Origin of the sequence: Paenarthrobacter sp. CCNWLY172 (assembly GCF_037402035.1) — a bacterium.
In the GTDB taxonomy this organism is placed as follows: Bacteria; Actinomycetota; Actinomycetes; order Actinomycetales; family Micrococcaceae; genus Arthrobacter.
The window spans coordinates 230,687-287,219 of sequence record NZ_JBBEGB010000002.1 but is presented as its reverse complement, the minus strand read 5'-3'; the positions used below and the strand labels follow the sequence as shown (position 1 = coordinate 287,219).

The 56,533-nt window shown below is 63.6% G+C and carries 53 protein-coding genes and 1 tRNA gene (2 of these 54 cut by a window edge); 29 read left to right on the top strand and 25 right to left on the bottom strand.

Annotated features, from left to right (window positions below; translation table 11 throughout):
• The 7 genes from WBN73_RS04095 to WBN73_RS04065 form a co-directional block, all read left to right on the top strand.
• Positions 1–67, top strand: the end of a protein-coding gene (locus tag WBN73_RS04095; RefSeq protein WP_207597505.1) for a DUF501 domain-containing protein. Its footprint begins 617 nt before the window's first position; only the last 67 of its 684 coding nucleotides appear in the window; the start codon falls outside the window, past its left edge; it ends in the stop codon at positions 65–67.
• Complete coding sequence (locus WBN73_RS04090) at positions 64–1,020, top strand: Ppx/GppA phosphatase family protein (protein ID WP_207596778.1); 957 nt, start codon at positions 64–66, stop codon at positions 1,018–1,020. Before WBN73_RS04095 ends, WBN73_RS04090 begins: the two co-directional genes overlap by 4 nt.
• The gene (locus WBN73_RS04085) at positions 1,017–2,408 is read left to right on the top strand and encodes a S8 family serine peptidase (RefSeq protein ID WP_207596779.1); all 1,392 of its coding nucleotides are present in this window, start codon (positions 1,017–1,019) and stop codon (positions 2,406–2,408) included. Before WBN73_RS04090 ends, WBN73_RS04085 begins: the two co-directional genes overlap by 4 nt.
• A 38-nt stretch (positions 2,409–2,446) precedes the next feature.
• Complete coding sequence (locus WBN73_RS04080; RefSeq protein ID WP_207596780.1) at positions 2,447–3,901, top strand: NAD(P)/FAD-dependent oxidoreductase; 1,455 nt, start codon at positions 2,447–2,449, stop codon at positions 3,899–3,901.
• Between the two features lie 121 nt (positions 3,902–4,022).
• A complete protein-coding gene (locus WBN73_RS04075; RefSeq protein ID WP_337339523.1) occupies positions 4,023–4,943 on the top strand; it encodes an N-acetyltransferase in 921 nt (306 codons plus the stop codon).
• Positions 4,944–4,964: 21 nt separating this feature from the next.
• Positions 4,965–5,038 (top strand) — tRNA-Leu (locus WBN73_RS04070).
• 322 nt (positions 5,039–5,360) lie between these two features.
• Positions 5,361–6,716: an ABC transporter substrate-binding protein gene (locus WBN73_RS04065; RefSeq protein WP_207596782.1), complete on the top strand. Its 1,356-nt coding sequence runs from the start codon at positions 5,361–5,363 to the stop codon at positions 6,714–6,716.
• Between the two features lie 92 nt (positions 6,717–6,808).
• On the opposite strand, the gene WBN73_RS04060 is transcribed toward WBN73_RS04065, so the two are convergent.
• From WBN73_RS04060 to WBN73_RS04040, 5 genes are all read right to left on the bottom strand, one after another.
• The gene (locus WBN73_RS04060) at positions 6,809–7,666 is read right to left on the bottom strand and encodes a phosphotransferase (protein ID WP_207596783.1); all 858 of its coding nucleotides are present in this window, start codon (positions 7,664–7,666) and stop codon (positions 6,809–6,811) included.
• Positions 7,667–7,808: 142 nt separating this feature from the next.
• Positions 7,809–8,579, bottom strand: coding sequence for an ABC transporter ATP-binding protein (locus tag WBN73_RS04055; protein ID WP_207596784.1), 771 nt, complete (start codon positions 8,577–8,579; stop codon positions 7,809–7,811).
• A complete protein-coding gene (locus tag WBN73_RS04050; RefSeq protein WP_207596785.1) occupies positions 8,576–9,568 on the bottom strand; it encodes an ABC transporter ATP-binding protein in 993 nt (330 codons plus the stop codon). The genes WBN73_RS04055 and WBN73_RS04050 overlap by 4 nt, the downstream gene beginning before the upstream one ends.
• Positions 9,565–10,533 (bottom strand): branched-chain amino acid ABC transporter permease, encoded by a 969-nt coding sequence (locus WBN73_RS04045; RefSeq protein ID WP_337339524.1) that lies wholly within the window; start codon positions 10,531–10,533, stop codon positions 9,565–9,567. Before WBN73_RS04045 ends, WBN73_RS04050 begins: the two co-directional genes overlap by 4 nt.
• Positions 10,534–10,542: 9 nt before the next feature.
• Positions 10,543–11,820, bottom strand: coding sequence for an ABC transporter permease subunit (locus WBN73_RS04040; protein WP_207597506.1), 1,278 nt, complete (start codon positions 11,818–11,820; stop codon positions 10,543–10,545).
• Between the two features lie 474 nt (positions 11,821–12,294).
• Here WBN73_RS04040 and WBN73_RS04035 point away from each other — a divergent pair, with 474 nt between their 5' ends.
• Complete coding sequence (locus WBN73_RS04035) at positions 12,295–13,206, top strand: Bax inhibitor-1/YccA family protein (protein ID WP_337339525.1); 912 nt, start codon at positions 12,295–12,297, stop codon at positions 13,204–13,206.
• A gap of 136 nt (positions 13,207–13,342) precedes the next feature.
• Here the strand turns inward: WBN73_RS04035 and WBN73_RS04030 are convergent, their stop codons facing one another.
• The 3 genes from WBN73_RS04030 to galT all read right to left on the bottom strand — a co-directional run bounded on the left by WBN73_RS04030 (position 13,343) and on the right by galT (position 16,952).
• Positions 13,343–14,581, bottom strand: coding sequence for an acetyl-CoA C-acetyltransferase (locus WBN73_RS04030; RefSeq protein ID WP_280627502.1), 1,239 nt, complete (start codon positions 14,579–14,581; stop codon positions 13,343–13,345).
• A 62-nt stretch (positions 14,582–14,643) separates the two neighbouring features.
• Positions 14,644–15,804 (bottom strand): galactokinase, encoded by a 1,161-nt coding sequence (gene galK / locus WBN73_RS04025; protein ID WP_337339526.1) that lies wholly within the window; start codon positions 15,802–15,804, stop codon positions 14,644–14,646.
• Positions 15,801–16,952: a galactose-1-phosphate uridylyltransferase gene (galT, locus tag WBN73_RS04020; RefSeq protein ID WP_207596790.1), complete on the bottom strand. Its 1,152-nt coding sequence runs from the start codon at positions 16,950–16,952 to the stop codon at positions 15,801–15,803. Before galT ends, galK begins: the two co-directional genes overlap by 4 nt.
• A 99-nt stretch (positions 16,953–17,051) precedes the next feature.
• Between galT and WBN73_RS04015 the strand changes: the two genes are divergently transcribed.
• From WBN73_RS04015 to WBN73_RS04000, 4 genes are all read left to right on the top strand, one after another.
• On the top strand, positions 17,052–18,002 hold the full coding sequence (locus tag WBN73_RS04015; protein WP_337339527.1) for an aldose 1-epimerase family protein: 951 nt from the start codon (positions 17,052–17,054) through the stop codon (positions 18,000–18,002).
• Between the two features lie 85 nt (positions 18,003–18,087).
• A complete protein-coding gene (locus tag WBN73_RS04010) occupies positions 18,088–19,368 on the top strand; it encodes an AI-2E family transporter (protein ID WP_207596792.1) in 1,281 nt (426 codons plus the stop codon).
• 3 nt (positions 19,369–19,371) lie between these two features.
• Positions 19,372–20,610, top strand: a complete 1,239-nt coding sequence (gene ilvA / locus WBN73_RS04005) for a threonine ammonia-lyase (RefSeq protein WP_089594164.1) — start codon at positions 19,372–19,374, stop codon at positions 20,608–20,610.
• A gap of 13 nt (positions 20,611–20,623) precedes the next feature.
• Positions 20,624–21,238 (top strand): rhomboid family intramembrane serine protease, encoded by a 615-nt coding sequence (locus tag WBN73_RS04000; protein ID WP_207596793.1) that lies wholly within the window; start codon positions 20,624–20,626, stop codon positions 21,236–21,238.
• Between the two features lie 86 nt (positions 21,239–21,324).
• On the opposite strand, the gene greA is transcribed toward WBN73_RS04000, so the two are convergent.
• Together greA and WBN73_RS03990 are read right to left on the bottom strand one after the other, a co-directional pair.
• Positions 21,325–21,819: a transcription elongation factor GreA gene (gene greA / locus WBN73_RS03995; protein ID WP_011774015.1), complete on the bottom strand. Its 495-nt coding sequence runs from the start codon at positions 21,817–21,819 to the stop codon at positions 21,325–21,327.
• Positions 21,820–21,971: 152 nt separating this feature from the next.
• Positions 21,972–22,430 (bottom strand): DUF4307 domain-containing protein, encoded by a 459-nt coding sequence (locus WBN73_RS03990; RefSeq protein WP_207596794.1) that lies wholly within the window; start codon positions 22,428–22,430, stop codon positions 21,972–21,974.
• 74 nt (positions 22,431–22,504) lie between these two features.
• On the opposite strand from WBN73_RS03990, the gene mca reads away from it, so the two are divergent.
• The 3 genes from mca (at position 22,505) to WBN73_RS03975 (ending at position 25,992) form a co-directional block, all read left to right on the top strand.
• The gene (gene mca / locus WBN73_RS03985; RefSeq protein ID WP_337339529.1) at positions 22,505–23,410 is read left to right on the top strand and encodes a mycothiol conjugate amidase Mca; all 906 of its coding nucleotides are present in this window, start codon (positions 22,505–22,507) and stop codon (positions 23,408–23,410) included.
• Positions 23,411–23,513: 103 nt separating this feature from the next.
• Complete coding sequence (locus tag WBN73_RS03980) at positions 23,514–23,858, top strand: hypothetical protein (RefSeq protein ID WP_207596796.1); 345 nt, start codon at positions 23,514–23,516, stop codon at positions 23,856–23,858.
• On the top strand, positions 23,836–25,992 hold the full coding sequence (locus tag WBN73_RS03975) for a thioredoxin domain-containing protein (RefSeq protein ID WP_337339530.1): 2,157 nt from the start codon (positions 23,836–23,838) through the stop codon (positions 25,990–25,992). Before WBN73_RS03980 ends, WBN73_RS03975 begins: the two co-directional genes overlap by 23 nt.
• A 16-nt stretch (positions 25,993–26,008) precedes the next feature.
• On the opposite strand, the gene trhA is transcribed toward WBN73_RS03975, so the two are convergent.
• On the bottom strand, positions 26,009–26,650 hold the full coding sequence (trhA, locus tag WBN73_RS03970) for a PAQR family membrane homeostasis protein TrhA (protein ID WP_280627508.1): 642 nt from the start codon (positions 26,648–26,650) through the stop codon (positions 26,009–26,011).
• Between the two features lie 108 nt (positions 26,651–26,758).
• On the opposite strand from trhA, the gene WBN73_RS03965 reads away from it, so the two are divergent.
• Positions 26,759–27,565 (top strand): isoprenyl transferase, encoded by an 807-nt coding sequence (locus tag WBN73_RS03965; RefSeq protein ID WP_207596799.1) that lies wholly within the window; start codon positions 26,759–26,761, stop codon positions 27,563–27,565.
• A gap of 357 nt (positions 27,566–27,922) precedes the next feature.
• Complete coding sequence (locus tag WBN73_RS03960) at positions 27,923–29,197, top strand: PhoH family protein (RefSeq protein ID WP_369746643.1); 1,275 nt, start codon at positions 27,923–27,925, stop codon at positions 29,195–29,197.
• A 104-nt stretch (positions 29,198–29,301) separates the two neighbouring features.
• On the opposite strand, the gene WBN73_RS03955 is transcribed toward WBN73_RS03960, so the two are convergent.
• Positions 29,302–29,967 (bottom strand): GNAT family N-acetyltransferase, encoded by a 666-nt coding sequence (locus WBN73_RS03955; protein WP_337339531.1) that lies wholly within the window; start codon positions 29,965–29,967, stop codon positions 29,302–29,304.
• Between the two features lie 170 nt (positions 29,968–30,137).
• On the bottom strand, positions 30,138–30,899 hold the full coding sequence (locus tag WBN73_RS03950) for a hypothetical protein (RefSeq protein WP_337339532.1): 762 nt from the start codon (positions 30,897–30,899) through the stop codon (positions 30,138–30,140).
• A gap of 59 nt (positions 30,900–30,958) precedes the next feature.
• Between WBN73_RS03950 and WBN73_RS03945 the strand changes: the two genes are divergently transcribed.
• The 3 genes from WBN73_RS03945 (at position 30,959) to WBN73_RS03935 (ending at position 32,620) form a co-directional block, all read left to right on the top strand.
• Complete coding sequence (locus WBN73_RS03945; RefSeq protein ID WP_280627510.1) at positions 30,959–31,510, top strand: A24 family peptidase; 552 nt, start codon at positions 30,959–30,961, stop codon at positions 31,508–31,510.
• A gap of 128 nt (positions 31,511–31,638) precedes the next feature.
• Positions 31,639–32,139, top strand: a complete 501-nt coding sequence (locus tag WBN73_RS03940) for an META domain-containing protein (RefSeq protein ID WP_207596804.1) — start codon at positions 31,639–31,641, stop codon at positions 32,137–32,139.
• A 4-nt stretch (positions 32,140–32,143) separates the two neighbouring features.
• A complete protein-coding gene (locus WBN73_RS03935) occupies positions 32,144–32,620 on the top strand; it encodes an NUDIX hydrolase (RefSeq protein ID WP_337339533.1) in 477 nt (158 codons plus the stop codon).
• 2 nt (positions 32,621–32,622) lie between these two features.
• On the opposite strand, the gene WBN73_RS03930 is transcribed toward WBN73_RS03935, so the two are convergent.
• The 5 genes from WBN73_RS03930 to WBN73_RS03910 all read right to left on the bottom strand — a co-directional run bounded on the left by WBN73_RS03930 (position 32,623) and on the right by WBN73_RS03910 (position 38,118).
• The gene (locus WBN73_RS03930; protein WP_337339534.1) at positions 32,623–34,296 is read right to left on the bottom strand and encodes an MDR family MFS transporter; all 1,674 of its coding nucleotides are present in this window, start codon (positions 34,294–34,296) and stop codon (positions 32,623–32,625) included.
• Positions 34,293–34,979, bottom strand: a complete 687-nt coding sequence (locus WBN73_RS03925) for a TetR/AcrR family transcriptional regulator (RefSeq protein WP_337339535.1) — start codon at positions 34,977–34,979, stop codon at positions 34,293–34,295. Before WBN73_RS03925 ends, WBN73_RS03930 begins: the two co-directional genes overlap by 4 nt.
• 181 nt (positions 34,980–35,160) lie before the next feature.
• Positions 35,161–36,588 carry a class II fumarate hydratase gene (locus WBN73_RS03920; RefSeq protein WP_337339536.1) on the bottom strand — a complete coding sequence of 476 codons (1,428 nt, stop codon included), beginning with the start codon at positions 36,586–36,588 and terminating at the stop codon, positions 35,161–35,163.
• 87 nt (positions 36,589–36,675) lie between these two features.
• The gene (locus tag WBN73_RS03915) at positions 36,676–37,290 is read right to left on the bottom strand and encodes a carbonic anhydrase (RefSeq protein WP_011774029.1); all 615 of its coding nucleotides are present in this window, start codon (positions 37,288–37,290) and stop codon (positions 36,676–36,678) included.
• A gap of 51 nt (positions 37,291–37,341) precedes the next feature.
• Positions 37,342–38,118: a DUF4245 domain-containing protein gene (locus WBN73_RS03910; protein ID WP_337339537.1), complete on the bottom strand. Its 777-nt coding sequence runs from the start codon at positions 38,116–38,118 to the stop codon at positions 37,342–37,344.
• A 125-nt stretch (positions 38,119–38,243) separates the two neighbouring features.
• On the opposite strand from WBN73_RS03910, the gene glpX reads away from it, so the two are divergent.
• The gene (gene glpX / locus WBN73_RS03905; RefSeq protein ID WP_017198677.1) at positions 38,244–39,266 is read left to right on the top strand and encodes a class II fructose-bisphosphatase; all 1,023 of its coding nucleotides are present in this window, start codon (positions 38,244–38,246) and stop codon (positions 39,264–39,266) included.
• A gap of 138 nt (positions 39,267–39,404) precedes the next feature.
• On the opposite strand, the gene WBN73_RS03900 is transcribed toward glpX, so the two are convergent.
• The 5 genes from WBN73_RS03900 to WBN73_RS03880 are packed head-to-tail and all read right to left on the bottom strand — an operon-like array spanning position 39,405 to position 45,032.
• Entirely contained in the window at positions 39,405–40,340 is a 936-nt protein-coding gene (locus WBN73_RS03900; protein WP_337339538.1) for a lipid II:glycine glycyltransferase FemX, read from the bottom strand.
• A gap of 3 nt (positions 40,341–40,343) precedes the next feature.
• Entirely contained in the window at positions 40,344–41,594 is a 1,251-nt protein-coding gene (gene manA, locus WBN73_RS03895; protein ID WP_337339539.1) for a mannose-6-phosphate isomerase, class I, read from the bottom strand.
• 53 nt (positions 41,595–41,647) lie between these two features.
• On the bottom strand, positions 41,648–43,264 hold the full coding sequence (locus WBN73_RS03890; protein ID WP_280627985.1) for an LCP family protein: 1,617 nt from the start codon (positions 43,262–43,264) through the stop codon (positions 41,648–41,650).
• Between the two features lie 20 nt (positions 43,265–43,284).
• Positions 43,285–43,848, bottom strand: coding sequence for a 5-(carboxyamino)imidazole ribonucleotide mutase (gene purE, locus WBN73_RS03885; RefSeq protein WP_089594181.1), 564 nt, complete (start codon positions 43,846–43,848; stop codon positions 43,285–43,287).
• Entirely contained in the window at positions 43,845–45,032 is a 1,188-nt protein-coding gene (locus WBN73_RS03880) for a 5-(carboxyamino)imidazole ribonucleotide synthase (protein ID WP_337339540.1), read from the bottom strand. The genes purE and WBN73_RS03880 overlap by 4 nt, the downstream gene beginning before the upstream one ends.
• 191 nt (positions 45,033–45,223) lie before the next feature.
• Here WBN73_RS03880 and WBN73_RS03875 point away from each other — a divergent pair, with 191 nt between their 5' ends.
• On the top strand, positions 45,224–45,787 hold the full coding sequence (locus WBN73_RS03875) for a GtrA family protein (RefSeq protein WP_207596812.1): 564 nt from the start codon (positions 45,224–45,226) through the stop codon (positions 45,785–45,787).
• On the opposite strand, the gene WBN73_RS03870 is transcribed toward WBN73_RS03875, so the two are convergent.
• Positions 45,774–46,469, bottom strand: coding sequence for a TIGR03089 family protein (locus WBN73_RS03870; protein ID WP_337339541.1), 696 nt, complete (start codon positions 46,467–46,469; stop codon positions 45,774–45,776). The genes WBN73_RS03875 and WBN73_RS03870 overlap by 14 nt on opposite strands.
• Before the next feature lie 378 nt (positions 46,470–46,847).
• Here WBN73_RS03870 and WBN73_RS03865 point away from each other — a divergent pair, with 378 nt between their 5' ends.
• Genes WBN73_RS03865 through WBN73_RS03855 form a run of 3 tightly spaced genes read left to right on the top strand, consistent with a single transcriptional unit; the run spans position 46,848 to position 52,406 of the window.
• Positions 46,848–47,393: a WhiB family transcriptional regulator gene (locus WBN73_RS03865; RefSeq protein ID WP_081733423.1), complete on the top strand. Its 546-nt coding sequence runs from the start codon at positions 46,848–46,850 to the stop codon at positions 47,391–47,393.
• Positions 47,394–47,422: 29 nt separating this feature from the next.
• Positions 47,423–50,776, top strand: coding sequence for a glycosyltransferase (locus WBN73_RS03860; RefSeq protein WP_443193242.1), 3,354 nt, complete (start codon positions 47,423–47,425; stop codon positions 50,774–50,776).
• The gene (locus WBN73_RS03855) at positions 50,769–52,406 is read left to right on the top strand and encodes a DUF5719 family protein (protein ID WP_337339542.1); all 1,638 of its coding nucleotides are present in this window, start codon (positions 50,769–50,771) and stop codon (positions 52,404–52,406) included. Before WBN73_RS03860 ends, WBN73_RS03855 begins: the two co-directional genes overlap by 8 nt.
• Positions 52,407–52,413: 7 nt before the next feature.
• Here WBN73_RS03855 and WBN73_RS03850 read toward each other — a convergent pair whose 3' ends face one another.
• On the bottom strand, positions 52,414–52,932 hold the full coding sequence (locus tag WBN73_RS03850) for a metallopeptidase family protein (RefSeq protein WP_207596816.1): 519 nt from the start codon (positions 52,930–52,932) through the stop codon (positions 52,414–52,416).
• A 142-nt stretch (positions 52,933–53,074) separates the two neighbouring features.
• Between WBN73_RS03850 and WBN73_RS03845 the strand changes: the two genes are divergently transcribed.
• From WBN73_RS03845 to WBN73_RS03830, 4 genes are all read left to right on the top strand, one after another.
• Positions 53,075–53,452: a DUF3499 domain-containing protein gene (locus WBN73_RS03845; RefSeq protein ID WP_280627517.1), complete on the top strand. Its 378-nt coding sequence runs from the start codon at positions 53,075–53,077 to the stop codon at positions 53,450–53,452.
• 144 nt (positions 53,453–53,596) lie between these two features.
• Positions 53,597–53,815: a Trm112 family protein gene (locus WBN73_RS03840; protein ID WP_207596818.1), complete on the top strand. Its 219-nt coding sequence runs from the start codon at positions 53,597–53,599 to the stop codon at positions 53,813–53,815.
• Between the two features lie 45 nt (positions 53,816–53,860).
• Positions 53,861–55,339, top strand: coding sequence for an adenosylhomocysteinase (gene ahcY, locus WBN73_RS03835; protein WP_207596819.1), 1,479 nt, complete (start codon positions 53,861–53,863; stop codon positions 55,337–55,339).
• 119 nt (positions 55,340–55,458) lie between these two features.
• A protein-coding gene (locus tag WBN73_RS03830; RefSeq protein ID WP_207596820.1) for a L,D-transpeptidase crosses the window boundary here: on the top strand, positions 55,459–56,533 show its 5' portion. 146 nt of this gene lie beyond the right edge of the window; the window shows 1,075 of its 1,221 coding nt (coding positions 1–1,075); its start codon is at positions 55,459–55,461; the stop codon falls past the right edge of the window.

The following is a 56,533-nucleotide window of genomic DNA, read 5'->3' as shown; positions in this document are numbered from 1 at the left end:
GGGGCGTCCAGCGCCGGTTCGTACACCGAAGACGGACACTCCGGGCCACCAGGAAGGCACTGCATGAGCCGCGTTGCAGCGATCGACTGTGGAACCAACTCCATCCGCCTCCTCATCGCGGATGCTTCAGCAGACGGCGCGCCGGGCCCGCTGGCCGACGTCGTGCGTGAGATGCGCGTGGTTCGGCTCGGCCAGGGTGTCGATGCCACCGGCGAGCTTGCACCCGAGGCGCTGGAACGCACGTTTGCAGCAACACGTGACTACGCCGAACTGATCAAGGCGCACGGCGCCGGGCACGTCCGTTTCGCCGCTACGTCCGCCACCCGTGACGCCCGCAACCGGCAGGTTTTCGTGGACGGCATCCGGGATCTCCTGGGTGTGGAGCCCGAGGTCATTTCCGGGGACGAGGAAGCGGCGCTTTCCTTCGCCGGCGCCAGCAGTGTCCTGCCGGCCACGGGGGAGGACCCCATCCTGGTGGTGGACCTCGGTGGCGGCAGCACTGAGTTCGTCCTGGGCGACTCCACTGGCGTCATCGCGGCACGCTCCGTGGACATCGGGTGCGTGCGGCTCACCGAACGTCACCTTCGCAGCGATCCGCCCACCGCGGCGCAAATCGCGGCAGCAGAGGCCGACGTCGATGCCGCACTTGATCTTGCTGCGCAGACGGTACCGCTTGACCGCGCCACGGCCGTAGTGGGCGTTGCCGGTTCAATCACCACCATCACCGCCCACGCGTTGGGCCTGGACGAATACCAGCCGGACCGGATCCATGGTGCGTCACTGGATCTCGAAACCATCACCGACGCGTGCACCAACCTGCTGGAAATGACGCGGGACGAGCGCGCAGCGCTTCCGTACATGCATCCGGGCCGCGTGGACGTCATCGGCGCCGGCGCCTTGGTGTGGCGCCGGATCCTTGCCCGCCTGGCCAGTGTCAGCAGTGGCAGGATTGCTGCGGCCGTCTCCAGCGAGCACGACATCCTGGACGGCATCGCCCTCAGCATCCGGGACGCCGCATGACGTTGCGTTTTCACCGGACCCTCTCCGCTGCCCTTGCCACGGTCTTGGCAGGCGGGGCGTTGGCGGGTGCGCTGTTGACGGCCCCTGCCGCCACCGCAGACGCGTGGCGCGACAAAGAGTTCTGGCTCAAGGATTCGGGTGTCACCAACGCCTGGCAGGTTTCCAAGGGTGCCGGAGTGAAGGTTGCGATCATCGACAGCGGCATTGATGGCAACCACCCGGACCTCAAAGGCGTAGTGGTGGGCGGGACGGACGTATCGGGCGCGGGAGCACCCAACGGGCAAAAGAGTATTGGTGCCAAGACCGAGCACGGAACCTTGGTTGCCACGATGCTCGCCGGGCGCGGCCACACCACACCCACGGCCTCGCCTTCACCAACGGGGTCCGCGCCGCCTCCAGTGCCACCCACGGTCCCTCCTGCCGGGGGACCGGATGGGATCATCGGTGTCGCTCCTGAAGCGCAAATCCTGGCCGTCTCCACCTGGCTCGGATCACCGAACCCGGGTGGCAAAACGGACCAGGAGCAGATTCCGGACGCCGTGCGCTGGGCCGTGGACAACGGCGCCAAGGTCATCAACATCTCCTTGGGCAGTACCTCGCCGGACTGGCCGCAGAGTTGGGACGCGGCCTTCCTTTATGCAGAGCAGAAGGATGTGGTGATCGTCGCGGCCGCCGGGAACCGCGTGGGCGGCAACGTCCAGGTCGGAGCCCCGGCAACCATTCCCGGTGTCCTGACTGTCGCCGGACTCGACGGTGAGGGGCGCGCCAGCGTCGACTCCTCATCCCAGGGCATCAGCATCGGCGTCGCCGCACCGGCCGAGAAGCTGGTAGGCGGCATCCCCGGCGGCGGATACGCCGAATGGGCGGGAACGTCCGGTGCTGCCCCGATCGTTTCCGGTGTGGCCGCCCTGATCCGTTCCAAATGGCCGGAGATGAGTGCCAATCAGGTCATCAACAGAATTGTGAGCACGGCCAAGGACGCGGGAGCTCCGGGCAAGGATCCCCTCTACGGTTACGGCATCCTTAACGCCGAGGCGGCACTGAAGGATGAGGTGGCTGCCACCAGCAGCAACCCATTGGGTTCCATCGCTGACTGGATCCGGGTCCACCGCCGGGGAGATTTCAGCGAGCCGTCGCAGGCTCCCGTGGCGAGCCCCACCAGCGCAGCACCCACGCTCGCCGATCCGACCGTTCCGGCCGCGAAGACGCCGGCGACCGTCGACGACGCCCTGCCGGCCGCCGTCGTGCTTGGATTTGGAGCCTTGTTCCTTGCCCTGGTGACGGGGGCCGCGATCCAATTGAGGAGGGTCGCCAAAAACGCTCCAGCGGTGGCCGAGGAGGCCGAAACGGGCGCGCTTCTGAAAGTGGATCCACCCGCCCGGACGTAGTTAGTGAAGATTTTCACAAAGTACTGTACTCTGGACTCATGGCAACCACCCCAGAGCTCATTGACCGTCCCCGGGTTCTCGTCGTCGGCGGCGGCTACGTCGGCCTGTACGTAGCCCTCAAACTGCAGAAGAAGATCGCGAACGCGGGCGGCATCGTCACCGTCGTTGATCCACTGCCGTACATGACCTACCAGCCCTTCCTCCCGGAAGTAGCAGGTGGCAACATCGAGGCACGCCACGCCGTCGTCTCCCACCGTCAGCACCTGAAGCAGACTGAGCTCATCCAGGGCCGCGTCACCAGCATCGACCACGCCAACCGGACCGCGGTCATCGCCCCGTCCGATGGCGGCGACAACTTCGAAATCCCGTACTTCGATGTCGTCATCGCAGCAGGCGCCATTACCCGGACCTTCCCCATCAAGGGCCTCGCGGACAAGGGCATTGGCCTGAAGACCATCGAGGAAGCCGTTGCACTGCGCAACAAGGTCCTGGAGCGCATTGAAGCCGCTTCCACCATGACCGACCCCGCAGAGCGCGCCAAGGCACTGACCTTCGTCGTGGTGGGTGGCGGCTTCGCCGGCATCGAGTGCCTCACCGAAATGGAAGACCTCGCCCGCGCCGCAGTGCGCAACAACCCGCGCATCCGCCAGGAAGAAATCCGTTTCATCCTGGTCGAAGCCATGGGCCGCATCATGCCCGAGGTCACTGCCTCGCAGGCCGAGTGGGTTGTGGAGCACCTCCGCAGCCGTGGCATCGAAGTACTCCTCAACACTTCCCTTGACAGCGCCGAGGGCAACCTCAAGCTGATCAACCTCCCGGACAAGACCCCGGCCCAGGAAGTTGAAGCAGACACCTTGGTATGGGCTGCCGGCGTGCAGGCCAACCCGATGATCCGCTCCACCGACTTCCCGCTGGAACCCCGTGGCCGTGTCCGCGTCCTCCCGGACCTGCGCATCGCAGGCGACGAGGGCATCGTGGAGAACGCCTGGGCCGCCGGCGACATCGCCGCTGTTCCGGACCTCACGGGCAAGGGCCTGCCGGACGGCACTTGCGTCCCCAACGCCCAGCACGCTCTTCGCCAGGCCAAGAAGCTCGCCAAGAACCTGTGGGCTTCCCGCTGGGACAAGCCGCTGCACGACTACAAGCACAAGAACCTTGGTGCTGTGGCCGGCTTCGGCGAGTGGAAGGGTGTTGCCAACATCAACCTGCTCGGCCGCATCGGTCTCAAGGGCGGCCTCGCCTGGCTGGCACACCGTGGTTACCACGGCATGGCCATGCCCACGGTTGAGCGCAAGTTCCGTGTGATCTTCGGCTGGATCCTGGCCTTCTTCGCCGGCCGCGACACCACGCAGCTGATGGACCTCGACAACCCGCGCGGTGCCTTCGTGGCCGCTGCAACGCCCGCTCCCAAGCCCGCTGCCGCTCCGGCACCTGTAGAGGCCAAGCCTGCGGCTGAGGAAGCCAAGACTCCGGTCACTGCCGCCGCCAAGTAGTCAACGCACGGCGCAGTCAACGCACGACGGCGGCCGCTCCCTTTCGGGGAGTGGCCGCCGTCGGCGTTTAAGCAGGTGTGCCCACGGCGGTGGCGGGTTGCTGCGCCCCTAGACTGTTGCCATGTCCGGTGAAACCGATCTGAAGACACTCCTGCAATCCCTCCACCCCGTAGCCCGCGATGGCGACTACGTCTACGCCCTGTGGCCACATGGCAGGCCGCTGGAGGGCGGGATCGAGGCGGCTGTGCGCGAGGCCGAGGGCCTTACGGTTGTCCTCCGCCGGGACGAGGCTGATGCGCTGGGTCTGAGCTACGACTTCGTGGCCTCGTGGATCACGCTCCAGGTCCACTCGGCACTCGAAGCGGTGGGCCTCACGGCCGCCGTGAGCGCCGCCCTGACCCACGCGGGAATCAGCTGCAACGTCCTGGCGGGTTTCCACCACGACCACCTCCTGGTGCCTTCGGCCGACGCGGGCCGGGCCATGGATGTGCTCCGGCTTTTGGGAAAAGGTCTCGTGCTCCGAAGTGAGCGTCCCGAGGACCGCGCCGAGATTCTGGAACTGACTGCCCAGGCCTTCTCCGTCTCGCCGGTAACCGGTGAACCCGTGGACGGCGTGCCGATGGAAGCAGGGCTGCTGCGCGAGCTCTTTGAATGCCCTGAGTACCTTCCGGAGTTCAGTATCGTCGCCGAGATGGGTGGGGAGATTGTGGGGCATGCCATCAGCACGAGGGGCTGGATCGGAGACTTGGAACTGCTGGGGCTGGGTCCGATCGGCGTGCTTCCCGCCTTTCAGAAGCGCGGGGTAGGTTCAGCCTTGATGCGGGAGACGACGGCCCGTGCCACAGCCGCAGGGGAGCCCGGCATTGCCTTGCTCGGCAGCCCCCTGTACTACATGCGCTTCGGTTACGTGCCGGCAGCCTCTGTGGGTGTGCAACCGCCGGAGGCGATGTGGGGCGATCACTTCCAGTTGTTGACGCTTCCCGCATGGCCCGACGACGTCCGTGGCACCTTCCGCTACGCCGGGCCATTCAGCGGGCTGTAGCTGGGATACCATGGTGCGGGCGCCCCAGTAGCCCAATTGGCAGAGGCAGCGGACTTAAAATCCGCGTGTTGTGGGTTCGAGTCCCACCTGGGGCACAAGCAGAAAGACCCCCGAAACCCTTGCGAACAAAGGGATTCGGGGGTCTTTTTCCTTGGCCCGGGTTAGGCCGTCCACGAGGGGCTTGCTGGTCTGTCTGAACCTCGCTTATCCGCCCACATCGCTTCCGCCGGGCTCCCAAGGGTCCTCCGCGGAAATTCCCAGCCCGCTCGTAGATTCCCCACAGGCAACGAGTGTTATAGGGATGTGACCTGAATCACTTATGTTCGCCGCCCAATTGCATTAGTTTGAGTCTTAATCAGGAACACCTGAGTAATCGCATCAAAGGCAGTTCGCACCTTTCGATCGAGGAGACAACGCATGTTTGATCTTTCCCCAGCGGCGCCCCGAGCCGCCAAGCTAACAGCGCTTGGCATTGGGGTCGCTCTCTTGGCCACGGCCTGTGGTGGGTCTTCGACTCCTACCCAGACCGGGTCTTCTTCCGCCGCGGCGGCAGGCATTTCCTGCCCGGCTCCCAGCGGCGGGGCGGGAGCCGGCAACAGCCAGGCTGCCACCAACACGGGACCAGTACCTCCCTCGACCACCACCACAGACGCACCACTGAAACTTGGATCGCTCCTGCCGACGACGGGGTCGCTGGCGTTCCTCGGCCCGCCCGAAATTGCCGGTGTCAACCTCGGCATCAAGGAAGTCAACGACGCCGGTGGCGTACTCGGCGCACCTGTCTCCGTGGTCCACCGCGACTCCGGTGATACCAAGACGGACATCGCCACCCAGTCCACCACCGCCCTCCTGGGCCAGGGCGTGAGCGCCGTCATCGGTGCTGCATCCTCGGGCGTTTCCAAGACGGTCATCAACCAGATCACGGGCGCCGGTGTCATCCACTTCTCGCCCGCCAACACCTCGCCTGACTTCACCACATGGGACGACAAGGGCCTCTACTGGCGAACTGCACCGTCCGACGTCCTGCAGGGCAAGGTCCTGGGCAACTACATGGCTACCTGTGGAGCGCAAACCGTTGGCATGATCGTTCTGAACGACGCTTACGGAACCGGTCTCCAGAAGAACGTCAAGGAAGCCTTCGAGGCCGCCGGTGGCAAGGTTGTTGCTGAGGAACTCTTCAACGAGGGTGACTCCCAGTTCAGCAGCCAGGTGGACAAGGTCCTCGCCGCCAAGCCGGATGCGATCGCCCTGATCACCTTCGACCAAGCCAAGAGCATCGTCCCCCTGATCACGGGCAAGGGCATCAAGCCCACGCAGCTGTTCATGGTTGATGGCAACACCTCCGATTACAGCAAGGACTTCCAGGCCGGCACCATGAAGGGCGCACAGGGAACCATTCCCGGTACGTTCGCCAAGGACGACTTCAAGAAGAAGCTCCTCGCCATCGATCCCGCCCTGAAGGATTACAGCTACGCAGGCGAGTCCTACGACGCCGTGAACCTGATCTCTTTGGCCTCTGAGGCCGCCAAGAGCACCAAAGGTACGGACATCGCAGCCAAGCTGAAGGAAGTCTCTGAGGGCGGCGAGAAGTGCACCACCTTCGCAGCATGTGTCACGTTGCTCCGCGACGGCAAGGACATCGACTACGACGGCCAGTCCGGTCCGGTCACGTTCTCCGACGCTGGTGACCCCACCGAGGCGTACATCGGTATCTACGAATACCAGGATGACAACACCTACAAGCCGGTCCGCGAAGAGTTCGGCAAGCTCTAAGCCGCAGCCGGTCCAAACCGCAGTCAGTCACAGGCCCCCTTCCTCATCTGGAAGGGGGCCTGTTCTGTGCTGGGCTGCGTTCTGTGACGTCGCTACCCGCTTCGGGGGAGAAACCCATCAAGGACCCGGGTCACCATTTCCACGCCCTGACGCTCAAAGACAGCGTCTCCCACGTGGTGTGCCCAGACCACCGTGCCCACCGACTGGTTGAGGTTTTCCAGCGTCCACAGGTGGTGGTCCTCCTCGCTGGTGACAACCCTGCCCAAGCCCTCGTGGAAGGCCGCGGCGAGCGTTGGCTGAGCGAGCAGCTGCTGGTGGCTGAGCCGGACCAGGTCATGAACCCACGGGCGAAGCTCGGCACGGCCAAAATCGATCACCTTGATCACTCCGTCGTCGTCCAGCCAATTCCTGGGCTGGTAATCGCCATGGGTTGTCACAAGCGTGGCAGGACCCGGCTCCAACGACTCAAGGACCTCTTGTAGTCTTCTTTGCGTCTCCTCGGGCAGGAGAGAGTGCGCGCGTTCAATGAGGGAGCCCGTCCTGGCCGCCAGCGCCTTTGCGTAACCGCGGGAGGTTCCCGCCGGCAGGTGCATCCTTGAGAGCAGCATGCCGGCCTCACGGTACGTTCTGGGATCGGATTCGGAAGAGGTTCCAGCTACCAGGGTCCCGGGCAAGTACCCGGTGACCAGGATGCCTGCCTCAGGCGACGCGTGCTTCAGGGTGGGTACCCTGCCGTGCAGCCCCGGCAGGCCCCGCGAGTAAGCCGCAATTTCGCGCCGGATGTGGTGGCTCGTGGTGCTGGCTTTGACGATGTACTCCTGGCCATCCGGGGCAGCGACCTGAAGGACGGTGGTGTCCTGGAGGGGCCATGAGTGGTCCTGAACCACGGTGAAGCCACCAAGCCATGTCAACAGGAGGCTTTGCTGCAGTTCCGTGATGGTTCCCGTCATCAGTCCAGCATGCCATTGGGTGGCATTTCGCGTTGACCGAAGGGGTCCAGGCGGCTTCCGCTCCCTTGGCAGGAGTGTGTCTTAAACAGCGGAAGGCCCCGGGTGGTGTCCCGGGGCCTTCCGTCGTGTGGGGCTGAGGTGGTCAGACCTCGTCCGCCAGAGTGCCCAGATAGAGCTGGATGACCTTGGGGTCCTTCATGAGCTCACGGCCGGTACCCGTGTATGCGTCCTTGCCCTGGTCCAGTACGTAGCCGCGGTCGCAGATCTGCAGGCATCGGCGGGCGTTCTGTTCCACCATGATGACCGAGACGCCGGCACGGTTGATCTCGTGGACCCTGAGGAAGGTTTCGTCCTGTTTGACGGGGGAGAGGCCAGCAGACGGCTCGTCCAGGAGCAGTACAGCCGGATCCATCATGAGCGCCCTGCCCATGGCTACCATCTGGCGCTCACCACCGGAGAGCGACCCCGCACGCTGGGCGCGACGCTTAGCCAGTTCGGGGAACAGGCTGGTCACAAAGTCGAAGCGCTCAGCGAAAGCCTTGGGACGCTGGAACATGCCCATCTGGAGGTTCTCTTCGATGGTCAGTGCTGCGAACACGTTGTTGGTCTGCGGCACGAAGCCCACACCCTGGGTCACCAGCTTGTTGGCTTTCAAACCCGTGAGGTCCTGGCCCCGGACCACCACGGTGCCGGAGTGGACTTTCACCAGCCCGAACATGGCCTTCAGCAGGGTGGACTTGCCGGCACCGTTGGGGCCGATGATGCCGATCAACTCACCCTTGCGTGCCTCGATGCTGCATCCGTTGAGGATGTTGACGCCGGGAATGTACCCGGCTACGAGGTTGGTGACTTTGACGACGGAATCGCCTGCCGGAGCAGCTGCTGAGGCGGGCATTGCGGCGGGGCTGCTCATTTCCCGTCCTCCTTCTTGGTTTCAACGATGTCGGACAGGATGCCGGCGTCTTCAGTACCCACCACCGACTCTTCATCGGCCTCAAGCTCGGCTTCGAGCACCTTGATGCCTTCAGCATCGCCGAGGTCCACGTCGTGGTGGGCGCCAAGGTAGGCGTCGATGACGGCAGGGTTCTTCATGACTTCGCCCGGAGGGCCTTCAGCCACCACTTTGCCTTCTGCCATGACCACTACCCAGTCCGCGATATGCCGGACCATGTTCATGTCGTGCTCCACGAACAGCACGGTCATGCCTTCAGCCTTCAGGTTCTTGATGTGGTCCAGCAGCGACTGGGTCAGTGCTGGGTTCACACCGGCCATGGGCTCATCGAGCATCACCAGCTTGGGCCGCACCATCAGGGAACGTGCCATTTCCAGCAGCTTCCGCTGTCCACCCGAGAGGGACGCAGCGTAGTCGTCCTTCTTGGCATCCAGCTTGAACTTCTCCAACAGCACGTTGGCCTGGGCTGTGATTTCCTTCTCGCGGCCTCCCCACATGCCCTTGAAAAGGGCCTTGGAGAGCCGTTCGCCGGGCTGGTCCGCTGCGCCGAGCCGCATGTTCTCCATGACGGTTAGTTTGCCCATCACCTTGGTCAGCTGGAACGTGCGCACCATGCCCATGCGTGCCACCTTGTAGGAGGAAACGCCTGCCAGGCTGTTGCCCTCAAACTGCCACTTGCCTGTATTGGGAGTGTCAAAGCCGGTGAGCAGGTTGAACAGGGTGGTTTTGCCGGCGCCGTTGGGGCCGATCAAAGCAGTGATTTTGTGGCGCGGGATCTCAAGGTATTCGACGTCCACTGCGTTGATGCCGCCAAAGGACCGGGTGACATCCTCTGCCACCACGATGGGATCGCGCTTCTTGCAGCCGGGGGTGTTCTCCCCGACCGCGATGGGCCGCGAATCCGTCATGTAGTCGATATTCTCGGTATTGCGTTCGTTGGTCTCACTCATGCGAAAGCAAGCTCCTTCTTATTGCCGAAGACGCCTTGCGGGCGGAAGATCATCAGGAGCATCAGCGCGACACCCACCAGGATGTAGCGCAACTGGCCGGCCTGGACGGTGGTCAGCCACGTGACTGCCCCTGATTCGATAAGGCCGTAGAGCAGGCTCTGGGTCAGCGACAGGACAACCCAGAAGATCATGGCTCCGATGACCGGCCCCAGGACAGTGGCCATGCCGCCGAGGAGGAGGCAGGTCCACAGGAAGAACGTCAGTTCCGTGCCGTAGTTGGATGGCTGGACGGCGCCGCGGGGGAGTGTGAAGATCATGCCCGCCAAGGCTCCCAGGACACCACCGATGATCAGTGCCTGCATCTTGTAGGCGTAGACGTTCTTACCGAGCGAGCGGACAGCGTTCTCGTCCTCGCGGATGCCCTTCAGGACACGGCCCCACGGGCTGCGCATGAGGAGCCAGACCAGCACACAGCACACGATGACAAGTCCCCAACCGACCACCCGGATGAAGAAGTCACGGTTGTTCATGCCCATGTAGGACCCCTCGGGGAAGGGGTTCATGGCGTAGAACGTGTTCTCAAACGCGGCCAGGCCGTTGGCGGAGCCAGTAACGCTGGTGAGCTGGTTGGTGGTGACTACGTAACGGACAATTTCTGCCGCTGCGATGGTGACGATTGCCAGATAGTCGGCGCGTAGCCGGAGGGTGGGAATACCGAGGATGAAGGCGAAGATCACCGAGCAGAGAATGGAGACGATCAGTGCAAGGAAGAACGGAGCGTCGAAGCTCAGGGTTGAGATGGCGAAACCGTAGGCACCAACTGCCATAAAGCCTGCCTGGCCGAAGTTCAGCAGGCCTGAGTAGCCGAAGTGAACCGCAAGACCCAAAGCGGCCAGTGCGTACGCCGCCGTCGTCGGGCTGAATAATTCGCCAAGGGCGCTGGAGAAAATGAATCCGAAGTCCATGGCCCGCTCCTAACCCACACGCTCACGCCGGCCGAGGATACCCTGCGGTCGGAACAGAAGAACAACGATCATGATGAACAGTGCACCGACGTACTTGAGGTCGGCGGGAAGGCCGAACACTGTAGTCAGTTCCACGAAGATGCCGACGACGATCGAGCCGATCAAAGCGCCGAAGACGGTTCCCAGACCACCCAGCGTCACGCCGGCGAAGATAAGAAGCAGGATCTGCGAGCCCATGTCGAAGGTGACACCGGGACGGTAGTACGCCCACAGGATGCCACCGAGGGAGGCGAGGACGCCGCCGACGATCCAGACGATGCGGATGACGGAGTCGACGTCGATGCCGGATGCGGCTGCCAAAGCGGGATTGTCCGCTACGGCGCGGGTTGCCTTGCCGAGACGGGTCTTCAGCAGGACGATGCCAATCAACGCGATGACCACAGCGCTGATAATCAGTGACCAGAGGTTGTTCGGGGAGATGGACACAGGCCCTATCTGGATTTCGGCGCTTTGTGCACCGGGCAGCTGTTGGGTTGCTCCACCGAAGAAGAACTGGATGACGTAGCGGATGGCCAATGCCAGGCCGATGCTGACGATCATCATGGGAACGAGGCCGGAGCCGCGTTTCCGCAATGGACGCCAGAGTCCGGCGTCCTGGACGTAGCCAAAGAGCCCGCCCCCTATCAGTGCCAGCAGGATCGCCAGCCAGAAGGGGAGTCCGAATCCGTTGAACATGAACACGAGGACGGCGCCCAGGGTCACCATCTCGCCGTGGGCGAAGTTGGTCAGGCCCGTGGTTCCGAAGATCAGGGAGAGGCCCACCGAGGCGAGGGCGAGGAGGAGGCCAAAGCTCAGGCCCGCCACCAGGCGGTTGAGGAGGTTCTGGCCAAAGTCCTGCTGTTGGACCACGATGCCCTCACCGAAGGCGAAGATCACTGACAGGTTGGATGTTTGGCTGAACGTGACATCGCGGGGATTGTCCTGGCCCTCGGCCAGTGCGATGCCCTCCGGCAAGGTGGAGGTGTCCAGCTCGATGGTGTAGGTACCTTGGACGGGAACACCGATGGTCCACGCACCATTGGCTCCGGAGGTTGCTTCACCTTCGAACCCGTTGCCTGAGGCCTTGATTTTGACGCCGGGTATGGGGGCCCGGGCATCATCGCGGAGGAACCCGCTGATGTTGTTTTGGAATGTCGTCGGTGACGGCGAAGGCGATGGGGTGGTTGCCTGTGCCGAGGGGGCGGCGATCAACAGAGCGGCGATGAGGGCTGCGAACAGCGCCCCCACAACTCTCTGCAGTCCCTTGGACCGTCTGATGGACGGGTCTCGCAGTGTGCTTCTCAAAATGGAAACCTCCACAGTGGGGGTGGTCCCGGCTGCGCCATTGCAGCCGGTGCGAACGGTAAATGGGGCTTGTGAACAGTTCTTGCCTAGCTGCCTCGATTGTGATCTAAGTCACCCATGTGTGGCCTATGTTACCGCCCGGTGGGCCGAATAAATGCCCAGTTCGGGGGTGCAAACATCGCGATCGGATAACAACTGTGAAGCTATAGGCAACTAATGATGTAGCTGTAGTTAAGTAAACCTTTGTTGAGTACGGGTGTTTCTAAACGTTCGGGCGGGTCCCTGCCGCTGCCACTCTGCCGGTTTCGTGTCACGGTTGCGTTTCGTCTGGGTGAACAAGGGAACTTTCCCTGCCGCGCGCGCGTGGTAATTGGTACCGTGAATTATCACTAGCCCTTTTTCAGGAGGACACCCGCAATGGCACTTGGCGGAAACCCAGTCTTCAACGGAAAGAATTTCCGTGGAGCAAAGCAGGCCCCGCCTGTACCGCAGAACCCGTACGGCCAGCAGTTCAACCAGGCCCCCGGTCGGGCGCCTGGCCAGGTGTTGGATGGCCAGGCCGCGTGGTCTGCCCAGCAGCAGAACATGACCAATGAGCAGCTGCAGCAGATGTACAACCAGCCGGCTGCCGGCCCCGCCGATACCGGCCGTATGACCTATGACGACGTCATCATGAAGACTGTCGCCTGCCTGGTGGTTTTGGTGATCGGCGCCGGCGTGACGCTCTTCGTAGCTCCCGCCCTCTCGACCATGCTCATGATCGTTGGCGCACTGGGCGGCTTCGTCCTAGCCCTGGTCAACACCTTCAAGAAGCAGCCCTCACCGGCACTGATCCTTGCCTACGCCGGCCTGGAAGGCCTGTTCCTGGGCGGCCTTACCCGCATCCTCGACGGCATGTACCCCGGCGTCGGCCTCCAGGCTGTCATCGGCACGCTGGCAGTCTTCGGCGTCACGCTGGTGCTGTTCAAGAGCGGCAAGGTCCGCGCCACCCCCAAGATGGTGCGCTTCTTCATGATCGCCACCATTGGCTACGCAGTCTTCGCGCTCATCAACATGGTGATGATGTGGACCGGTGCCGTGCAGGAGCCCTTCGGCCTGCGCACCAGTATGACGATTGCAGGCATCCCCTTGGGCGTCTTCATCGGCATCCTGGCCATCGGCCTGGCGGCGTTCTCGCTGATCATGGACTTCACCAGCATTGAAGAAGGCGTCCGCGCCGGTGCCCCGGAGCGTTACTCCTGGGTTGCGGCCTTCGGCCTGACGGTCACGCTGGTTTGGCTCTACGTCGAAATCATCCGCCTTCTGGCTATTTTGCGAGGCGACGACTAACTGCCGCAGGCCCAACCTGCAAAGTAAGCCGACCCGAAATGCCCCCGAAGACTCTTCGGGGGCATTTTTGTGTGTCGAGGGGTGAGCTCTCGCCTCCAAGCGGGGGATCATAGGGGCGAGATCCAACCCCTCGCGGTTAGCTCAAGCGTTCGAAAACCACGGCCATTCCCTGCCCGCCGCCAACACACAGAGTGGCAAGCCCCAGGGTTCCGTCCCGTTCCTTGAGCCCGTTCAGGAGCGTGCTGGTCATCCGTGCACCGGTCATGCCAAAGGGGTGTCCCAAGGCGATGGCACCACCGTGGACGTTGAGCTTGGCAGGGTCGATGCCCAGTTCCCGTGCACTTGCTACCACCTGCACGGCGAAGGCTTCGTTAAGTTCCACGAGATCAATGTCGTCCATGGTCAGGCCGGCCAGTGCCAAGGCCCGCCGGGTGGACTCAACGGGACCCATGCCCATGAGCTCGGGGGAGAGTGCGCTCACTCCTGTGGACACCACCCTGGCCAGCGGTTCGAGGCCCAACTCGCGGGCCCGGGTATCGCTCATGACAACTACGGCTGCGGCGCCGTCGTTGAGGGGGCACGCGTTGCCGGCGGTGACTGTCCCGTCGGAACGGAACACGGGTTGGAGGGCGGACACGGCTTCAAGTGTCACTCCCGCCCGCGGAGAGTCGTCGCGCTCCACCACGGTGCCGTCCCGGCGGGTGTAGGGGGTAATGTCGCGGGCGTAGAATCCTGAAGCGATGGCTGCCTCGGCCCGGTTCTGGCTCAGGACGCCCCACTCATCCTGCTCGGCCCTGCTGACGCCATAGGTGGTGGCAACGTTCTCTGCCGTTTGGCCCATGGAGATGTAGATGTCCGGCAGACGGCCACCCAAGCGGGGATCGGTCCACGGAATGTTGGACGCTGCCCTGGCTGCCGTGCGTTGGGCCGCTGGGCCGAACAGGGGGTTGTGGTTGGCGGTGTCCGTTTCTCCTGCGCCTGCCCAGTTCTGGTAGCGGGACACGCTCTCTACCCCGGCGGAGACGATCGTGTTGGCTTCCCCGGCTTTGATGGCGTGGAAGGCCATCCGCAGCGTTTGCAGGCTCGATGCACAGAAACGGTTGATGGTGGCCGCCGGTACCTGGTCCATTCCTGCCAGGACAGCTACCACGCGTGCCATGTTGGAGCCGGCTTCGCCGCTGGGTTCTGCGCAACCAAGAAGGAGATCGTCCAGACCGCGCCCATCCTCGGCGGCCGGATCAAATGCCGGAATCCTGGCGAGGGCGGCCTGCACCATTGCGGTGGCGAGGTCATCGGGGCGCTCGTCCCTCAGGGACCCTTTGAAGGCGCGGCCAATGGGGCTTCTGGCAGTGGAAACAATGACAGCCTCAGTCATGGCCACAGCTTACGCCCGGCGCCTGCACCAGCGCCGGGCGGTTACTGGAAATCACGGAAGTGTCAGGCCAATCGGCGGGCGCCTGCCGCCGGAGTCACCGTGAAGATGTCCGGCGCGGCGTAACCGGCGTCGGCGAAGGAACGTACGACGGCGTCACGCACCTGCTGCTCCTGGCCCACCGGGGTCAGGGCAATGGCCGAACCGCCGAACCCGCCGCCGGTCATGCGGGCACCGATGGCGCCGTTGGCGCGGGAAGTGTCCACGGCGAGGTCCAACTCGGGGCAGGAGATCTCAAAGTCGTCGCGCATGGAAACGTGGCTCGCATCCAACAGGGGACCAATGCTGGCGGGTCCTTGGCTGCCCAGTACGTCCACGGTTTGCAGCACGCGGTCGTTCTCGGTGACCACGTGGCGCACGCGCTTCAACGTTGTTTCATCCAGCAGTCCGGACGCTTCCTCCAAGCGTTCCACGCCGACATCGCGCAGTGCTTTGACGCCCAGGATCCCGGCACCCAGCTCGCAGGACGCACGGCGGGAGGCGTAACCGCCGTCGGCATGTGAGTGCGAGACCTTGGTGTCGATGACCAGCAGGACCAAACCGGAGGCTTCGGCGTCGAACGGTACCAGGTCCACGTGCTGGTCGCGGCAGTCCAGGAAGACAGCCTGTCCCTTGGCGCCACGCAGGGATGCCGATTGGTCCATGATTCCGGTGGGTGCGCCAACGTAGACGTTTTCGGCCCGCTGGGTGGCCAGCACAAGGTCCTCGGCGGCGAGTCCGGCTCCGGTCAGCTCATTCAGGGCGCTGATGACGGCGCACTCAATGGCGTGGGAGGAGGAGAGACCGGCGCCCGACGGGACGTCCGAGTCGAGCAGGAGGTCGAAGCCGGGCACCGTGATGCCACGCTCCTTCAGCGCCCAGGCGACCCCCAGCGGGTAGCGGGACCAACCTTCGCCCGAGCCCGGTTCCAGCTCTGAGAGATCGGCCTCCACCAGTCCGTGCCCACCGAACGTGGACAGCATGCGGACCCTTGAGTCATCGCGGACGCGCAACGCCACCTTTGCTGTCCTATCGATGGCGAAGGGCAGCACGAAACCTTCGTTGTAGTCGGTGTGCTCGCCGATCAGGTTGACGCGTCCCGGTGCCTGCCACACGCCGTCGGGGGCTTCACCGAACGTTTCCTGGAAGCGGGCGGCGAGGACGCTGGTATCGGTAGTGGTGCTCATGCTCGGGTGCCTTCCAGGGTCTTGGGGGATGCCGGTGCCGCGGCGACGCTGCGGAGCCTCTCCGCCACGGCTTCGGGGGTGGTGTCGTTGATGAACGCTCCCATGGCGGCCTCTGAGCCGGCCAAGTACTTGAGCTTATCGGCTGCGCGACGGGGTGAAGTCAACTGCAGGTGGAGCTGGCCTGCAGGGCGCAGGGACGGATCCAGCGGAGCCTGGTGCCATGCGGAGATATACGGCATGGGAGTGGGGTAGAGGGAGTCGAGGCGCTTGAGCAGGTCAAGGTAGACGTGCGAAAGTTCATCGCGTTCTGCGCCCGTGAGCGCTGCGAGGTCGGGGACGCTGCGGTGGGGGACCACGTGGATTTCCAAGGGCCAACGCGCGGCGAAGGGGACGTAGGCGCTGAAGTGTTCGGCCTCCAGCACCATGCGGCTGCCGTCTTCGCGTTCAGCCTTGAGGAGCGACGCCGCCAGCGTCTCCTTCCCGTCGACGTCGTCGTAGTATTTCCGTGCGACAGCACCGAGCTGGGCGGCGCGCGGCGTGACGTACGGGTACGCGTAGATCTGTCCATGCGGGTGGTGCAGGGTAACGCCGATGTCCGCGCCGCGGTTTTCGAACGGGAAGACCTGTTTGATGCCCGGCAAGGCGCTGAGCGCTTCGGTCCGCTGTGCCCATGCCTCAATGACGGTGCGAGCGCGGGTCTCCCCGAGTTCGGCGAAGGAGCCGGTGTGCTGCGGGGTGAAGGCGACTACTTCGCATCGGCCGAATGCGGGTCCAACGGTCCCATGGCCGCTGGCGCCCGGTGCGGGCAGAGGGGGAATATCACCCAGGGCAGGGCCCAGGGAGGGGAAGCGGTTTTCGAACACCACAACGTCATAGTCCGCTGCCGGGATTTCCGAGGGGTTCGCCGCGGTAGTGGGGCAAATAGGGCACTGGTCGGCAGGCGGCAGATGCGTGCGGGCCTGGCGGTGCGCAGCGACGGCAACCCAGTCGCCTGACAGGGCGTCATACCGGACTTCGCCGGGCTCGCCGCGGGCTGGGAGCTCGCGGTGGTCCACCAGGGATTCCGGTGTTCGCTCCGGAGTGCCGGGGTCGTCGAAGTAGATCAGCTCGCGGCTGTCCGCAAGGCGGGTGCTGGTGATGCGACTCATGGGTCCATTGTTCCACAACTGATCAAAAGCGCATAGTTTCTAACAAAAGCTAACATTGAAGGTGGAGTTCCGGGTTTCGAAATGAAGTACGGTATTGCCATGCCTGCCTTGCCTTCACCCGCCGATAACGCGCTCCCCTCCGAATCCCGCCGCTTCGCCACGGGCCGGCAATTCGAGCTTCGCAGGGGCGATGCGCTCGCCGTCATCACCGAACTCGCCGCCGGGCTGCGCCTCTACTCCCGCCGCGGTGTGCAACTGACGGAAAGCTACGATGACGACCAGATTCCTCCGGGCGCCACGGGCATCACCCTGGCGCCATGGGCAAACCGCGTGGAGGACGGGGTCTGGTACCTCGACGGTAAGAAGCAGCAACTTGATATCACCGAAGTCTCCCGCAACAACGCCAGCCACGGGTTGCTGAGGAATGCCGCCTACGCCTTGGTGGACGAATCCGAGTTCAGCGTGACGCTCGAAGCCACCGTGTTCCCGCAGCACGGCTACCCGTTCCTGGTCCGGCACGTCGTCCGCTATGAGCTGGACGAGGCCATGGATCTCCGCGTCCGGCAGACCTTGGTCAACGATTCCCAGGGCAGGGCGCCCTTTGTGCTCGGGGCCCACCCCTACCTGCGCCTCGGTGACGTCGCTACCGAGGACCTGGTCCTGACCGTAAAAGCCCGTACCCGGCTGGTGGCCGACGAGCGGCTGATTCCCCGCAGCACGGCTGAAGCAGATGGACAGTTCGATCTTTCCGCCGGCACAGCGGTGAATGACCTGCTGGTTGATGTCGCTTTGACGGACCTGGCGTACGACGGCGGCGTGGCCCGCCACACGCTGACAGCGCCTGATGGCCGCAGCGTGAGCCTTGAGCAGGACGAGGTGTCCCCGTACGTCCATGTTTTTGTCACTGATACCTTCCCGGGCCGCTCCAAAGCTGTGGCCCTCGAGCCGATGACAGGCCCCGCCAACGCCTTCAACAGCGGCGACGGCCTGCGATGGCTGGCCCCCGGTGAGGCGTTCACCATGAGCTGGGGCATCACCGCATCCCTCTGAGCTTTTTGTACGTGCTGCCTCAGCGTTTGGTAACAGCTGCGCGGGCCGGTTTCCCATACGGCGTGGCCTACGGAATTATGGGTTCATGACGCCAACACCGGACGCCAAATCCCGCTCTGACCGCCAAATTGCCGAAGACATCCCCTACGGGGTGCGAATTGCTGCTGCCTGGTCGTGGCGGGCGGGACTGATCCTGCTCATGATTGGTGCCCTGGTCTGGCTGCTGGGCAAGGTCAGCTTCCTCATCATCCCGGTCATGGTGGCCGCCCTTTTGGCCGGATTGCTGTATCCGGTGGTGGCGTGGCTCCGCAACCGCAATGTGCCCAACGGGGCCGCCGTGGCCATCACGGTGGTGGCCTTCATCGGCGTTATCGCCGGCGCCCTGGCCCTGGTGGGAAGGCAGCTTGTCTCCGGCTTCGGCGAACTCTGGCAGGAGGCCCTGGCCGGAATCCAACAGATCCAGACGTGGCTGGCCGATGGTCCCCTCCACCTCACCGCAGACCAGATAGACCAGTACATTGCCGATGGCGCCAACGCGCTGCAAAACAATAGCAGCAGTATCCTGAGTGGCGCCTTGTCCTTTGGCAGCACTGCCGGACACTTTGCCGCGGGACTCGTCCTGGCACTGTTCATCCTCATCTTCTTCCTGCTGGAGGGCAGCCGGATTTGGGCCTTCCTGGTGCGTCTGCTGCCCAAGACAGCGCGAAAGGCCACTGACGGCGCAGGGCGTCGCGGGTGGACGTCCATGGTCAGCTATGTGCGTATCCAGATGTTCGTGGCATTCGTGGATGCTGTGGGCATCGGCGTGGGCGCTGCCATCATCCAGGTTCCCCTCGCACTTCCCTTGGCGGTCCTGGTCTTCATCGGCTCCTTCATCCCGGTAGTGGGTGCCCTTGTTACCGGAGCCATCGCGGTGCTTCTTGCGCTCGTAGCCAACGGGCCTATCAACGCGCTCATCATGCTGGCAATCGTCCTGCTGGTCCAGCAGCTCGAAAGCCACATCCTGCAGCCGCTGGTGATGGGCAAGGCTGTCTCGCTGCACCCCGTGGCCGTGATCCTCTCGGTGGCAGCAGGCTCCTACCTCGCAGGCATCCCGGGAGCACTGTTCGCGGTCCCGTTGCTCGCCGTAGTAAACACGGCGGTTCGGTACATTGCCGGGCGGACGTGGGAACATGATGAAGGATTGGGCGGTATGGAGCCTCAGCCGGCAACCGCTTCTGCGGGGCCGAGCGGAGACGCCAACTTCAAGGAGGTTCACCTCCCCAAGCCCGAATCCCGCCTCGGTAAAGGCATCGCAGGCAAGAACAAGGCTGCAGGACGCCCCTCTGCTGAGGGCCCTGCCGCCGACACCACTAAAGGAGAATAGTCAGTGAATACCCTCGAAACCCTGCCCGTCACGCTGGACGATGTCCTCAAGGCGCAGGAGTTGCTCGAGGGCATTATTACCAAGACTCCAGTGGAGTCGTCCCGTGCTCTTGGCAGCCTCGTGGGCGGCAACGTCTTTTTCAAGTGTGAGAATCTCCAGCGCGCGGGCTCCTTCAAGGTCCGCGGCGCCTATGTCCGCATGGCCCGGCTGACCGAGGACGAAAAGAAGCGCGGCGTGGTGGCGGCCTCCGCAGGCAACCATGCCCAAGGTGTTGCGGTGGCCGCAAAGAGCCTGGGCATCAACGCCCGCATCTACATGCCCCTTGGTGTGGCTTTGCCCAAGCTGGCGGCCACCCGCAGCCACGGCGCAGAAGTCATCCTGCATGGCCACAACGTGGACGAAGCCCTGGCCGAAGCGCAGCGATACGCCAACGAGACCGGTGCTGTGTTTGTCCACCCCTTTGACAATGTGGACGTTGTTGCAGGCCAGGGAACCATCGGACTGGAGATCCTGGACCAGATCCCCAACGTGGACACCATCCTGATGGGCGTCGGCGGCGGTGGACTCCTGGCCGGAGTGGCTGTGGCCATCAAAGCCAGGGCCAAGGAGCTCGGCCGTGAGATCCGGGTGATCGGCGTCCAAGCGGAAAACGCTGCCGCCTACCCGCCGTCGCTGGCCGCTGACGCACTGGTGCCGCTCAAGAAGGTCACCACCATGGCTGACGGCATTGCCGTGGGCCGTCCGGGGCAGCTGCCCTTCAGCATCATCCGCGAACTGGTGGACGATGTTGTCACCGTCAGTGAAGACTCCCTGGCGCGGGCGCTGATCTTCCTCCTGGAGCGGGCCAAGATGGTGGTTGAGCCTGCAGGTGCCGTCGGAGTGGCCGCGCTGATGGATGGCAAGATCGAAAACCCGGGAAACACCGCCGTCGTGCTTTCCGGAGGCAACATCGATCCCATGCTCATGCTCAAAGTCATCCAGCGCGGTCTGTCGGCCGCAGGCCGGTTCATGACTGTCCGCATGATGCTCGATGACCGCCCGGGTTCCTTGGCCACCATCGCGCGGATCATTGCCGAAAACGATGCCAACGTCACCGGGCTGGATCACACCCGCTTGGGTGGCTCCATCAGCATGGGGGACGTCTCCATCACCATCAACCTGGAAACCAAAGGCCACGAACACGGGGAGCAGGTTCTCGGCGCACTGCGGGCCGAGGGCTTCCAGCCGATCGTGGTGCACTGACGGGAGGAGCACCATGGTGCTGGGAACGCCTGAAGGATCCAGAGAAGCGGACCGGGAGTCGCTGGCCGGGCGGGCGAAGGGCGGCCTGCTCTTCATGGGCGGCTTCGTCATCCTGCTTTATGTCATCGAGATCCTCAACACGCTGATGCGCCACGGCTTGAACTTCACCTTTGGCCTGCGCCCCCGTTCCATGGACGGGGTGCTGGACATCCTGACGTTCCCGCTGTTGCACGCGAACTTCAACCACCTGCTTTCCAACACGTTGCCCCTGATCATTTTCGGTTTCCTGGTGTTCCTGTCAGGCCTCCGCGTCTTTATCACGGCACTGGCCTTCAGCTGGCTGGGCTCGGGGCTCGCTGTGTGGCTCATCGGCGGGGGAGGGGTCACGGTGGGAGCGTCCGGGCTGGTCTTCGGATTCTTCGCGTTCCTGCTGGTCCGTGGATTCTTCAACCGGAACTGGTGGCAGATCCTGCTCTCGGTGGTGCTGTTCATGGCCTACGGCAGCATTCTCTTCGGCGTGCTGCCCACGGTGATGGGCTACGTTTCCTGGCAGGCGCACCTCGGCGGAGCCGTTGGCGGCGTCATTGCAGCCGTCCTGTTACGTCCCAAGTCCACGCCGGCGGCCTGACTCCCACCAGCCGCGCACCAAAAACGCCGGCCCGCCCCGCGAAGGGGTGGGCCGGCGTCGTGTATTTCGGGCCGGTGAGCCGCTGGTTATGCGACGTAAGGCTTGGCGGAGACAATCTCCACCTGAATTTCCTTGCCGTTGGGGGCGACGTAGCTCAGGCTGTCGCCTTCCTTGTGGCCGATGATGGCAGCACCCAGGGGTGACTTCTCGCTGAAGACGTCCAAATCGGAGTCACCGGCGATTTCGCGGGAGCCCAGCAGGAACGTCTCTTCGTCACCGGCGATGCGGGCAACAACCAGCATTCCAGGCTCAACGATTCCGTCATCGGCAGGGGCCTCGCCAACCTGGGCATCGCGAAGCAGTGCGGTGAGCTGGCGGATGCGGGCCTCGATCTTGCCCTGCTCTTCCTTGGCTGCGTGGTAGCCGCCGTTTTCCTTCAGGTCGCCTTCCTGGCGGGCAGCTTCGATCTTCTGGACGATTTCCGCCCGGCCAGCGCCGGAAAGGTGGTCCAGCTCAGCCTGCAAGCGGTCGAAAGCTTCCTGGGTGAGCCAAGCCGCAGTGGCGCTATTGGTGGTAGACACGGATTTCTCCTCTAGATCTGACAATGCAAAAGACCCCGCCGAGGTGGCCACTCGTGGAACTCAGTAACCAACTTAACGGGGTGAAGGTTTCATCCATTGTAGTAAATCCTTTGGACGAACCCAAACCGGTTGAGTCATGGGTCACATGATTGTTATTTGCCGCTGTCCGTGATCCAGCAATTGTCCACCACTCCGGAAACAGCCGGTGACTCGGTACGCAGGACCGTGCGCTGGACAGTGGTGCTGCCGCCGTCGGGGTCGTCCTGCGGATCGTTGGGGCCTACTTCCACTACCTTCCAGCCCACTACCGCGAATTTGGAGTCCAGTGCCTTGATGGCGCATTTGGCTGTGGCTCCGGGATATTTGGTGACTTGGTAGTCCACCTCTGCCTGGGTGCCGTCGACGGTGCTGTAACCGATGTCCTTGAAGGTGACAGGGGCTTGTGCGGATCCGGTTGCCACATAGGCGGCGAACCCAATCCCGATGACCAGGGCACCGATGACGATGTTCCGCTTGGTTTTGCGGTTCATGGCGCGCTTTTGACCGCCGTAGCGATTGGCTAGGCTGGTGCTTGCCGGTACTTGGGTGGCCGATAGGTCCTCTGAAGTCACCCGTCCAGTTTAGTGCCGATCCCGGCGCCCCATCACCGCCCACACAGCTTGATCCACGAAAGAGGAGCCGTCACGTGACAGCGTCCAGCAGTTCCGACCAGCAGCTGCGGCTGCTCGCCGTCCATGCCCACCCTGATGATGAGTCCAGCAAGGGCGCGGCCACCATGGCAATGTACGCCGCCGCGGGAGTAGACGTGATGGTCGCTACGTGCACTGATGGCTCACGCGGTGACATCCAGAACCCGGCCATGGAAGACGCGCCCCACCCCAAACGGGACATGGCCGGTGCCCGGCGACTGGAGATGGCGAATGCGGCTGCCGTCCTGGGAATCCAGCAGCGGTGGCTTGGCTTTGTGGATTCGGGCCTTCCGGAAGGTGATCCACTGCCGCCGCTGCCGCCGGGGTGCTTTGCGCTCCAGCCCTTGGAACGCGCCACGGCGCCCCTGGTCCGGCTGGTCCGCAGTTTCAAGCCGCACGTGATTCTGAGCTACGACGAAAATGGGGGCTACCCGCACCCGGACCACATCATGGCCCACAAGGTGGCGGTGGAAGCCTTTGATGCCGCCGGTGACCCGGACCGTTACCCGGGCATGGGGGAGCCGTGGGCCCCAAGCAAGCTCTACTATGACCGTGCTTTCAGTCCGGAACGGTTCCGTGCGCTGCACTTTGCGTTGGAAGAGGCAGGATTGCAGTCTCCTTACGCTGAGCGACTTGCCGCGTGGCTGGAGGCCGATGCCGAGGGCCATACTCCCGTTCCCCCGGGACACCAGACCACCACCCAAGTGGATTGCGGCGATTTTTTCGAGGCGCGCGACGACGCACTCCGGGCGCATCGCACCCAGATCGATCCCCTGGGGTTCTTCTTCGCGGTATCGCCGGATCTGCAGCGCACTGCGTGGCCGTGGGAGGACTACACGCTCATCAAGTCCACTGTCCCGTCCCAGCTGCCGGAGAAGGACCTGTTCGCGGGGATAAGATAGGAACTCCGGCAGTTTCTATCGCCCGTAGAAATTGTCGCCAGGCCAACCAGCTTCCGGCTACGCTGCCTGTCGGCATGCATCAGCTCCCATAGAAGGTTTGAACGTGCACCACTTGATTCTCGCCCTGACCGTCACCCCGTCGCCCAACCCCTCGGGCACGCTGCGGCCCGGCCTGTCCGAGGACCAGGTGACGCCCGGTACGTGGGGCTTCGTCCTCACGGCCTTCATCGTCATCCTGACCACGTTCCTCATTGTGGACATGGTTCGACGCATCCGGCGCGTCCGGTACCGCGCGCAGGTGGAGGAAGCACGCCTGGCGGCTGAGCAAGGCCAAGCTGCGGAGGCCGGCCAAGCTGCCGACGGCGGCACTCCCGGAGCCCCCGGCGCGCAGTCTGCAGGTGACGGCGCCTCGGATGAGAACGACGATGCCGGTCCCCGGACCCGCTGAATCCACCGGTAACGGTTCGCCCTGGGCCAGCAACGCCCTGGGCTCGGAACCTTCTGCCTATTTGCGGCAGCACGCGGACAATCCCGTGCACTGGCGACCGTTCGGCGACGAAGCTTTTGCTTTCGCCGCCGAACGTGATGTCCCGGTTTTTCTTTCCATCGGCTATGCCGCATGCCATTGGTGCCACGTCATGGCCCACGAGTCTTTCGAAGACCAGGAAACGGCTGACTACCTCAATGCCCACTTCGTCCCGGTGAAGGTGGACCGGGAGGAACGTCCGGATGTCGACTCCGTGTACATGGCCGCGACCCAGGCCATCAGTGGTGAAGGTGGCTGGCCAATGTCCGTCTTCCTCACCCCGGACGGGCTCGCTTTCCACGCCGGAACCTATTTCCCGCCCGTTCCGCTGCCCGGCAGGCCGTCCTTCCGCAATGTTCTTGAAGCCGTCCATCAAGCCTGGATGGAGCGTCGTGATGGGGTGGAGCAGAACGCCCGGGGTCTTGCAGCCAGCATGGCTGATGGGCAACTGTCCGCGGCGGTGCGGCTCGACGAACCGCCCGGGTTGCTGGATGCTTCCCTCCTTCCGGACGCCGTGGCGCTGCTGGCGCGCTCTGAAGACCCCGACGCCGGCGGGTTCGGCAGCGCCCCCAAGTTCCCGCCGTCGGCCGTTCTCGAGTTCCTCATCCGGCACGCGGCGGTGCCCTCCGATACAGCGGATGCCGCCAAGGACATGGCTGGACGAGCGTTGGCGGGCATGGCGCGCTCGGCCTTGTGCGACCAGCTCGACGGCGGATTCGCCCGCTACTCGGTAACGGCGGACTGGTCCGTGCCCCACTTCGAGAAGATGCTTTACGACAACGCCCAACTGCTCCGTGTCTATGCACACTGGGTGCGGTTGGGTGGCAACGAGGTCTATTCAGCCGACGAAGCGGCGGCTGTGGCGTCACGGTGCGCAGACTGGATGCTGGAGTCACTGGGGCTGCCAGGCCGCGCTGTGGCTTCCTCCTTGGACGCCGACACGGTCATTGACGGAGTGCATCACGAGGGCGCAACGTACCTGTGGACCCTGGAATCCTTGGCGGATGTCCTGGGCGCCGATGACGCCCTGCAGGTGGCTCGCATGATGAACATTGGCGCTGAAGGTACAGTGTCGGACCTTGGCTCGCCACTCCATCCGGCGCGGAAGCTGTCCGACGCTGATCGGCGGCTGTGGGGGCGTGTGGCGCCGGTATTGCTTACTGCGCGCAACCTCAGGAACCAGCCAGCCAGGGACGAGAAGGTGGTGGCCGGCTGGAACGGCCTCGCTGTAGCCGGACTCGCCGAGGCGGGTGCCATTCTGGGCCGCCCGGACCTGGTGTCGGCGGCGGAGAACGTGGCCGGGTACCTCGCCACCGTCCACTGGAACGATGAAACGAAGACGCTGGTCCGCGTCTCACATGACTCACAAGCACGTGGAATCGGCGGGCTGCTGGAAGACTACGCGTTCTGTGCGGATGGCTTCCTGGCCCTCTATGCGGTGACGGGAACCAAACGCTGGTACCTGTTCGCGGAGGAGTTGGTGCTGGCTGCGTGCGCCCGCTTCGTGGAAAACGGACAGCTTGCCGACTCGACGGGGGAGTCTGCGCAGGTCTTCAACGCCCAGGGTCAGCACGCAGCGCTGGACCCCTTCGACAACGCCACACCCAGCGGAGCGGCAGGCTTCGCCGGCGTTCTCCTGTCCTACGCTGCCTACTCCGGATCCCACGGGCACCGGCTCATGGCGGGCAACATCCTTGGCCTGCTCCCGCCTCTCGCCACCCAGGCGCCGCGCGTCGCCGGTTGGCTCCTGGCCACCGCGCAAGCCGCGCTCGCAGGGCCGGTGGAGGCCGCCGTCGCAGGCCCGGATTCGTTGCTGAAGCGCGAACTGCACCACACGCTGTTGACGTCTGCCAGCCCAGGGCTGGTGGTCGCTGTGCAGGAGGACGACGCCGGGGCCCCGGTTGAGGATCCCGGCGTGCCGCTGCTTCTCCACAGGTCAGGCACACCGGACGGTTTACCGCAGGTCTACCTGTGCCGGGACATGGTGTGCGAAAGGCCGCTGGGGGAGTCAGCTGCTGTCCGGGCGCGCTTGGCGGCCATGGGATCAGGCGACTGAGCAGGTCCCTTTCGGCTTAGCTCAGCACTGCCAGCATGATGGCGATGAAGTGGGCCGCGAAGGCCAGCACGGTGAAGGCGTGGAAGAGTTCGTGGAAGCCGAAGTGCTTGACGCTGAAGTTGGGCTTCTTGGTGGCGTAAAACACCGCGCCGGCGATGTACAAGGCACCGCCCACGCAGATCAGGATCGCGGCAGGGGCGTTGGCCGCGAAGAACTGAGGCAAGTAGAACAACGCTCCGCAGCCCAGGGCGATGTAGACGGGAACGTACAGCCAGCGCGGTGCGTGCGTCCAGAGAATCCGGAAGAGCACCCCGACGATCGCTCCGGACCAGACAAGCCACAGCAGAGTGACGGCCTCGGAGCGTTCCAGCAGGGACCAGGCCAGCGGGGTGTAGCTTCCGGCAATGACCAACATGATGTTCGTATGGTCCAGCCGTTTGAGGACCATGCGGACTTTGGGGGACCAGTTTCCCCGGTGGTAGACAGCACTGACGCCGAACAGGAGGAAGCCGGTCAGCGCATAGATGGCGGACGTGATTTTGCGGTCCGGGGTCGGGGCAATGGTCACCAGCAGGATCCCTGCAGCGAGGGCAAAGGGAGCCGCTGCAGCATGGATCCACCCGCGCCAGGCGGGCTTGGTTTCGAGGAGCTCAGCCATGGTTAAACCATAACTTACGTTTCGGTAAGTTACCGCAGGGTAACAACAGCCGGAGGGATTTTTCATCACCGACTGCACCGGCTCGCCAGCTGGGGAAGGTAGCCTAGGATGTGCGTCGTCGTCGTACAAGCAAGGAAGTCAGGTGAGAGTCCGGTGGAGCTGCCCGGTTTCCTCTATGGCTTCTATGAGCGCAAACTTCTGCGCTCCCTCAAACAAGACCAAATCCCACGGCATATCGGTGTCATGGTGGACGGCAACCGTCGGTGGGCACGCCAGTTCAATGCACCCACCAGCCAGGGACATCAGGCCGGTGCAGACAAAATCCACGAGTTCCTCGGCTGGTGCCAGGAACTGGGCGTCAAAGTTGTGACGCTCTACATGCTTTCCACGGACAACATGAACCGCTCCGGTGAAGAGCTGGACCTCCTCATGGGCATCATCGCTAACACCATGGACCGCCTTGACGAAGATGAGGACGTCTCCGTCCACGCCATGGGCGCTCCCGAGCTCCTGCCGGACTATCTGGCCGAGCGCCTCAACAAGCTGACAGCCCGCACGCCGGTCCATGAAAAGATCCACGTCAACGTCGCCGTGGGCTACGGCGGCCGCCGCGAAATTGTCGACGCCGTCCGGGAACTCCTGCACGATGCCGCCGCCAAGGGACGGACTATGACCGACGTCGCAGATGAACTCTCGGTGGACGACATCTCCCGGTTCCTTTACACCCGCGGCCAGCCTGATCCTGACCTGGTCATCCGCACGTCCGGCGAGCAACGGCTCTCCGGTTTCCTGATGTGGCAAAGCGCTTACAGCGAGTTCTACTTCTGCGAGGCACTGTGGCCGGCGTTCCGTAAGGTTGATTTCCTGCGGGCCCTCAGGGATTATGCCGGGCGCCAGCGCCGCTACGGAGCATAGGGCGCCCCGGTTCATCAAAAATTAACGAACCGGACATGCGACTTGCCGACCGCGGGTTGCGGAAATGAATGTGTGCGGGATTACGTTAATCACATCAGCAGGCAAAACCGCCCGCTGATCGGGGAGGCCAGTACATGGAGCGGATCATCGCACCAGTTACATGGGAGGCCACGCCCGGCCTTCCGGCCGAGCCGCTTCACCATTAGGCCGGGCGAACTGCCCGGGGCTGGAGTCGATGTGGCTATTTCTGAGCAACTGCCCGCAGTGGTTTCCGACGGGGAAAGTGCAGCTACCTCTCGCGCCAAGCGGGTCCCACAAACAGCGCGGACCAAAAAGTCCGTCACAGGCCGCAGCTACGTGATCGACACGTCCGTCCTGTTGTCCGACCCCCACGCATTGCTGCGATTCGCTGAACACGAAGTCATCGTCCCCATCGTGGTCATCAGCGAACTGGAAGGAAAACGCCACGATCCCGAACTCGGATACTTCGCCCGCAAGGCACTGCGGCTCCTGGACGATCTGAGGATCGAACACGGCGGCCTCGACCAGTCCATTCCCATCGGGAAGGACGGCGGAATGCTGCGGGTGGAAATGAACCATATTTCCCCCGAGGTGCTGCCGGCAGGATTCCGCGGAGGCGACAATGACAGCCGCATCCTGGCTGTGGCGAAGAACCTGGCCAACGAAGGCCACAACGTCACCGTGGTCTCCAAGGACCTCCCCATGCGCGTCAAGGCATCCGCCATGGGACTTCAAGCCGACGAGTACCGCAACGAACTCGTCAAGGACTCCGGCTGGACCGGTATGGCCGAGGTCGAAGCCAACGACGACGAAATCACCACCCTTTACGGCCACGAACCGGTTTTCATCCCAGCTGCCGCTGAACTCCCCGTCAACACCGGACTGGTCCTTCTTTCCAACCGAGGGTCCGCGCTGGGCAGGGTAGGCGCCGACAAGCAAGTCCGCCTCGTCAAGGGCGACCGCGACGTCTTTGGCCTCCACGGACGCTCGGCCGAGCAGCGGCTCGCCATTGACATGCTCATGGACCCCGCCGTCGGCATCGTTTCCATCGGTGGGCGTGCGGGCACCGGCAAGTCCGCGCTGGCACTGTGTGCGGGCCTGGAAGCAGTCCTGGAACGCCGTGAGCACCGCAAAGTGGTGGTCTTCCGCCCCCTGTACGCCGTAGGCGGCCAGGAGCTCGGCTACCTCCCCGGATCCGAGTCCGAAAAGATGAACCCCTGGGCCCAGGCCGTGTTCGACACCCTTGGCGCCCTGGTGAGCCAGGAAGTCGTTGAGGAAGTCATGGATCGGGGCATGCTCGAAGTCCTGCCGCTGACCCACATCCGCGGACGTTCGCTGCACGACGCCTTCGTGATCGTGGACGAAGCACAGTCACTCGAGAAAAACGTCCTCCTCACCGTCATGAGCCGCATCGGGCAGAACTCCAAGATCGTCCTCACCCACGACGTCGCCCAGCGGGACAACCTCCGGGTAGGGCGGCACGACGGTGTTGCGGCTGTCGTCGAGACCCTCAAGGGCCACCCGCTGTTCGGGCACATCACGCTGACCCGGTCGGAGCGGTCACCGATTGCAGCGCTGGTGACGGAGTTGCTCGAAGGGGCTGAGATCTAACCCCATCGACGCGGTGCCCGCCTACGGCGAAGGCCAGACATCCACTGCGTGCCAGCTCGTTCCTCGCTTTTGACGCACGCTGGCGGATGCCTGGCCTTCGCCTCTCAGTCACCCGCCGGAAGTTGTCCGATTCCGAGATAAGAGGAAAGGGCTTCCTGGCCTTGGACTTTGAGGGTCCAGTCCGGGCGTTTGAAGGTGGCTGGGGTGAGGCGGACTTTTTGGACTTCCTGGACGGTGTCTCCCCACCCATGGCGGAAGATGCCGTTAGGCTCGTAACCGAGGCTGGTGGAGACGCCCAGGGACTGTTGATTCCAGGAGGCAGCCTCGGACTCGGCTACCTCGGCGCCCAAGTAGTCAAAGGCATAGCTGACGACGGCGGCGCGCATCTCCTTGCCGAAGCCCTGGCCTTGTGCAGACTGCTTGAGCCAGGATCCCGTGCTCACTGTCTTGAGGGTTTTGAAGTTCTTGGCGCCGATGTCCTGGACTCCCAGGAATTCGTCGTCGTGCCACACGGCAAGGAGGAGGGTCCAGGATTCCTTGGTGAAGTTGGCGCGGCAGCGCCAGTACCACTGGGCCATGTTGGGGGCGAGCTCGTCGGCCGGCAGATCGGTCCACGGGGTGCTGAACGGGCTCTTGCCTGGCTCGTGGACTCCGGAACGCGCGGCCGCCACGGCGACGGGGATGTCGTCGTCGAAAACTGGACGGATGGTCAACCTCGGGGTGGTGAGGGTGAGTCCGAACGGGGGCCAGATGTCTGCCAGGGATGTCATCGCCGTAGCTTAGCCCGGCGGGGGGAGCCATGCGAGTCACATCGCAGGGAGGCTCCTACGCCTCCGCCACCCGCCCGCCATGCTCGCCGAGGGGTTGGATCCCAGGACATTGGCGCACCCTCGATACTGCCGGGAGCTCACCCCTCGACGCCTGCCGAGGGCACCGCTGTTCAGGCGGCCGGGCCGATGTCCCACGGGATGTGGCGGCGTACGTCCGTGAGGTTCATGGACTCAGCCAGGAAAAGGTCGTCCAACATGTACTCGTCCACGGCGAGGATCTTCAGCCAATGTCCCTTTCCGGACGAGTCCCCATCCAGGCTTTGGCTGGCAACACAAACTCCCGTATCGGCGTCGATCCTGATCAATGTTCGTCCAATGTGGGCCAAAGGCTCGGCAGGATCCGAGGGAACATAGGTCCTGCTGCGGGTCACGATGGTTTCCAACGCGAGGCGGCCCTCGTGGTCCACTTCCCGGGGTTGTTCCAGGAAGACGGGGTTTGTGTCCGGAAATTCGAGGGGAACCGGCGCGTTGCCGGCCAGTTCCACGGGATCGAGGGCGGCGGCAAGGCGCCCGTTGCCGAAGGAGGGCTCACCGTACGCGGCCTCCGGGCGTCGCCTGACCAGTCCGGCGTCGTCGTAAACAGGCGTCACCAGATGGGCCGGAAGCAACCATGAGCGGCGTGTTGAGGACACGTACAGATCATCCCGGGAGTCGTTGATGCCCGTGGTGCTGTGCAGCAATTGGCCGTCCGGTGTTTCCAGGCGAAGAGCGCCCGGCCGCCTCAGCCATGCGCGGACCATGGAGGCGCCCGTCCCGGGCCGCTCCAGGTATTCGAAGCGGAGGCTCGTCCATTTCCACGGCGAAGAGCGGCAGAGATTCCGGAATGTGGAGGACAAGTCGACCCCCGGTCCTTCTGCGCTGTAGCTCCCCATATCCACAGTTTACCCAGCCATTCAAGCGTGCCCGCGGCCAAGCGGGATAGCATCCGAGAGTGATCCGACGACTCTCCGACCTCTGGGATGCCAGCCCGCTGGGCTTCTGGCTGGTGATGGCCGCGTGCCTGTACTTCGTGGTGATGGCTGTTCGGCTCACGGTGATAGACGTGCGGAGCCACCTGTTGCCCAACCGCATTGTGTTTCCGTCGTACGCAGTGGCAGGGGTGTTGTTGCTGGCGGCATCGTTCCTGGCTTTCTTCGCCGATGCCGGTCCGGACCGCCACCTTTCTGCGGACCTTTTCGCTGTGCCCGGACTCCGGGTCCTCGCGGGCGGCGCTGTGCTGTGGCTCTTCTATTTCGTGTTGAGGCTCATCCACCCGCCCGGCATGGGCTTCGGTGACGTCAAGTTGGCGGGTGTGCTGGGCCTCTACTTGGGATACCTGGGGTGGAGCCATGTGTTCGCAGGGACGTTCGCCGCTTTCATTCTGGGCGGCCTGTGGAGCCTGGCTATCCTGGTGTCACGCCGCGGTACGCTGCGATCGGCCATTCCTTTTGGGCCGTTCATGCTGGCAGGTGCTGCGGCCGCCATGATCGTCCTGCCCGCGTAGCGTTTCACGGGAAGGACCAACTGCGGCCAAATTGCAACGCTCTCCGTATTCTCGGTGTTCACCGGCGTGCGGCATGCTTAGCCCAGTGGGTGTTCCGACGCGTGCGGGGCGCCAGGAGAGGGTGCACAATGCAGCGGAACAGGTTGAGGCTCGCGGTGGCTGTGTCCATTGCCTGCACCGTCCTGCTCAGCGGATGTGCCCAACCAGGCAGCACCTCCTCCGCTCCGACGCCGTCGGCCATCACGTCGCAGGCCTTGCAGCGGCCAGTGCGGTCCTGCGAAACTCCGCTGGGGTGTTCCGAATTCGCGTCCGTGCGCGGAAGCGACGCCACAGGAGAGCTAGCGTGGCTCGGCACGCATCCGCTGCGTGTAACGTCGGCGCGTTTCGATGGAGTGTGGACCTTGCATGTCGCCACGCCCTGCAACCATCTGCAGGTGCAGGTTTCGGTCCAGGACGATGTCCTGACACCGGGGTTGGTGTCCGTTACGGACAGGGGCTGCGAGGATCCAACGGGCAGCTACCAGGCCTGGACAGAGAAGCTCTTTGAGCAGCCTGTTCAGTGGAAGCTCGACGGCGATACGCTCACCTTGCGCAATGCACACGCCACCATTGACCTGAAGGAAAGCTGACACCATGGGTGCACCGGAATTTGTGCTCAAACTGCGGGAGAAGATCGGCAACGACCCCCTCTGGCTACCGGCCGTCCGCGGGGTGGTCTTCGATAACGATGGCCGTGTGCTGCTGTGCCAGCGGGCAGACAACGGTCACTGGACACTGATCACGGGAATGTTGGAGCCGGGGGAGCACCCTGCTCCGGGCCTTGTACGGGAAATCCTCGAAGAAACAGCGGTGGTGGCTGAGACTGAACGGATCCTCGGCGTTGGGGTTGTAGGTCCGGTGACCTTCCCCAACGGGGACGTCTGCGACTTCCTGGACATTACATTCCGGTGCAAGTACATTTCCGGGGAAGCCCGGGTAAACGACGACGAATCCATCGACGTCGGCTGGTTTGAACTGGACGACCTCCCGGATATGAGCTCCGGCAACCTCGAGGCCATCAGGCTCGCCACGGAGCCCGAGGGCCCCGTGGCGTACCAAACGGAGGACTGACGCTACCTGCGTCCTGCTTCGGCCGTGGGTCGGTCCTTGTCGAGGTCATCCGACGCAGCAACGTCGGCTTCGAGCTGACCAACCAAGCGCTCAGCCGCCAGCTTCTCAGCCTCCTCGCCGCCCACAGCCTCACCGCGTGCCACCATTCCGGCCGTGTCGGAGAGAGGGATCTGCTTGAGCGTGATGGCCAGGATCAGTGCGATGGCAATGAAGGGTACCAAGTACCAGAACACGGGTGCGAGCGAGTTGGCGTAAGCGTTGACGATCGCGTCCCGCAATTGGTCAGGGAGCTGTGCCAGTGCCTGGGGATCCAACGTGCTGGTGGACTGCGAAGCTTGTTCGGCAGAAGCGCCGGCGCCGGTGAATGCCTCGGTCAGCGATTCGGACAAGCGGTTGGTGAAGATCGCACCGAAGACGGCGACACCCAGCGATGCACCTACTTCACGGAAGTAGTTGTTGGTGCTGGTGGCCGTGCCGATCTGGTCAGCCGGAACAGAGTTCTGCACCACCAGGACGATGACCTGCATGATCAGGCCCAGGCCTGCGCCGAAGATCAGGAGCTGGACACAGATCACCCAGATTGGCGTGGATGCTGCCAGAGTGGTCAGCCACAACATCGCCGCGATGGTCAGGGCCGCACCGAGGATGGGGTACATCTTGTACTTGCCGGTTTTGGAAATCCGGATACCGGAGTAGATGGACGTACCCATCAGGCCAACCATCATGGGGAGCATCAGCAGGCCCGACTCTGCCGCCGAGGTGCCCGAGGACATCTGCAGGAACGTCGGGACAAAGGCGATGGCAGCGAACATGCCAAGGCCCAAGGTGAAGCCGATGGCCGTTGCGTTGATGAAGATGGGGTTCTTGAACAGGCTCAGGGGAATGATGGGATCCTCGGCCCGGCGTTCAACCATCACAAAGGCGAAGGCAGCCAGGACCATGCCCGCACCAAACGCCCAGGTAAGCGGCGAGTCCCAGCCCTCGTCCTTCTTGCCACCGAAGTCGGTGAAGAAGATGAGGCACGTGGTGGCTGCGGAGAGGAAGACGACACCCAGGATGTCGATCTTCTTTTCGGCCTTCTTGTTGGGCAGGGTCAAGGTGAACCAGGCGGTGATGAACGCCGCGATACCAATGGGGATGTTGATGTAGAAGGCCCACTCCCACGTGAGGTGGTCCACGAAGAATCCGCCCAGCAGCGGTCCGGCCACAGCGGAGAGACCGAAGATGGCGCCCAAAGGGCCCATGTACTTGCCGCGTTCCTTGGCAGGAACGATGTCAGCGATGATGGCCTGCGACAGGATCATGAGGCCGCCACCGCCCAGGCCCTGGAGGGCGCGGAAGATGACGAAGCCCCAGAAGTCGGTGGCGAAGGCGCAGCCCACGGACGCCAGTGTGAACAGGGCAATGGCAATGAGGAACAGGTTGCGGCGCCCCAGGATGTCACCGAACTTGCCGTAGATGGGCATCACGATGGTGGTGGCCAGAAGGTAGGCCGTGGTGATCCAGGCTTGGTGCTCCACCCCGCCGAGCTTGCCCACAATGGTGGGCATGGCGGTGGAGACGATGGTCTGGTCGAGGCTGGACAGGAGCATGCCTGCGATCAGAGCCGAGAAGATGATCCAGATGCGTTTCTGGGTCAGCAACAGCGGTTCTGCTGCCTTCGGGAGTGTACTCATGCGGGGTCCTTCGAGGTATCAAGGGGGTTGGGGCCCAGTTGCTGGTTCGTGGCCAGCGGCTGGGCAAAGAGTTTCCGTGCGGCGTTGAGGTTCTGTTCGAGGATGCCGCGGTACGGGCGGGTGTTCTCCTCCGAGAAGAACTGCTGGGCTGTCTTCTTGGAGACCGCCCCGAACAACGCCGTCGCTGTCATGACTTCGGGATGCTCAGGATCCAGCCCTTCGCGGGCGGCCACCAGGGCAGCGAATTGCCGTTCACGGGCCTCCCCTTCCAGGGTCAGGCGCGCCAGAAGTTGTGGTTCGGCCGTGATGGCAGCGATGAACTGTTGGACCTCGCTACGGCTGATGGACGAACGCTCCATCAGAGTCACGGTGAGCACATGCAGAGCTGCCAGAAGAGTTCCGGAGATGCTGTCCGGCGTGCGCGAAGGGTTCTGGTTGAACGCTTCCAAGGCGTCTGCGGGCAACTCATCCGAGAAAGAGCCGATCACGGCGTCTTCTTTGGAATGGAAGTAGTTGAAGAAGGTTCGGCGCGAAATTCCCGCCCCTTCGCAGACTTCCTCAACAGTGAAACCGCTGAGGCCATGCTCCGCGGTCAAGGAACGCGCGACGGCGGTGATCGCCGTCCGCGTGGCAGCCCGCTTGCGCTCGCGGAGGCCGCCGTCGATATTTGCACTATTGGTCACAAAGTAAAGTTTTGCACTCCAAGCCAGAAAGTGCAAAAAGCAGGAGTTCTTGGACAGCAGTTGACCCTGAAGGTGGGTGCTCAGGGCGCGCCGTACAAAAACTCCGGAGTACGACGACGGCCGGCACCTTTCGTGCGAAAGGTACCGGCCGCCGTCGTGCTGTTGGGTTTTAGACCAGGAGTCAGGCCTTGTGGGCCGGCGCCGTCATGGTGGTGACGTCCAGGGCCTTGTCGAGCTCGGCCTCACTGACCTTGCCTTCGCCCTCGCCAACGAAGCCGAGCTTTTCGGTCGCCTGGCGGATGGTCAGGCCCTCCTTGACGGCAATTTTGGCGATCTTGGCAGCGTTTTCGTACCCGATGAACTTATTCAGCGGGGTGACGATGGACGGGGAAGCCTCGGCCAGGAAGCGTGCACGCTCCACGTTGGCGGTGATGCCGTCGATCATCTTGTCAGCCATGACGCGGCTGGTGTTGGCCAGCAGGCGGATGGACTCCAGGAGGTTGGCGGCCATGACAGGGATGCCGACGTTGAGCTCGAAGGCGCCGTTGGTGCCGGACCAGGCGATGGCGGTGTCGTTGCCGATGACCTGGGCGCAGACCATGATGGACGCTTCGCAGATCACCGGGTTGACCTTGCCGGGCATGATGGAGGAGCCCGGCTGAAGGTCCGGAATGGCGATTTCGCCGAGACCCGTGTTGGGGCCCGAGCCCATCCAGCGAAGGTCGTTGTTGATCTTCATGAAGGAGATCGCGATGTTGCGGAGCTGGCTGGAGCCCTCGATGAGGCCGTCGCGGTTTGCCTGTGCTTCGAAGTGGTCGCGGGCCTCGGTCAGCGGCAGGCCGGTGTCGGCTGCGAGCAGTTCAATCACGCGCTCCGGGAAGCCGGCAGGGGTGTTGATGCCGGTGCCCACTGCGGTGCCGCCCAGGGGAACTTCGGCAACACGGGGGAGTGCAGCGTTGATGCGCTCGATGCCGTAGCGGACCTGAGCGGCGTAGCCACCGAACTCCTGGCCGAGCATGACGGGCGTTGCATCCATGAGGTGGGTACGGCCCGACTTGACGACGTCCTTGAACTCCACGGCCTTGCGGTCGAGGGAAGCGGCCAAGTACTCGAGGGCCGGGATCAGGTCGTTGATCAAGGCCGACGTAGCGGCGACGTGGACCGACGTTGGGAAGACGTCATTGGAGGACTGCGAAGCGTTCACGTGATCGTTCGGGTGGACAACTTTGTCACTCCCGGCGGCTGCGAGGGCGCGCGATGCGAGCTCGGCGATGACCTCGTTGGTGTTCATGTTGGAGGAGGTGCCTGAACCGGTCTGGAAGACGTCGATGGGGAAATCGCCGTCGTACTTGCCGGTGGCAACCTCATCGGCGGCGGCGGCGATGGCCTCGGCGAGCTCACCATCGAGCACCCCCAGTTCGGCGTTCGCCAGTGCAGCTGCCTTCTTGACGCGGGCCAGGGCTTCGATGTGTGTGCGCTCAAGCGTCTTGCCGGAGATCGGGAAGTTCTCCACAGCACGCTGCGTCTGGGCGCGGTACAGGGCGTTCACGGGGACGCGAACTTCGCCCATCGTGTCATGTTCAATACGGAACTCAGTGGTGGAAGTCATGGGGCTAGCTTAGGGCGATTGGACGCCGCACAGAAAACCCGGAGGGGAGTGCTACGTGCTCCGGCGCCAGGGCCGGAGCACGTGCTCCTAGAGCTTGCCGATCCCGGAAACGAGGGCCGCGCGGCCTTCATCGAGCTTGTAGGACAGGCCAATGACAGCCACCCGACCGTCGTCGATGGCGTCGGAAATCACACGCGAGCTGTCGGCCAGGCGGGCGGCGGTCTGCTTGACGTGCTCCACCACCATGTCGTTGACGTCTTCCTGGCTGTTGCGCTTGGCCGTCAGGACCGACGGCGTGATGCGTTCCACGAGGTCACGGATGAAGCCGGGAGGCATCTCACCGGTTTCCACGGCGGCCTTGGTGGCCTTCACTGCGCCACAGCTGTCATGGCCGAGAATCACAATCAACGGAACCCGGAGTTCGCTGATGCTGTACTCGAGGGAGCCAAGCACGGCGTCGTCAATGACCTGGCCGGCGGTGCGGACCACGAAGGCGTCACCGAGGCCCAGGTCAAAGATGATCTCGGCGGCGAGCCGTGAATCCGAGCAGCCGAAAATGACAGCAAAAGGATTCTGGTTCTCAATGAGTGAGGATCTACGCGAAGCATCCTGGTTGGGGTGCAGGGATTCGCCGGAAACAAAACGTTCGTTGCCCTCGCGGAGACGGCGCCACGCCAGGGCTGGAGTCAGGTAAGTAGGCACGAGCCTTACTTTACGACGCTGACAGGGCAGTCCGTGAAACTGTTGCGCGGGTTAAGCGGACGGTTGCGTCGATGCAGGGGCTGAGGGGGGCGCGCTTGCCGACGGCGCCTGCTCTGCGGACTTCACGACGGCGGCAGCGAGCGTTGCGAACTCATCCAGGCTCGCGGTGCCGCTCAAGATGATGGTGGTACCCCGGTACTCCAGGACCATGCTGCGCTTCTCCTTGCCGGAGTCCCGCAGTTCCCAATCCTGGCCACCGGCGTTGCGCGTGCCGGTGACGGGCAGGTTTTCCGTCTGCTGCAAGATCCAGGTGGGGTTGGCCTGGGTGGTCTGGGTGAGGCCGATGAAGGCCTCCTTGGGGGTCAGGAAACCAATCTCCCACGTCGGGACGCCGCTTCCCGTGCCTGATTCCCACCGGGCGTAGTTGGGTTTGAATGTGTCGCCCGTATCCGGGGTCACCGGTGTGAATCCCGCCACACCTGCGGCGTTGCGGGCAATGGCTGCCACGTCAACATCGGGCCGGAAGCCCTCGCCCTTCGGAGCCGGGTTCATCAAAACGATGGGGAGGAAAGCCAGCACGCAGACAAGCAGGGCAATGACCATGCCGATGACCGACGCGTTGGCCCGCTTGGCAGCTTTCGCCGCAATGACGGGTTTGTAGGGGGCATCCGGGATGGCCTGGGCATCGTTTTGGCTGGCCGCTGCAGCGTCCGATTGGTTCTCGGCTGCGGGCTTGTCCTGCGTTTCACTCACCTGTCCATGATCCCTTATCCCGGCAGGGAACACACATCCGGGAACCTCACCACCGGCATCGGGGGCTGTGGTCATCCAACGACTCCTGGACCACGTGGCGACTATGATCGTTGATAGAGGAACCCCGGGTTGCCCCGCGCAACCATGTCCGGTCCCGTGAATCGTCACTCGAAGAAGAGGTTCAAGTGTCTCCTGCACCAATGACCCAGCAGTATTCCACGATTTCGCCGTCGCTCGCCGTCGGCCTCGACGAACCCGACCGCAACCTTGCGCTTGAACTCGTCCGAGTCACCGAGGCCGCGGCAATTGCCGGTGGCCACTGGGTGGGATTCGGTGACAAGAATAAGGCAGACGGCGCCGCCGTCGATGCCATGCGTTCGTTCCTTCACACTGTCCACTTCAACGGCGTTGTGGTCATCGGTGAAGGCGAAAAAGATGAAGCGCCCATGCTGTTCAACGGCGAGCAGGTTGGTGACGGCACCGGCCCCGAGTGCGACGTCGCCGTCGACCCCATCGACGGAACCCGTCTGACCGCCCTCGGCATCAATAACGCCCTCGCAGTGCTGGCAGTTGCTGAGCGCGGATCCATGTTCGACCCCTCCGCCGTGTTCTACATGGAGAAGCTCGTTACCGGCCCAGAAGCCGCCGACATGGTGGACCTTCGCCTGCCCGTCAAGCAGAACCTGCACCTCATCGCCAAGGCCAAGGGCGTCAAGGTCAACCAGCTCAACGTCATGATCCTGGACCGCGACCGCCACCGCCCCCTTGTGGAAGAAATCCGCGAAGCCGGTGCACGCACCAAGTTCATCATGGACGGCGACGTCGCCGGCGCCATCGCCGCAGCCCGCTCCGGCACCGGTGTTGACGCCCTCATGGGTATCGGCGGAACCCCGGAAGGCATCGTCGCAGCCTGTGCCATCAAGTCGCTTGGTGGCGTCATCCAGGGCCGCTTGTGGCCGACGTCGGATGAAGAGAAGCAGAAAGCCATCGACGCCGGACACGACCTCGACCGCGTCCTGTCCACCAACGACCTCGTTACTTCGGACAACTGCTACTTCGCAGCCACCGGCATCACCGACGGCGACCTCCTCCACGGTGTGCGCTACCAGAAGGACCGCGTGATGACGCAGTCCATCGTCATGCGCTCCAAGTCCGGGACGGTCCGCTTTGTTGAGGCCGAGCACCACGCATCCAAGTGGGAGACGTACGCGCGCAAGCCGTAACCTCCGCTTCTAACAGAAGGACGGCGAGCATCGCTCGGCGGCTATCTCCTCGTACCTCGTCGATTTGATGCCGCTTTCGCGATACTCGCCGTCCTTCTCTGTGTCCGGTGGCGGTACGGGTGGGTCGCGGGAAAAGGCCTAGCGGAGTTTGTCGCGGAGCTTTCTGGCCAGTTGGTAGGCACCGTAGCGGACTTTGTTGACCGGGAGGTCCCAGGTGCCGGGGTAGGAGACTTCGCGGCCGCCGAAGGATTTCTTGAACGCAGTGAACCCGGCCCACTTGTGGTCCGGCTGGTCCTCGGGCGCCACGCCCCAGAGATCCACGTGCTTCAAGCCCTTTTCCTTGGCGTCAGCCATGAGCGTCACCAGGAGGGGGATGCCCGCGCTGAGCTTGCGGTGGGTGTCGTCCAAGGCCGCGTGGGCGTAGACGCGGGTGTCAGCGGAGTCGTAAGCGAAGGCAGCAGCGATGGGTTCGCCCTCCAGCTCCGCAATGAACAGTGTTCCAGCGCCGTGGGGCAGCAGGGAAGCGGCTACTTGGGTGAGGTACTCGTCGCTTTGTGGCTTGAAGCCGTTCCGGGCAGCTGTCAGGTGGAGGAAGTGCAGGAGAATCCTGATGTCTGCAGGATCCTGGGAAGCGCGGAAGGTCACGCCCTTTTTGTGGATGTTCCGGTACAGGTTCCGGTTGGTCGGCTTCATGCCGGCCAGCACGTCCTTGAAGTCGCCGTCGAGGTCCACGATCCAGCTCAGCTCGGGCTGCTGGTTGACCGGAGCGGGACGCAAGCCGCGCGCGCGGAGGAGGGGGCCGGCGTCGGACGCTGTAAAACCGGCTGCTGCAGGTTCCATCCGGACGAAGACCGCATGCTCCTTTTTGGCCAGGGTTACCAAGGCCTCCGTGGCGGCGTCGAACGCTTCAACGGACTCTGCCACAGGACCGTAGGGGGCATAGATGACTTTGCCGGCGGGATTCTTCTCCTCAATGGCGAGGAAGCTCCAGCCCGGGCCGGACTGTTCGTGGACTCGGCGGCCCAGTGAACGCTGCACAGTAGCCCACGCGGGAGTTTGCAGGAAAAACTCCATGGATCAGTTCCCCAGCCCTGTGGTGACGGCAAAGGCGATGCTGGTTTCCGTGGCTCCCTGGACAGGGTGGACGTTCACGGGTGCCTCAAGGTCCGGAATAAACGCCGCCGCGCCGCGCTCGAGGCGGAGGTCGCTCTTGGGCGAGTCAAGCAGCACCGAACCGGAAACCACCACGACGACGGCAGGTCCGGTTTGCGCCAAGGGAACCGGCTCGGCACCCGGGCCAAGTTCAATGCGCTGCAACTGGAATTCCTTGAAGGGCGGCCGGTACAGCTCCTGCCCGAATTCGGTGCCACTGACCTGGACGCGCGGCACTCCGAGGGCTTCAAACCGGACCGTCTTCAGCAATTCCGGAACGTCCACATGCTTGGGGGTGAGCCCGCCCCGAAGCACGTTGTCGGAGGAAGCCATGACTTCCACGCCCAGCCCATGAAGATACGCGTGAATGTTTCCCGCAGGCAGGTAAACCACCTCGCCGGGCTCCAGGGTGAGGTGGTTGAGGAGAAGTGAGATGAGGACGCCGGGATCGCCGGGGAAGGCCTCGTTGATATCCAGCATTGCCGTCAGGGCTTCCCGGTGCGGCTCCAGCGGAGCTCCGGCGGACAGGACCGCCACTACCTCGTTGATGGCGTCGGAGATATCTCCGCCACCCTCGATAAGGCGGCTGAAAGCTGCCTTGAGCGCAGCGCGCTCGTCGGCCTGGGCGAGATCGGAGATGACGTCCTGGATGACTGCCGGTACGTCCACCGCCGCTGCATCGAGGACCTGCGCCAGGTGCTCAAAGATGCTCCGCGAATCAGCGGGGGAACGGAAACCACACAAGGCCCTGAACGGAGTGAGGGGAAAAACCATCTCAGGCTTGTGGTTGTTGTCGCGGTAGTTGCGATCCGCTGCGTCTGCGGGGATTCCGGCGGCGTTCTCCCGGGCAAAGCCTTCCCGGGCCTGTTCCAGGCTGGGGTGCACCTGCAGGGACAACGGCTGTTCCGCTGCCAGCAACTTGGTGAGGAACGGCAGCCGCGGTCCGAATTCGGCCAGGCTCTCCGCACCCAGGAACCGCTGGGGATCGGACTCGATCAAGGCGTTCAGGGGTTGGGTCACGCCGTTGGGGTGAAGGGCACTGGAGGGGGAGTCCGGGTGGGCGCCGATCCACAGTTCGGCTTCGGGGCCACCTGATGCCGGCCGCCCCAGCAAGTCTGCGATCGCCGTCGTCGAACCCCACGCGTAGGGTCGCAAAACATTCTCAATCTGGTACACGAAAGAAGGTCCTTATCGTTGCGCTGGACGTGGGGTGGAGGGGATCTGCACGCCTACAGCGGTGCGCACTGTCCGTTGGTGGCTACGAGATCCCGGATGCCTTGCTCATCGCCCTGGGCCTTAAGGCCGTTGAGCAGTTCGATGGTGATGGGGGTGCCGTCCGGAGTGGTGGTCACCGGGGTGAAATCGGCCGACGGCGAGGGAAGCTGGCTTGCGGGGAGGCGCCCTGCAACCGGCCCGGCAGCCACGATGGTGCCGGCAGCAGCGCCGTTGGGCGATACGACGGCATCATCGGCTTTGGGGGCGTTGGACGACGCCAGGACTTCCTGGACCTTGGAGTGGATGAGGTCGAAGTCGGGCACGGTGGAGAAGGACGCGTCGAAGTCCGGTGGGCCGATGGTGAGCCGCTTGACGGGCTGGTTCTTGGACTTCAGGGCGAGGTCCACGAAGCTGCCCAGCTGGTTGGAAGAAATATTGGAGTCAACAACCTTGGTGCCGGCGTTGGCGATGTCCTCGAACTTGGTCAGGAGGGTGGCCGGATCCAACTGCTTGAGCATGGCCTGCTGTACGCATTGCTGGCGGGCAATGCGGGCGTAGTCATCCACGAATTCGCGGGAGCGGCCGTACCAGAGGGCATGGAAACCATCCAGGTGCTGGTCACCGGCCGGGATCCAGCCGTCCGGCATGCCATGGATCCCATTGGCCTCATCAGTGACGGGACCACTGATGGGAACCCAGCCGCCGGCCTTGATGCGGATGCCGCCCATGGCGTCGATGAGTTTGGCAAAGCCATCCATGTCCACCAGGACGTAGGCCTGGACAGTGATTCCGAGCGTGCCGGAGACCGCCTCCAAGGTGGCCTGGGCGCCGGGATCGGCAACTCCGGGGTAGAGGTTCTGGTAGTTGTTGGTGACCTCGGTATTGACGGCATTGATGAGGCATTCGTCACCGCAGTTGTAGCCCTCAGGGTAGATCTCACGCATGGGTGAGCCCTCGCTGAACTGGGCGTTCTGAAGGTTGCGGGGGACGGAGATGATGGCGCTCTCGCCGGTCTTGGCGTCGACACTGATGACGGAGAGGCTGTCCGGGCGGCGGCCCGTCCTGTCATCCCCGGCGTCGCCACCCATCATGAGGAAGTTGTAACGCCCGTCCACGGGATCGATGGCCGGGCCGGCGTTGAAAATACTGCCGATGGCGTTCCGGCTGACGTTCAGGACGTAGGCGATGTAACCCAGCGAGCCGCTGGCAAGCACTGTAGAGACTGCCAGGACCACGGCAATGATGGGTCGCATCCCCGGAGCCAGCAGGGCAGGCCTGATGATCCGCAGGGTGTTGAGGAACAGATAGGCCCATCCCAGAGCCAAAGCAACAAGGACCACGATGATGAAGAGTGAACCGATCGGATGGGTAAAAATACTGAGCAACACGGTGCGGTTCACCAACGCGATGAACAGGGTAACCAGCGCCAGTGCCCACACGGTGAGCGTGACGCGCAACGCCATCCGGCCAAGTTTTCGGTCTCCGGCAACAATCTGGGCGCTGCCGGGGATAAAGAGCGTGAGGAGCACCAGCACGAAGGCGCGTTTGGTCCGCACCGGGGCGCTGGCCCCGGACGGATAGCGGACGGGATCAGTCAGGGCGGAACCGGGCTGATTCGAAGTCTTGTGCATGGTAGTCAACCGCTGCCTTCCTAGCGGGAGCCCCGGTCTGAAGCGTTGGCAGGGGAGAAGACTTCCTCTACTTTGCGGCGCAGGTTTTCGCCCTTCTTGCTGGCGACGTCATTGAGCTCCTGGGCAAAATCGAGCAGATCTGCGCGGAGCTTCGCTGCGAGTTCGTCCGTTCCCGAGGCCAGCATCCGGACAGCCAGGAGACCGGCATTGCGGGCCCCGGCAATGGACACCGTGGCCACCGGGACACCGGCAGGCATCTGGACGATGGACAGCAGGGAGTCCATGCCATCCAGGGTCTTCAGGGGCACGGGGACGCCGATCACAGGAAGCGGTGTCACCGAGGCCAGCATGCCGGGAAGATGGGCGGCGCCGCCCGCACCGGCGATGATGACCCGCAGTCCACGCTCGTGGGCAGTCTGGCCGTAACGGATCATTTCGGTGGGCATGCGGTGCGCAGAAACGACGTCCGCCTCAAAGGGGATACCGAATTCTGCCAGGGCGTCCGCTGCAGCTTCCATGACGGGCCAGTCCGAATCCGAACCCATCACGAGCCCTACCAGCGGGGCTGTTGCTTCTGACGTCATGCGGTCTCCTCAAGGGTGGTCTGCTCGGGCTTGCGGCCGTCGCGGATGATGTTGGCCACGACCGTGGCGCGCTGGCGGACAGAGTCGACGTCGGAGACCGAACTGCCTACGAGGTTCACGTGGCCGATCTTGCGGCCGGGACGAACGGACTTGCCATAGGAGTGGACCTTGGCTGCGGGCTCGTAGGCCAAGGCAAGGGGGAAGGCCTTGAACAGGTCCTGGTTCTCGCCGCCGAGGAAATTCTTCATGACCACCACGGGCGCCAGTGCGTCGGTTGCGCCGAGCGGCAGGTCCAGCACAGCCCGAAGGTGCTGTTCGAACTGGCTGGTAATGGAGCCGTCCTGGGTCCAGTGCCCCGTATTGTGCGGGCGCATGGCAAGTTCGTTGATGAGGAAGCCTGCACCGACACCCGGGGTCTCAAACAGTTCTGCAGCCATGACGCCGGTGACGCCAAGCTCATTGGCGATCCGCAACGCAGCTTCCTCGGCGGCAGCGGCCACCTCAACGGGGATGTTCTGGGCCGGTGCGATGACTTCGTCGCAGACACCGTCCACCTGAATGGTGTGGACCACGGGCCAGGCCCGCGATTCGCCGCCGGGGGTGCGGGCGACCAGTGCCGAGAGTTCGCGGCTGAAGTCCACCTTTGCCTCTGCAAGCAAGGGGCTCATGGCCTGGAACCAATCGGCGGTCTCCGCGGCGTCCTCTGCTGAGTGGACAATCCTGACGCCTTTGCCGTCGTAACCGCCGCGTGGTGTCTTCAGGACAACGGGCCAGCCGATGCGGTCGCCAAAAGCCACAAGCTCTTCAACGCTGTTGACCGCGGACCACTCTGGATTGGGAAGACCGAGGCGGTCGATCGCAGCCCGCATCACCAGCTTGTCCTGGGCATTGACCAGTGCGTCGGGGCCGGGCTGGACGTTGACGCCGGCATCCAGAAGGGCCTGCAAGTGTTCAGTGGGGACATGTTCGTGGTCGAACGTCAGCACGTCCAGGCCCTTGGAGAACTCAAGGAGAGCGTTCAGGTCCTTGTAGTCGCCGATCGGGGCTGTGGCCACCGCGGCAACAGCCGAAACGTCCTCACCCTCAGCCAAAACACGGAGTTCGAAGCCCAAGGCGGTAGCGGGCGGAGCCATCATTCGTGCGAGCTGGCCGCCGCCAACAACGCCAATTACTGGAAAAGTCACAAGGTTCAGCCTACCGAACCGGTGGCGTGATCACTGATTCTGCCGCCCTCGCGGCTGCTTTTTCCACAGCTCCGGCGGCATGAGGGCGCCAGTATCGGCGTTCTCACAGTCACCTCAAAGGCAGTGCGGGGAAATCGGGGCTAAAATGGACTTGGCCCATCGGCCCACCTTTTCAACGGCCATGGAGGGTCATGATCACCACACTTGCAGATCGCATCCGCGGACTCGCCTCGCTTTTTTGGCGCGAAGTAGCGAAGTTCGGCGCCGTCGGCGGTGTTGCTTTTGTCATTGACTCGGCCGTTTTCATCTGGCTGTTCTCCGGACCGATGCACGGCAGCGAAGTGTGGGCCAAGGCCATAGCAACCATCGTTGCAAGTGTTTTCTCGTGGGTCGCAAACCGTTTTTGGACATTCCGCCACCGCAAGCAGGCGAATGTGGTCCGTGAGGCCGTGTTGTTCGCCATCATGAACCTGGTGGGGCTCCTGATCGCATCCGGTTGCGTTTGGTTCGCCAAGTACATCCTGGACCTGAACGACAAGCCCTCACTGTTCATCGCCGGCAGTGTGGTAGGCCTTGTCCTGGGCACCATCTTCCGCTTCTTTGCCTACCGTTTTTGGGTGTTCAACGAAGAACTGGATGCCGAGCCGGAGTTCTCGCATGACCACGAGATCATCGAACTCCACCACAAAGCCAAGAGCGAGGCCGGAGCTGCCAACCCCGGCACCGGCGAGTTGCCGTCCGTTAAGAACGGCTGACCCGCTCGTTCTCCAGAAGGTGCTCGGTCACCTCGAGGTCAGGGTGTACCAGCACTACCGAGCCGTCGCCGTGCCAGGCGCCCAGTGATGATGCCAGGCATTTCTCCAGGCCGTCTGTTGCGCGTACCAGCAGGCGGACGCCGGGTTCGTGGCCAGCGGCAAATTCCTTCATGAGGGCTTCGTGGGTGAGTTCCGAGGCACCCCGCACTGCCGGCAAATCCGGGGCGGGCTCGTTGTGCGCCATAAAGACGTCGCCATGGGAGCGGACTTCCGCCGCGTAATCCACGACGCCGGATGGCAGCTCACCGGGCCAACGCATCGCAAGTGCTGCGAGCGGTACGGCCACCACTGCGTCGAAACCGGACCCGTCGCCGTCGTCGGGACTGTCGGTGACCAGGAGATCCGCGGAGGTGCGGTCAAAGACCACCTCCATGCCAAGCTGCCAAGCCGCCAACGCCCAGACGAAGGACTTCCAGTGCGCGGGAAGGTCCAGTCGGATGGTCATGCCGGGTTCCGCGTCCAGCTCGTCCTGCAGGAGGTTGCTGGTCTTGGCCACCCAGTTGTCCAGGACGCGGCCCGAAAGCTCCACCCGCTCGGAGTCAGGCCCGTACCACGTAAGCCGTGGTGAGGTTGAATGGCCGGATCGCAGGGCGGTCATCAGGTTCGCTGCCGGGATGCTCATGGGTCAATCTTGCCACGGTGGCCCCGCGCCGTCCCGGGGATTATCACCGGGTTTGTGAATTGCGACACAGGACATTTTCTCCAGTCGGTGGGCGCCTCGCGTCGAAAGGCTTAGTTTTCCGCGGAAATTCAATGAAAGTTCACGTAAATCGATCCGGGCCTCCCGTTTTCCGCAGAGACACGCAGCGGCACGGGCAAAATCTTGGGCGTGGCGCATCCCACGTTTCTGCGGATTCTTGATTATTATCCCGGCGCAGCTTGACTGACGGGTAGTTACACGCGTGTAATTAGTAATCAAACGCCGCTGCACAGATATCCGGAACGTCGCCGGGAATCGGAAACACATCCAAGCAGCAGCTGCAAAATCAGGAGGGACGCCATGGGGCAAGCGTTGCGTATCCAGGAAGATGCAGTCGTCGCAGAACATGCGTCGGTGAAATACCGTTCGCGGGAAGTACCGGGAGATTGGTACGTCGACCCAGCGGATCCGGAAGCGGCAGACCGCTACAACCAGAATGTGCAGGACTCTTTGGAGGATCAGGCAACTGCCCTCCTGGCTGCACATGAGGCGCTGATCGGCGATCTGCCTGCAGGGCCGGAAGAAGACTTGGACGACCCTCCCATGGAGGTGCGTCGTCCGCTGGAAACTCCGGGGCAGCCCGTATGGATCGGCCTGCCGGGCCAAGGCGACTTCGATGACGAAGGTGAACTTGGCTGGCAGACTGATGCACTGTGTGCTCAAACCGATCCGGAAGCTTTCTTCCCGGAAAAGGGTGGTTCCACCAGGGACGCCAAGAAAGTCTGCGGGGCGTGCAACGTCCGTTCGCAGTGCTTGGAATATGCCCTCGCCAATGATGAGCGGTTCGGTATTTGGGGCGGACTCTCCGAACGGGAGCGTCGTCGGCTAAGGAAGCGAGCGGTCTAATTCTCAAGGAAGTTCACGTTACCGCCGTTGTGGTCTCCCACAACGGCGGCAACTATCTCCCCAGGACACTGGCGGCATTGTCGGACCAAACGCGTCCGGCAGATGCCGCCATTGGCGTTGATACAGGTTCCACGGACAATTCGCTGGATATGCTTCGCGAAGCTTTCGGCCACGGCAATGTCACCACCTTCCAGCAGGCGAAATCCGGTTTTGGCGCAGCAGTTCAGGCAGGCCTCCACGAGCTGGCGCATGACCAGGATGCCACTGGCGATGACCATGGAAACCGCGCCGGCTCTTTTGACTGGATCTGGCTCCTTCACGACGACGCCGCTCCGGCACCCGATGCCTTGGCGGAACTTCTGCACGCCGTGGAACGGGCCCCATCGGTGACAGTGGCCGGTTGCAAGCAGCTCGGTTGGGACAATGAGCGCCACCTGGTGGACGTAGGACTCTCCACGAGCCGCTGGGCCGAACGCCTGACCCTGATCGATGCGGACGAAGTAGACCAGGGGCAATACGATGCCCGCACGGACACCTTCGCCGTTAATTCTGCCGGGATGCTGATCCGCCGCGACGTCTGGGAGTTGCTGCAGGGCTTTGATCCTGCGCTGCCTGGCAGCGGCGACGACGTGGACTTCTGCTGGCGGAACTGGCTGGCCGGCAATCGCGTGGTGGTGGTTCCCAGCGCCAGGATGTTCCACGTGGAGCACCGTCCCCATGGGTTGGGCACCTCCTCAGCCGCGCGCAAAGCCCAAATTCATCTGCGGCTCAAGCACGCTCCCTGGTGGAAGGTTCCGTTCCAGGCCGCGGGAGCCCTGTTCGGTGCCATCGTTCGACTTATGCTGAGCATTCTGGTCAAGGAACCGGGATACGGCTTCTCGCAGTTCACGGCAACCGTTGCCGCCTTGGTCCGACCGGTCGCCATTGCGCGGGGCCGCCGGGTTGCCGCAAGCACACGCCGGGTGCACCGTTCGGTGGTCCGCGGCCTGCAAACATCAACCCGTGAAGTCCGATCCAACAGGCGGTCTTTGCTGGAGGCGATCCGCCCCAGTGACGACCCGTCCGCAGTTTCGGACCTTCTGGCTCCCGAACCCAGCGGAGATGCCGCTGACGACTTCGCATCCTTGGCAACGAACGAACGCGGTTGGGTGGGAACAGGCGCCGTCGCGGCGGCCCTGCTGGCCCTTGCCGCAGCGCTTGTTGGACTGCTTGGGCTGCTCCGCTCCGGCGTCGTGGCCGGTGGCGGCCTCATCCCGCTCTCTGCAACGCCTGGAGACATCTGGGCCAATGCCTCCACATGGTGGATCTCCCTCGGCGCAGGATTGCCGGGGCATGGGGATCCCTTTGGCTACGTGCTGTGGCTGCTGTCCCTCATTGGCGGGGGAGACGGCAACTCGGCCATGGCTTGGCTGCTCATCCTGGCCATGCCGCTGTCCGCTGTCGGCGCATGGTTCGCAGCGGGCGCTTTGACCACCAAGCGTCGTTTCAGGACTGTTGCCGCCCTGGCATGGTCTGCCGCCCCCGCCCTGCTGGTCGCGATCAATGAAGGCCGCGCAGGCGCCTTGGTTGCCCATGTGATGATGCCGCTGTTGCTGCTCGGGCTGCTTCGCGCCTCGGGATCTGCGATCGGCCACGTGAATTCACACCCCGTCTCTTCACTGAGCAGGCGGCCTGCTCCGATCCTCGGAAAGCCGGGCATCAACGGAACACCGTCCTGGACCGCTGCCGCGGCCGGCGGGCTGGTCATGGCCGTTGTGACTGCCTCGGCACCATCGCTTTTGGGGCCGATCGTGGTTGCGGTGATCCTTGCGGCCGTCATCCTCGGGCAGCGCGGAAAGACGCTGTGGTGGTCACTCCTGCCCACAGTTGCTTTGTTCGTGCCTTACGGAATTTCCGTGTTGGACAGACCCCGTGCCCTGCTGGCTGATCCCGGACTGCCGTTGACCTTCGAAGCCGCGCCGTTTTGGCAGCAATTGCTCGGACAGCCGTTGGCATTCGACCTCGACGGCGGCCTGACCGGGCTGTCGTTCTTCGGTCCGGGCGCCGTGCCCTGGGCTTTGCTGCTGGCGCTGTTGGTCAGTGCGCCTGTCCTGGTTCTGGCAGTGACGGCGCTGTTCCTGCCCGGCAAGCGGACGGCCCTGGCGAGGGTGTTCTGGGTGGCCGCCCTGGCCACCTTGGCGAGTGGCTGGCTGGTGGGGCATGTAGCCACCGGCGTCAACAACAACGTCATCGTTGGACCTTTCACCGGCCCGGCGGTGTCAGCGGCCGGCATGTTGCTGCTCGGTGCTGCGGTCATTGGCGCAGACAAGCTCTTCTCCGCGCCCCGCCGGACGACCGATTCCAGTGGCCCCAGGCTGCCCATGCGGCGCGTGGCTTCCGGGCTGGTCCTGACGCTCCTCGTGGCTGGGCCCCTCGCGGGGATGGCCGCATGGGCAGGTCAGAACGTCCTTCAGCGTTCGCCCGCGCCCGGGTTGTCGACATCACCGAACGCGGCCGAACCGGCGTCGTCCCTGGGGGCTGAACGCCAGGTATGGCCGGTGGACTCCAGCACTTTGCCGGCCACCGCCGTCGATCGCGGACAAGGGCCGGAACGTACCCGCACGCTGGTCATTACCAGCGGTGAGCAGGGCGCGTTTACGTCCTCGTTGATGCGCGGCGCCGGCACCACCCTGGACAGCCTGTCCACCATCGCGTCGGCCCGTACCATCATCGGTGCACCGGGCCGCGAAGATATTGTGGACGACGACGCCGCCACTGCCTCGCTTCGGCGGGCAGTGGCCACCATTGTGGCCAGTAGTGGAGTGGACCCGCGCGCGGACCTGGAACAGTTGGGGGCCGGATTTGTGGTCCTGAAGGCTGCGGATAACGCAGCCCAGTTGACGGCGAGCAGGATCGACGCCGTCCCGGGCCTGGTTGCCGTTGGGCAGACCGAAGCCGGATGGCTGTGGCGCGTCTCGCCCCGGAACCAGCCTGCCGCTACAGCTGCTGAAACCGCGCACCGCGTCAGGATCATTGATGCCGATGGCAAGACCATGGCCAATCTGCCCGCAGAGGAAGTGTCCGTGGACGCTGCCGTCCCTGCCGGTGGCGAGGGCCGCAAGCTTGTTCTTGCCGAACGATCCGATCCCGGCTGGACGGCCTCGATGGATGGAAAGCAGCTCAAGACTGCCACGTCCGGATGGTCGCAGGCCTTTGAGCTCCCGGCCAACGGCGGGGAGTTGGAAGTCCGTTATACCAACCCCTGGGCTTTGTGGTTCGGCATAATGCAGGCCGTGGTGATCGGGCTGACGCTCCTGTTGGCAATACCGATGCCCGCACGGCGCACCCGAACCGGCATGTCGAGGGATGAAGTCTCCCTCCGTAAGGAGTACAGCAGTGTCTGAGGACCAGAAGCAGCCTGTCGACGAAAAACCGTCGCGCAGTTCCAGCAAGGGCTCGCGAAGTTCCAACCGGGGCGTCGTCACGGGTGTCCTCTCCGCAGTGGCCATCCTGGCCGCCGGTGGTGGAGCTGTTGCGGCGACGTCGATGATGCCCGAACCATCCGGCGGGACCACCATGAACATCCGGCAAGCCGATGTTCCCGCAGGCCGCGCATTGGGTGTGTGCCCGGAACCCGCGAGGCTGGTCAATGGAACGGTGGTGGGAACTGATGCAGACTTCAGCCCTGTCTCCACTACCGCCGTCAGCGCCCTCAACGCAGTGGTGCTGAGTAATCCGGCCGGTACGGTCCCTGGAAGCAAGGTGACGTCGCTGGAAGGTGACGCAGTTGCTGAGATCGCCAAAACGCCGGCCAGTACTCCCACGCCAACGGCCGGACCTCCAGTGTTGTCTGCCGGTGTGGCCTCGATTTCCCCGGTGACGGCTCCGGCCGTAGTGGGAGCGGATCCCTTGGGGAATGAGCAGGCCTCCCTTGCTGCCAATCTCAGCTACGCCGCCACTGATGGAGATCTTCGCGGCCTGGCGTCAGCCCAATGCCAATCACCGGGAAACGACGCCTGGCTGCTGGGGGCCAACACGGCAGTGGGCCGTACGGCAGTCCTTAACCTGAGCAACGCTTCGGAGACTCCGGCCACGGTGAACCTGGACCTGTTTGGGGAGAAGGGCCAGATCCAGGCGCCGGGGGCACGCGGACTCCTGGTAGCTCCCGGAACCACCCGCTCGGTGAACCTCGCAGGCTTGGCCCCCAGCGAAAGCGAACTCGCCGTCCACGTTCGCAGCACGGGCGGCCCGGTAGCTGCGACCGTTCAGCAAAGTGTTTTGCGCGGCCTCGCTCCCGGCGGCGTCGAGTACCTTTCGCCGGGCTCAGGGGCATCGAGCCTGCAGGTCATGTCCGGCGTCGATATCCAGGATCCGGCGGCCACAAAGGCACTCGCCACCAAGCCCGGCTTCGCCGACGCAGCACCCGCCCTGCAGATCGCCGTTCCCGGCTCCACCGATGCCGTAGTGCAGGTCAGCCTGTACGGGGCCAACGGCGAACGCAAGATTCCAAGCGGCGGAGTGGTGACGGTCAAAGGCGGAAGCGTAGCCACCATGAACCTGGAAGGCATCCCTGCCGGCACCTACACCGTCAGGGCAAGCTCAGACGTTGCCTTCGTGGCCTCGGCCCGGGTTACGCGGGGAGCCAAAGCGGAGGAAGCCACTGACTTCGCGTGGTCTCCCTCGTCGGCCCGTCTCGGCAGCCAGCACCTCGTAGCTATTCCACGCAACGGGCAGCGGTACCTTAGTTTCGGTGTCCCCGAGGGGCGGGGCACGGTCACCTATGCCCCGGTCACCGCAGACGGCGCGGTGGGAAAATCCGTAGACGTTGACCTGTCCGGCGGCACCACCTCGTTGATCGAACTTCCCTCAAAGTCGGGCGATTCGGTGGTAGCGGGGTATGTAGTTTCTGCCTCCGGTGACCCCATCTATGGCGCACTGGTCCTTGGCACGCAGGGCCGTGCGGACATCTCGGTAGCAGCCATCCAGGACGCAGCCGCGGGACTCGAAAAGGTCCCAGTGTCCGTAGGTTACTAGCGGGGCGTTACTGATACCGGCGGCGGTATACGGGATCCAGCGTCTCCGGGGGCACGCCCAGCATTTCAGCGGTGTACTCCACCACGACGTCGTGCACCAGGTCCTGCAGTTCCTCGCGGGTGGTGCAGCCTTGTTCAACTACCCTGCGGTACACCGTGATCATGGGGGCTTCGCCGCGACCACCGGGCGTATATGAGCCCAGGGGAGCGGGGCTACCCATGGCAACAAGCTGTTCGAGGTTGGGCGGGATCTCGTCCACGGCAAAAAGGACGCCGTCAAGCTGCTTGCCCCACATGTCCTGAAGCCGCTCTGCGGAGTCCAGCACCATGTCATCGAAGCGCTCTGCGCGGGTACGGAAGCCGGGAAGGCTGGGGAGCATCAGCTCCCCGCGCAGTCCCCGCCCATGCCGATTGCGTCGACGCCGCCGGAAACCGCGCACACCCGAACCGGCGTGTTGCTTTGCCTGATCGCCATCGGCGTCAGTCCACCGGATGGTGAATCCGGGAACATGTGGCTGTGACTGCATATATCGACTTTAGTCCCGAGGAACCGCCAGCGCGACATCATTGCCTGCAGCGCGCCGGAGTTGCTGATGAGCCACCGGTTCCAGGGAGCCACGGGCAGACAATGCGCAACTCTGTTGCAAGTTGGCGCTAATCTGGGATGTTGTGGGTGCTATTCGTCAATGTTCAAGATCAGCCTGCCGCCAGTCGGCGGTGGCCACTTTGACGTACGTGTACGCCGAGTCGACCGCCGTCCTTGGTCCTTTGGCCACGTATGCCGAACCGCACGCCTATGATCTTTGCTCACAGCACGCAGAGAGCCTGACGGTGCCGCGTGGCTGGGAAGTCCTGCGCCTGGCGATGCCTGCCACGCCGCCTGAGCCTGGGCCCGACGACCTCCTGGCCCTGGCCAACGCCGTCCGCGAGGCGGCGTCAGCGGCTCCCGAAACTCCTGCCCGGCACAGCCACGGGCAGATGGAGCCGCCGGCAGCGACCGAAGGAACCCGACGAGGCCACCTGCGCATCCTCCGCGAGCCGTCCTGACCCGGTTCGCTCTGGTGTCCTGTGTCTGCTTCGGACGCAATTCGTCGCCCTGCTCCAAACAGGCTGATCCTGCGCGGTAGTCTGGAATCTGCAGATAACATCCGCCACCTGCGCCATGACGGCGCCACCCAGGGAGCATCATTCATGCCAAAGGTCAGTCCTGAACTGTTGTCCATCCTGCGCTGCCCCGTGTCGGGTTCACCGCTGGTCCAGGAGGGTGAGGAACTGGTCTCCACCGCTGGAGACTCCACCGGGAAAAAGCTCCGCTACGCCATCGAGGACGGCATCCCGCTGCTCTTGCCGCCGGAGCTCCTCGCCGCGGCCCATGCAGCCACCTCCGGCCAGCACGATTCCAAGGCTTAACCCACACTTCTTCACCCATTCCGCACGGTACCCCTAAGGACTTCCATGACTTTCGACTTCAAAGTGGCTGACATCACCCTTGCGGAGGCTGGCCGCCACCAGATCCGCCTTGCCGAGCACGAGATGCCGGGCCTGATGTCCCTCCGCGCCGAATTCGGTGCTTCCCAGCCGCTCAAGGGGGCCCGGATTGCCGGCTCCCTGCACATGACCGTCCAGACGGCGGTCCTCATCGAGACCCTCACGGCCCTGGGCGCTGAGGTCCGTTGGGCTTCCTGCAACATCTTCTCCACCCAGGACGAAGCCGCTGCCGCCGTCGTGGTCGGTAAGGGAACCCCGGAAGATCCGCAGGGTGTTCCGGTCTTTGCCTGGAAGGGCGAGACGCTGGAGGAATACTGGTGGACTGCCGAGCAGATCCTCACTTGGCCCGGCGCCGACACCAACCCGGAGTTGGGCCCCAACATGATTCTCGACGACGGCGGCGACGCCACGCTGCTGCTGCACAAGGGCGTGGATTTCGAGGCCGCCGGCGCCGTTCCCACCGCCACGGAGGAGGACCCGGAAGAATACGTCCTCATCCTGGACCTCCTCCGCAGGACCCTGGCAGCTGATCCGCAGAAGTGGACCCGTCTTGCTGCACGCATCGAGGGTGTCACGGAAGAAACCACCACGGGCGTCCACCGCCTGTACCAGCTCGCCGAGCAGGGCAAGCTGCTGTTCCCGGCCATCAACGTCAACGACTCCGTTACCAAGAGCAAGTTCGACAACAAGTACGGCATCCGCCACTCCCTTCCTGACGGCATCAACCGTGCTACCGACGTCCTCATGGGCGGCAAAGTAGCTGTCGTCTGCGGCTATGGCGACGTCGGCAAGGGCGCTGCAGAGGCACTGCGTGGCCAGGGTTCGCGCGTCATCGTGACCGAAATCGATCCCATTTGCGCCTTGCAGGCTGCCATGGATGGGTACCAGGTTGCGAAGCTGGAGACGGTCCTGGCCCAGGGTGACATCTTCATCACCACTACCGGCAACAAAGACGTCATCATGGCAGAGCACATGCTGGGCATGAAGAACAAGGCCATCGTTGGCAACATCGGCCACTTTGACAATGAGATCGACATCGCCGGGCTGGCGAAGATCCCGGGTGTCAGGAAAGTGGAGATCAAGCCCCAGGTCCACGAATGGGTGTTCGAAGAAGGTACGGATTCCGAGCGGTCCATCATCGTGCTGTCCGAGGGCCGCCTCCTCAACCTGGGCAACGCCACGGGACACCCGTCGTTCGTGATGAGCAACTCCTTCGCCAACCAGACCATCGCGCAGATTGAGCTCTGGACCAAGAAGGACCAGCCCGCCGGAGAACGCGAGTATGGGAAGCAGGTTTACGTGCTTCCGAAGATCCTGGACGAGAAGGTAGCGCGGCTCCACCTGGACGCCTTGGGTGTCGAGCTGACCGAACTCAGCAAGGACCAGGCCGAATACCTGGACCTGGACGTTGCTGGTCCTTACAAGCCGGAGCACTACCGCTACTAAAGCGGGCCAGCACTACCCAAATCGATGGCGAAAGGCCGGACACGCGAGCAGCGTGGCCGGCCTTTCGGCTAGGATTGGGTGTTCAGTATTGCTTGCCGGGGGACAGGAAGACGGAAAACATGACGGAAGTCGCCAAACGGAAGACGGGCAAGATCCTTGCCATCGCAGGGATCTGCGCCGCTATTGCCGTGGGCGGAATTGGTGTTGCTACCGTGCCCGGACTGCTGGCCGGCCCTTCGCAGGACGGCGGCCCTGCGGCGTCTCCCACGGCAACTGTGGAAGCAAAGCCCGTGGAGTTGGGAATCACCCCGCTGGACGGTGCCATCGAGTGGAACCCCGTGGTGGGCCCGCAGATCAAAGCAGTCAACGGCAAGGTCAAAGACGTCGTCCTGGCTCCGGTAGCCGGCGGCGCGCCTGTCCAGGGCAAGACCAGCCCGGATGGAAGCACGTGGACTACCTCGGAAGTACTGAAGTTTAAAACCCAGTACAACTATTCCTTCACCGTGGTGGATACCGCCGGGAAGGAAACCAAGAAGACCCAAACCTTCACCACCGTTTCCGCAGCCTATGAGGCCGATGCTTCCATCTACCCCCGGAACGGAACCACGGCCGGGTCAGGCCAGCCCATCGAGATCAACTTCAGCGAGCCCGTGGTGGACAAGGCTGCCATGGAGAAGCGTGTGGCCATCACGGTGTCCTCCGGCCAGCCCGTGGCGTGGCATTGGTATTCGGACACGAAGGTGCGGATCCGTCCCGAAGCTTTCTGGGCTTCAGGGACCACCGTCACAGTGGATATGAAACTCCTGGGCGTCGACTTTGGCAACAAGATGATCGGCAACGCGGACGTGGTGTCCACGTTCACTACCGGTCCCCAGCGTGTGGCCGTAGTGGATGACAACACCAAGACCATGAACGTGTATTCGGACGGGCAGCTGGTGCACACTGCGCCTGTGTCGCTCGGCGGCGAAGACTGGCTGTCTCCTACCGGCTATGCCGTGATCATGGAGCAGGAACGCCACTCCAACTTCAACGCGGGGACCATTGGCTTGAAGCCGGGTGACAAGGGCTACTATCCACCGCTGGTAGTGGAGTACGCCAACCGGTTGACCTGGTCCGGCGTTTATGTCCATCAGGCCCTTGAAGCGGCCTGGAGCTCCATCGGGGTTGCCAACGTTTCGCATGGTTGCGTGGGAC

What these genes read in the sequence shown, in the direction of transcription:
- WBN73_RS03965 (WP_207596799.1), top strand. Translation starts at nt 26,759, where the DNA reads ATGTGCGTCGTCGTCGTACAAGCAAGGAAGTCAGGTGAGAGTCCGGTG.
- WBN73_RS04035 (WP_337339525.1), top strand. Translation starts at nt 12,295, where the DNA reads ATGGCACTTGGCGGAAACCCAGTCTTCAACGGAAAGAATTTCCGTGGA.
- WBN73_RS03840 (WP_207596818.1), top strand. Translation starts at nt 53,597, where the DNA reads ATGCCAAAGGTCAGTCCTGAACTGTTGTCCATCCTGCGCTGCCCCGTG.
- WBN73_RS03900 (WP_337339538.1), bottom strand. Translation starts at nt 40,340, where the DNA reads ATGGAGTTTTTCCTGCAAACTCCCGCGTGGGCTACTGTGCAGCGTTCA.
- purE (WP_089594181.1), bottom strand. Translation starts at nt 43,848, where the DNA reads ATGACGTCAGAAGCAACAGCCCCGCTGGTAGGGCTCGTGATGGGTTCG.
- galT (WP_207596790.1), bottom strand. Translation starts at nt 16,952, where the DNA reads ATGAGTCGCATCACCAGCACCCGCCTTGCGGACAGCCGCGAGCTGATC.
- WBN73_RS03890 (WP_280627985.1), bottom strand. Translation starts at nt 43,264, where the DNA reads ATGCACAAGACTTCGAATCAGCCCGGTTCCGCCCTGACTGATCCCGTC.
- glpX (WP_017198677.1), top strand. Translation starts at nt 38,244, where the DNA reads ATGACCCAGCAGTATTCCACGATTTCGCCGTCGCTCGCCGTCGGCCTC.
- WBN73_RS04065 (WP_207596782.1), top strand. Translation starts at nt 5,361, where the DNA reads ATGTTTGATCTTTCCCCAGCGGCGCCCCGAGCCGCCAAGCTAACAGCG.
- WBN73_RS03950 (WP_337339532.1), bottom strand. Translation starts at nt 30,899, where the DNA reads ATGGGGAGCTACAGCGCAGAAGGACCGGGGGTCGACTTGTCCTCCACA.
- WBN73_RS03935 (WP_337339533.1), top strand. Translation starts at nt 32,144, where the DNA reads ATGGGTGCACCGGAATTTGTGCTCAAACTGCGGGAGAAGATCGGCAAC.
- WBN73_RS04050 (WP_207596785.1), bottom strand. Translation starts at nt 9,568, where the DNA reads ATGAGTGAGACCAACGAACGCAATACCGAGAATATCGACTACATGACG.
- WBN73_RS03940 (WP_207596804.1), top strand. Translation starts at nt 31,639, where the DNA reads ATGCAGCGGAACAGGTTGAGGCTCGCGGTGGCTGTGTCCATTGCCTGC.
- WBN73_RS03875 (WP_207596812.1), top strand. Translation starts at nt 45,224, where the DNA reads ATGATCACCACACTTGCAGATCGCATCCGCGGACTCGCCTCGCTTTTT.
- WBN73_RS04090 (WP_207596778.1), top strand. Translation starts at nt 64, where the DNA reads ATGAGCCGCGTTGCAGCGATCGACTGTGGAACCAACTCCATCCGCCTC.
- trhA (WP_280627508.1), bottom strand. Translation starts at nt 26,650, where the DNA reads ATGGCTGAGCTCCTCGAAACCAAGCCCGCCTGGCGCGGGTGGATCCAT.
- WBN73_RS04060 (WP_207596783.1), bottom strand. Translation starts at nt 7,666, where the DNA reads ATGACGGGAACCATCACGGAACTGCAGCAAAGCCTCCTGTTGACATGG.
- WBN73_RS04015 (WP_337339527.1), top strand. Translation starts at nt 17,052, where the DNA reads ATGCCTGCCTTGCCTTCACCCGCCGATAACGCGCTCCCCTCCGAATCC.
- ahcY (WP_207596819.1), top strand. Translation starts at nt 53,861, where the DNA reads ATGACTTTCGACTTCAAAGTGGCTGACATCACCCTTGCGGAGGCTGGC.
- WBN73_RS04010 (WP_207596792.1), top strand. Translation starts at nt 18,088, where the DNA reads ATGACGCCAACACCGGACGCCAAATCCCGCTCTGACCGCCAAATTGCC.
- WBN73_RS04055 (WP_207596784.1), bottom strand. Translation starts at nt 8,579, where the DNA reads ATGAGCAGCCCCGCCGCAATGCCCGCCTCAGCAGCTGCTCCGGCAGGC.
- WBN73_RS04045 (WP_337339524.1), bottom strand. Translation starts at nt 10,533, where the DNA reads ATGGACTTCGGATTCATTTTCTCCAGCGCCCTTGGCGAATTATTCAGC.
- WBN73_RS03920 (WP_337339536.1), bottom strand. Translation starts at nt 36,588, where the DNA reads ATGACTTCCACCACTGAGTTCCGTATTGAACATGACACGATGGGCGAA.
- WBN73_RS04080 (WP_207596780.1), top strand. Translation starts at nt 2,447, where the DNA reads ATGGCAACCACCCCAGAGCTCATTGACCGTCCCCGGGTTCTCGTCGTC.
- WBN73_RS03910 (WP_337339537.1), bottom strand. Translation starts at nt 38,118, where the DNA reads ATGACCACAGCCCCCGATGCCGGTGGTGAGGTTCCCGGATGTGTGTTC.
- WBN73_RS03930 (WP_337339534.1), bottom strand. Translation starts at nt 34,296, where the DNA reads ATGAGTACACTCCCGAAGGCAGCAGAACCGCTGTTGCTGACCCAGAAA.
- WBN73_RS04075 (WP_337339523.1), top strand. Translation starts at nt 4,023, where the DNA reads ATGTCCGGTGAAACCGATCTGAAGACACTCCTGCAATCCCTCCACCCC.
- WBN73_RS03975 (WP_337339530.1), top strand. Translation starts at nt 23,836, where the DNA reads ATGCCGGTCCCCGGACCCGCTGAATCCACCGGTAACGGTTCGCCCTGG.
- WBN73_RS04030 (WP_280627502.1), bottom strand. Translation starts at nt 14,581, where the DNA reads ATGACTGAGGCTGTCATTGTTTCCACTGCCAGAAGCCCCATTGGCCGC.
- WBN73_RS03850 (WP_207596816.1), bottom strand. Translation starts at nt 52,932, where the DNA reads ATGCAGTCACAGCCACATGTTCCCGGATTCACCATCCGGTGGACTGAC.
- WBN73_RS03955 (WP_337339531.1), bottom strand. Translation starts at nt 29,967, where the DNA reads ATGACATCCCTGGCAGACATCTGGCCCCCGTTCGGACTCACCCTCACC.
- WBN73_RS04085 (WP_207596779.1), top strand. Translation starts at nt 1,017, where the DNA reads ATGACGTTGCGTTTTCACCGGACCCTCTCCGCTGCCCTTGCCACGGTC.
- WBN73_RS04000 (WP_207596793.1), top strand. Translation starts at nt 20,624, where the DNA reads ATGGTGCTGGGAACGCCTGAAGGATCCAGAGAAGCGGACCGGGAGTCG.
- WBN73_RS03865 (WP_081733423.1), top strand. Translation starts at nt 46,848, where the DNA reads ATGGGGCAAGCGTTGCGTATCCAGGAAGATGCAGTCGTCGCAGAACAT.
- galK (WP_337339526.1), bottom strand. Translation starts at nt 15,804, where the DNA reads ATGAGCACCACTACCGATACCAGCGTCCTCGCCGCCCGCTTCCAGGAA.
- WBN73_RS03870 (WP_337339541.1), bottom strand. Translation starts at nt 46,469, where the DNA reads ATGAGCATCCCGGCAGCGAACCTGATGACCGCCCTGCGATCCGGCCAT.